Annotated in this window: 49 protein-coding genes (2 of these 49 only partly in view); 21 read left to right on the top strand and 28 right to left on the bottom strand. The window is 64.4% G+C overall.

Annotation, left to right across the window (positions count from 1 at the left end):
• The 6 genes from hisS to AC25MA_RS20150 form a co-directional block, all read left to right on the top strand.
• On the top strand, nt 1-1,163 hold the 3' portion of the coding sequence (hisS, locus tag AC25MA_RS20175) for a histidine--tRNA ligase (RefSeq protein ID WP_028689598.1). 127 nt of this gene lie to the left of the window's left edge; 1,163 of the gene's 1,290 nt are visible here — the last part of the coding sequence; the start codon falls outside the window, past its left edge; the stop codon is at nt 1,161-1,163.
• Nucleotides 1,164-1,201: 38 nt separating this feature from the next.
• Complete coding sequence (locus tag AC25MA_RS20170; RefSeq protein WP_028689599.1) at nt 1,202-1,843, top strand: tetratricopeptide repeat protein; 642 nt, start codon at nt 1,202-1,204, stop codon at nt 1,841-1,843.
• Nucleotides 1,818-2,987 carry an outer membrane protein assembly factor BamB gene (gene bamB / locus AC25MA_RS20165; RefSeq protein ID WP_088852385.1) on the top strand — a complete coding sequence of 390 codons (1,170 nt, stop codon included), beginning with the start codon at nt 1,818-1,820 and terminating at the stop codon, nt 2,985-2,987. Before AC25MA_RS20170 ends, bamB begins: the two co-directional genes overlap by 26 nt.
• A 117-nt stretch (nt 2,988-3,104) precedes the next feature.
• Nucleotides 3,105-4,568 carry a ribosome biogenesis GTPase Der gene (gene der, locus AC25MA_RS20160; RefSeq protein WP_028689601.1) on the top strand — a complete coding sequence of 488 codons (1,464 nt, stop codon included), beginning with the start codon at nt 3,105-3,107 and terminating at the stop codon, nt 4,566-4,568.
• Between the two features lie 253 nt (nt 4,569-4,821).
• The gene (locus tag AC25MA_RS20155; RefSeq protein ID WP_028689602.1) at nt 4,822-5,970 is read left to right on the top strand and encodes a pyridoxal phosphate-dependent aminotransferase; all 1,149 of its coding nucleotides are present in this window, start codon (nt 4,822-4,824) and stop codon (nt 5,968-5,970) included.
• Nucleotides 5,958-6,749: an amidohydrolase gene (locus AC25MA_RS20150; RefSeq protein ID WP_050704052.1), complete on the top strand. Its 792-nt coding sequence runs from the start codon at nt 5,958-5,960 to the stop codon at nt 6,747-6,749. Before AC25MA_RS20155 ends, AC25MA_RS20150 begins: the two co-directional genes overlap by 13 nt.
• A 71-nt stretch (nt 6,750-6,820) precedes the next feature.
• Here AC25MA_RS20150 and AC25MA_RS20145 read toward each other — a convergent pair whose 3' ends face one another.
• On the bottom strand, nt 6,821-9,376 hold the full coding sequence (locus tag AC25MA_RS20145) for a PepSY domain-containing protein (protein ID WP_186594415.1): 2,556 nt from the start codon (nt 9,374-9,376) through the stop codon (nt 6,821-6,823).
• Nucleotides 9,377-9,478: 102 nt separating this feature from the next.
• Complete coding sequence (locus AC25MA_RS20140) at nt 9,479-11,716, bottom strand: TonB-dependent receptor (RefSeq protein WP_028689605.1); 2,238 nt, start codon at nt 11,714-11,716, stop codon at nt 9,479-9,481.
• Between the two features lie 223 nt (nt 11,717-11,939).
• On the opposite strand from AC25MA_RS20140, the gene AC25MA_RS20135 reads away from it, so the two are divergent.
• A complete protein-coding gene (locus AC25MA_RS20135; RefSeq protein WP_028689606.1) occupies nt 11,940-12,620 on the top strand; it encodes a Fe2+-dependent dioxygenase in 681 nt (226 codons plus the stop codon).
• Between the two features lie 3 nt (nt 12,621-12,623).
• Entirely contained in the window at nt 12,624-13,373 is a 750-nt protein-coding gene (locus AC25MA_RS20130; protein WP_486972332.1) for a tetratricopeptide repeat protein, read from the top strand.
• A 120-nt stretch (nt 13,374-13,493) separates the two neighbouring features.
• Here the strand turns inward: AC25MA_RS20130 and AC25MA_RS20125 are convergent, their stop codons facing one another.
• Nucleotides 13,494-14,657, bottom strand: a complete 1,164-nt coding sequence (locus AC25MA_RS20125; RefSeq protein ID WP_028689608.1) for a type III PLP-dependent enzyme — start codon at nt 14,655-14,657, stop codon at nt 13,494-13,496.
• Between the two features lie 656 nt (nt 14,658-15,313).
• Between AC25MA_RS20125 and AC25MA_RS20120 the strand changes: the two genes are divergently transcribed.
• The 3 genes from AC25MA_RS20120 to AC25MA_RS20110 all read left to right on the top strand — a co-directional run bounded on the left by AC25MA_RS20120 (nt 15,314) and on the right by AC25MA_RS20110 (nt 19,298).
• Nucleotides 15,314-15,844: a sigma-70 family RNA polymerase sigma factor gene (locus AC25MA_RS20120; RefSeq protein WP_062364543.1), complete on the top strand. Its 531-nt coding sequence runs from the start codon at nt 15,314-15,316 to the stop codon at nt 15,842-15,844.
• On the top strand, nt 15,792-16,775 hold the full coding sequence (locus AC25MA_RS20115) for a FecR family protein (protein ID WP_247283582.1): 984 nt from the start codon (nt 15,792-15,794) through the stop codon (nt 16,773-16,775). Before AC25MA_RS20120 ends, AC25MA_RS20115 begins: the two co-directional genes overlap by 53 nt.
• Before the next feature lie 108 nt (nt 16,776-16,883).
• Nucleotides 16,884-19,298 (top strand): TonB-dependent siderophore receptor, encoded by a 2,415-nt coding sequence (locus AC25MA_RS20110; protein ID WP_486972331.1) that lies wholly within the window; start codon nt 16,884-16,886, stop codon nt 19,296-19,298.
• Between the two features lie 141 nt (nt 19,299-19,439).
• Here AC25MA_RS20110 and AC25MA_RS20105 read toward each other — a convergent pair whose 3' ends face one another.
• From AC25MA_RS20105 to AC25MA_RS20090, 4 genes are read right to left on the bottom strand one after another with little or no spacing between them, the layout of a single operon-like run.
• Nucleotides 19,440-20,597, bottom strand: a complete 1,158-nt coding sequence (locus tag AC25MA_RS20105) for an osmoprotectant ABC transporter ATP-binding protein OsmV (RefSeq protein ID WP_028689611.1) — start codon at nt 20,595-20,597, stop codon at nt 19,440-19,442.
• Nucleotides 20,594-21,247: an ABC transporter permease gene (locus AC25MA_RS20100; protein WP_011532365.1), complete on the bottom strand. Its 654-nt coding sequence runs from the start codon at nt 21,245-21,247 to the stop codon at nt 20,594-20,596. Before AC25MA_RS20100 ends, AC25MA_RS20105 begins: the two co-directional genes overlap by 4 nt.
• The gene (locus AC25MA_RS20095) at nt 21,244-22,155 is read right to left on the bottom strand and encodes a glycine betaine ABC transporter substrate-binding protein (protein WP_088852381.1); all 912 of its coding nucleotides are present in this window, start codon (nt 22,153-22,155) and stop codon (nt 21,244-21,246) included. Before AC25MA_RS20095 ends, AC25MA_RS20100 begins: the two co-directional genes overlap by 4 nt.
• 13 nt (nt 22,156-22,168) lie before the next feature.
• Entirely contained in the window at nt 22,169-22,882 is a 714-nt protein-coding gene (locus AC25MA_RS20090) for an ABC transporter permease (protein ID WP_028689613.1), read from the bottom strand.
• Nucleotides 22,883-23,376: 494 nt separating this feature from the next.
• Here AC25MA_RS20090 and AC25MA_RS20085 point away from each other — a divergent pair, with 494 nt between their 5' ends.
• Nucleotides 23,377-24,960 (top strand): peptide chain release factor 3, encoded by a 1,584-nt coding sequence (locus AC25MA_RS20085; RefSeq protein WP_028689614.1) that lies wholly within the window; start codon nt 23,377-23,379, stop codon nt 24,958-24,960.
• Between the two features lie 88 nt (nt 24,961-25,048).
• Here the strand turns inward: AC25MA_RS20085 and AC25MA_RS20080 are convergent, their stop codons facing one another.
• From AC25MA_RS20080 to AC25MA_RS20065, 4 genes are all read right to left on the bottom strand, one after another.
• The gene (locus tag AC25MA_RS20080; protein ID WP_062364535.1) at nt 25,049-26,128 is read right to left on the bottom strand and encodes a polyamine ABC transporter substrate-binding protein; all 1,080 of its coding nucleotides are present in this window, start codon (nt 26,126-26,128) and stop codon (nt 25,049-25,051) included.
• A 52-nt stretch (nt 26,129-26,180) separates the two neighbouring features.
• Nucleotides 26,181-26,522, bottom strand: coding sequence for a cupin domain-containing protein (locus tag AC25MA_RS20075; RefSeq protein ID WP_028689616.1), 342 nt, complete (start codon nt 26,520-26,522; stop codon nt 26,181-26,183).
• A gap of 33 nt (nt 26,523-26,555) precedes the next feature.
• On the bottom strand, nt 26,556-27,962 hold the full coding sequence (locus tag AC25MA_RS20070; RefSeq protein WP_062364533.1) for an NAD(P)/FAD-dependent oxidoreductase: 1,407 nt from the start codon (nt 27,960-27,962) through the stop codon (nt 26,556-26,558).
• Nucleotides 27,963-28,027: 65 nt separating this feature from the next.
• Entirely contained in the window at nt 28,028-28,837 is an 810-nt protein-coding gene (locus AC25MA_RS20065) for an AraC family transcriptional regulator (RefSeq protein ID WP_062364532.1), read from the bottom strand.
• 227 nt (nt 28,838-29,064) lie between these two features.
• Here AC25MA_RS20065 and AC25MA_RS20060 point away from each other — a divergent pair, with 227 nt between their 5' ends.
• A complete protein-coding gene (locus AC25MA_RS20060) occupies nt 29,065-29,976 on the top strand; it encodes a hypothetical protein (RefSeq protein WP_486972330.1) in 912 nt (303 codons plus the stop codon).
• Nucleotides 29,977-30,121: 145 nt separating this feature from the next.
• Here AC25MA_RS20060 and AC25MA_RS20055 read toward each other — a convergent pair whose 3' ends face one another.
• The 9 genes from AC25MA_RS20055 to AC25MA_RS20015 form a co-directional block, all read right to left on the bottom strand.
• Nucleotides 30,122-31,090, bottom strand: coding sequence for a peptide ABC transporter ATP-binding protein (locus AC25MA_RS20055; RefSeq protein WP_028689620.1), 969 nt, complete (start codon nt 31,088-31,090; stop codon nt 30,122-30,124).
• Entirely contained in the window at nt 31,090-32,058 is a 969-nt protein-coding gene (locus tag AC25MA_RS20050) for an ABC transporter ATP-binding protein (protein ID WP_028689621.1), read from the bottom strand. Before AC25MA_RS20050 ends, AC25MA_RS20055 begins: the two co-directional genes overlap by 1 nt.
• A gap of 10 nt (nt 32,059-32,068) precedes the next feature.
• On the bottom strand, nt 32,069-32,995 hold the full coding sequence (locus tag AC25MA_RS20045; protein ID WP_028689622.1) for an ABC transporter permease subunit: 927 nt from the start codon (nt 32,993-32,995) through the stop codon (nt 32,069-32,071).
• A 10-nt stretch (nt 32,996-33,005) separates the two neighbouring features.
• Nucleotides 33,006-34,016 carry an ABC transporter permease subunit gene (locus AC25MA_RS20040; RefSeq protein ID WP_028689623.1) on the bottom strand — a complete coding sequence of 337 codons (1,011 nt, stop codon included), beginning with the start codon at nt 34,014-34,016 and terminating at the stop codon, nt 33,006-33,008.
• A gap of 76 nt (nt 34,017-34,092) precedes the next feature.
• Entirely contained in the window at nt 34,093-35,688 is a 1,596-nt protein-coding gene (locus tag AC25MA_RS20035) for an ABC transporter substrate-binding protein (protein WP_028689624.1), read from the bottom strand.
• Nucleotides 35,689-35,760: 72 nt separating this feature from the next.
• A complete protein-coding gene (locus AC25MA_RS20030; protein WP_036985906.1) occupies nt 35,761-37,140 on the bottom strand; it encodes an OprD family porin in 1,380 nt (459 codons plus the stop codon).
• Between the two features lie 156 nt (nt 37,141-37,296).
• On the bottom strand, nt 37,297-38,889 hold the full coding sequence (locus tag AC25MA_RS20025; protein WP_062364526.1) for an ABC transporter substrate-binding protein: 1,593 nt from the start codon (nt 38,887-38,889) through the stop codon (nt 37,297-37,299).
• Between the two features lie 213 nt (nt 38,890-39,102).
• Complete coding sequence (locus tag AC25MA_RS20020; RefSeq protein ID WP_062364524.1) at nt 39,103-40,728, bottom strand: ABC transporter substrate-binding protein; 1,626 nt, start codon at nt 40,726-40,728, stop codon at nt 39,103-39,105.
• A 311-nt stretch (nt 40,729-41,039) separates the two neighbouring features.
• Entirely contained in the window at nt 41,040-41,762 is a 723-nt protein-coding gene (locus AC25MA_RS20015; RefSeq protein ID WP_486972329.1) for an SIMPL domain-containing protein, read from the bottom strand.
• A gap of 201 nt (nt 41,763-41,963) precedes the next feature.
• Here AC25MA_RS20015 and AC25MA_RS20010 point away from each other — a divergent pair, with 201 nt between their 5' ends.
• Both AC25MA_RS20010 and AC25MA_RS20005 read left to right on the top strand, forming a co-directional pair.
• Nucleotides 41,964-43,220, top strand: a complete 1,257-nt coding sequence (locus AC25MA_RS20010) for an ATP-binding protein (protein WP_028689628.1) — start codon at nt 41,964-41,966, stop codon at nt 43,218-43,220.
• Nucleotides 43,220-43,780: a response regulator transcription factor gene (locus tag AC25MA_RS20005; RefSeq protein ID WP_028689629.1), complete on the top strand. Its 561-nt coding sequence runs from the start codon at nt 43,220-43,222 to the stop codon at nt 43,778-43,780. Before AC25MA_RS20010 ends, AC25MA_RS20005 begins: the two co-directional genes overlap by 1 nt.
• 119 nt (nt 43,781-43,899) lie before the next feature.
• Here AC25MA_RS20005 and AC25MA_RS20000 read toward each other — a convergent pair whose 3' ends face one another.
• A complete protein-coding gene (locus AC25MA_RS20000; RefSeq protein WP_069015844.1) occupies nt 43,900-44,088 on the bottom strand; it encodes a hypothetical protein in 189 nt (62 codons plus the stop codon).
• 14 nt (nt 44,089-44,102) lie between these two features.
• Nucleotides 44,103-45,737, bottom strand: a complete 1,635-nt coding sequence (locus AC25MA_RS19995) for a phospholipase (RefSeq protein WP_486972328.1) — start codon at nt 45,735-45,737, stop codon at nt 44,103-44,105.
• A 189-nt stretch (nt 45,738-45,926) separates the two neighbouring features.
• Here AC25MA_RS19995 and AC25MA_RS19990 point away from each other — a divergent pair, with 189 nt between their 5' ends.
• Together AC25MA_RS19990 and AC25MA_RS19985 are read left to right on the top strand one after the other, a co-directional pair.
• A complete protein-coding gene (locus tag AC25MA_RS19990; RefSeq protein WP_069015846.1) occupies nt 45,927-46,868 on the top strand; it encodes an AEC family transporter in 942 nt (313 codons plus the stop codon).
• Between the two features lie 48 nt (nt 46,869-46,916).
• Nucleotides 46,917-48,272, top strand: a complete 1,356-nt coding sequence (locus tag AC25MA_RS19985; protein ID WP_028689633.1) for an amino acid permease — start codon at nt 46,917-46,919, stop codon at nt 48,270-48,272.
• Between the two features lie 393 nt (nt 48,273-48,665).
• On the opposite strand, the gene AC25MA_RS19980 is transcribed toward AC25MA_RS19985, so the two are convergent.
• From AC25MA_RS19980 to gatC, 6 genes are all read right to left on the bottom strand, one after another.
• Nucleotides 48,666-49,052, bottom strand: a complete 387-nt coding sequence (locus AC25MA_RS19980) for a carboxymuconolactone decarboxylase family protein (protein ID WP_028689634.1) — start codon at nt 49,050-49,052, stop codon at nt 48,666-48,668.
• A gap of 10 nt (nt 49,053-49,062) precedes the next feature.
• Nucleotides 49,063-50,106: a calcium/sodium antiporter gene (locus AC25MA_RS19975; protein WP_028689635.1), complete on the bottom strand. Its 1,044-nt coding sequence runs from the start codon at nt 50,104-50,106 to the stop codon at nt 49,063-49,065.
• Between the two features lie 61 nt (nt 50,107-50,167).
• Complete coding sequence (locus tag AC25MA_RS19970; protein WP_036985909.1) at nt 50,168-50,572, bottom strand: septal ring lytic transglycosylase RlpA family protein; 405 nt, start codon at nt 50,570-50,572, stop codon at nt 50,168-50,170.
• Nucleotides 50,573-50,627: 55 nt separating this feature from the next.
• Entirely contained in the window at nt 50,628-52,073 is a 1,446-nt protein-coding gene (gene gatB, locus AC25MA_RS19965) for an Asp-tRNA(Asn)/Glu-tRNA(Gln) amidotransferase subunit GatB (protein ID WP_028689637.1), read from the bottom strand.
• 11 nt (nt 52,074-52,084) lie between these two features.
• A complete protein-coding gene (gene gatA, locus AC25MA_RS19960; protein ID WP_486972327.1) occupies nt 52,085-53,536 on the bottom strand; it encodes an Asp-tRNA(Asn)/Glu-tRNA(Gln) amidotransferase subunit GatA in 1,452 nt (483 codons plus the stop codon).
• A 15-nt stretch (nt 53,537-53,551) separates the two neighbouring features.
• Nucleotides 53,552-53,839, bottom strand: coding sequence for an Asp-tRNA(Asn)/Glu-tRNA(Gln) amidotransferase subunit GatC (gene gatC / locus AC25MA_RS19955; RefSeq protein WP_028689639.1), 288 nt, complete (start codon nt 53,837-53,839; stop codon nt 53,552-53,554).
• A gap of 203 nt (nt 53,840-54,042) precedes the next feature.
• On the opposite strand from gatC, the gene mreB reads away from it, so the two are divergent.
• The 4 genes from mreB to AC25MA_RS19935 all read left to right on the top strand — a co-directional run.
• Nucleotides 54,043-55,080: a rod shape-determining protein MreB gene (gene mreB, locus AC25MA_RS19950; RefSeq protein WP_003255163.1), complete on the top strand. Its 1,038-nt coding sequence runs from the start codon at nt 54,043-54,045 to the stop codon at nt 55,078-55,080.
• A 221-nt stretch (nt 55,081-55,301) separates the two neighbouring features.
• Nucleotides 55,302-56,279, top strand: a complete 978-nt coding sequence (gene mreC, locus AC25MA_RS19945; protein WP_062364514.1) for a rod shape-determining protein MreC — start codon at nt 55,302-55,304, stop codon at nt 56,277-56,279.
• The gene (gene mreD, locus AC25MA_RS19940; protein WP_028689641.1) at nt 56,279-56,767 is read left to right on the top strand and encodes a rod shape-determining protein MreD; all 489 of its coding nucleotides are present in this window, start codon (nt 56,279-56,281) and stop codon (nt 56,765-56,767) included. Before mreC ends, mreD begins: the two co-directional genes overlap by 1 nt.
• Before the next feature lie 32 nt (nt 56,768-56,799).
• Nucleotides 56,800-57,329 carry the 5' portion of a Maf family protein gene (locus AC25MA_RS19935; protein ID WP_028689642.1) on the top strand. It continues 70 nt past the right edge of the window, so only the first 530 of its 600 coding nucleotides appear in the window; it begins with the start codon at nt 56,800-56,802; its stop codon lies off the right edge, out of view.

Here is a 57,329-nt window from a genome sequence, read left to right as displayed (position 1 = left end):
CGCCGATCGTCGAGTTCACCGAGCTGTTCAAGCGCTCGATCGGTGAAGTCACCGATATCGTCGAGAAGGAAATGTACACCTTCGAGGACCGCAACGGCGACTCGCTCACCCTGCGCCCCGAAGGCACCGCAGCCTGCGTGCGTGCCGTGCTCGAGCACGGCATCACCGGCAACGGCCAGGTGCAGAAACTCTGGTACATCGGCCAGATGTTCCGTCACGAGCGTCCGCAGAAGGGCCGCTACCGCCAGTTCCACCAGATCGGTGTTGAGGTGTTCAACCTCGATGGCCCGGACGTCGACGCCGAACTGATCATGCTGACCTGGCGCCTGTGGGGCCTGCTGGGCATCCAGGACGCGGTCGAGCTGCAGCTCAACAGCCTGGGCACCAGCGAAGCCCGCGCCCGCTATCGCGACGCGCTGGTCGAGTTCCTCTCGGCCCGCCTCGAGCAACTGGACGAGGACAGCCAGCGCCGCCTGAAAAGCAACCCGCTGCGCATCCTCGACAGCAAGGATGCGAACACCCAGGCGGTGCTGGTCGGCGCGCCGAAGTTGGAAGACTACCTGGACGAAGAGTCCCGCGTGCACTTCGAGGGCCTGAAGGCCCGCCTCGACGCCGCCGGCATTCCGTTCGTGATCAATACCAAGCTGGTGCGCGGCCTGGACTACTACAGCAAGACCGTGTTCGAGTGGGTCACCGACAAGCTCGGCGCCCAGGGTACCGTCTGCGCCGGTGGTCGTTATGACGGCCTGGTCGAGCAGATGGGCGGCAAGCCGACCCCAGGCGTCGGTTTCGCCATGGGCATCGAGCGCCTGATCCTGCTGCTGGAGACCCTGGGCAAGGTGCCCGAGTCGATCAGCCGCACCATCGACGTCTACCTGTGCGCCTTCGGCGAGCCGGCTGAGTTGGCCGGCCTGCGCCTGAGCGAAAGCCTGCGCGATCGCCTGCCGGGCCTGCGCCTGGCGGTCAATGCCGGTGGCGGCAGCTTCAAGAGCCAGTTCAAGAAGGCCGACAAGAGCGGCGCGTTGTTCGCGCTGATTCTGGGTGACGACGAGCTCGAGAAGCAGCAGATCGGTCTGAAGCCCCTGCGTGGCCAGGGTGAACAACAGAACATTGCCTGGGATGCGCTTGCCGCGCACCTGGAAACCGCGATCGCCCAGGCGTGACGCGGTCTGACAACGAATAGGCGAATAGGAGTATTGGGGTGTCGAGTACCGATGATGAGAGCCTGGCTGCAGCCAAGGACTGGTGGAACCGCAACGGCAAGCCGCTGCTGACCGGCGCCCTGCTGGCTGGCGTGGTGGTGTTGGGCTGGCAGACCTGGCACAAGTACCAGGCCAACCAGTCCCAGGGCGCCTCGGCGCTGTACCAGGCGCTGCTGGAAACCTCGTTGACGCCTGACGGCAAGCCCGACGCGAGCAAGGTCGCCGAGCTGTCCGGCAAGCTCAAGAGCGAGTTCGGCGGCACCGCCTACGCCCAGTACGGCAGCCTGTTCGTGGCCAAGGTCGCGGTCGAAAGCGGCAAGCTGGACGATGCGGCCAGCGAGCTGAAGAGCGTGCTGGACAAGCCGGCCGACGCCACCCTCGGCGAGATCTCGCGCCAGCGTCTGGCCCGCGTGCTCGCGGCCCAGGACAAGGCCGAGGACGCGCTCAAGCTGCTCGAGGGCGATACCGACAAGGCCTTCCTGGCCAGCCGCGAAGAACTCAAGGGCGACCTGCTGGTACAGCTGGGCCGCGCCGACGACGCGCACAGCGCCTACGAAAAAGCCAAGGCCGCGCTGTCCGACGACGCCGCGATCGGTGGCCTGCAACTGAAGCTGGATGACCTGGCCAAAGGGGACGCCTGAAGTGAAGGGTTGGAAACAAGCAGCAGTGCTCACCCTCGCCGTGCTGGCGGCGGGTTGCAGCAGCAACAGCAAGAAGGAACTGCCCCCGGCCGAGCTGACCAAGTTCACCGAGGAAGTGGTGCTGAAGAAGCAGTGGAGCCGTTCGATCGGTGACGGCCAGGGCGAGACCTACAACACCCTGGTGCCGGCCATCGAGAACGACCGCATCTACGCCTCCGACGTCAACGGCGAGGTCTTCGCGCTGAACCGCATCACCGGCGACGTGGTGTGGAAGAAGGACCTCGAGCTGCCGGTATCCGGCGCGGTGGGCGTGGGCTACGGCCTGGTCATGCTGGGGACCCTCAAGGGCGAGGTCATCGCCCTGGATTCCAGCACCGGCGAGGAGCGCTGGCGCTCGCGCGTCAGCAGCGAAGTGCTGGCGCCGCCCGCCAACAACGGTGACGTGGTGGTGGTACAGACCCAGGACGACCGTCTGGTCGGCTTCGACGCCGCCACCGGCGACCGTCGCTGGATCTACGAGAACAGCCCTGCTGTGCTGACCCTGCGCGGCACCGGCGCGCCGGTGGTGACCAACCGCCTGGCCGTGGCCGGCCTGTCCACCGGCAAGGTGGTGGCGGTCGATATCAGCAACGGCGTGCCGGTGTGGGAGAGCCGCGTGGCGATTCCGCAGGGCCGTTCCGAGCTGGACCGTGTGGTGGACATCGACGGCGGCCTGCTGCTGTCCGGTGGCACCCTCTACGTCAGCACCTACCAGGGCCGCGTCGCCGGCCTGGACCTGGAAAGCGGCCGCGTGCTGTGGCAGCGCGATGCTTCCAGCTATGTGGGTGTCGCTCAAGGCTTCGGCAACGTCTACGTGAGCGAAGCGTCGGGTACCGTGCAGAGCGTCGACGAGCGTTCTTCCAGCTCGCTGTGGAGCAACGATTCGATGGCCCGCCGTCAGCTGTCGGCGCCGGAAGTGTTCTCCAGCTACGTGGCGGTGGGCGACTTCGAGGGTTACCTGCACCTGCTCAGCCAGGTCGATGGCCGCTTCGTCGGCCGTGAGCGTATCGACAGCGATGGCCTGCGCGCCCGACCCCTGGTGGTCGGCGACACCATCTACGTCTTCGGCAACAGCGGCAAGCTCGAGGCACTGACCATCCGCTGAAGCTATGCTTGAGCTCGCTCGCGGGCTCAGGCCGCGGCGCATGAAGCGCCGCCCGAACTCCGGCCGCTGCCTTGCAGCGGCCTTTGCATTTTCAAGAATTCAAGAGTGGAGAGCCGCATGGTTCCCGTAATCGCCCTGGTGGGCCGGCCGAACGTCGGTAAATCCACCATGTTCAACCGCCTGACCAAGACCCGCGACGCCATCGTCGGCGACCTGTCGGGCCTGACCCGTGACCGCCAGTACGGCGATGCCAGCTGGCAAGGTCGTTCCTACATCCTGATCGACACCGGTGGTATCACCGGTGACGAAGTGGGCATGGACGAGAAGATGGCCGAGCAGTCGCTGATGGCCATCGAGGAAGCCGACTACGTGCTGTTCCTGGTCGATGCCCGCGCCGGCATGACCGCCGCCGACCAGATGATCGCCGATCACCTGCGCAAGCGGAACAAGGAAGCGATCCTGGTCGCCAACAAGATCGACAACATCGATCCCGATATCGCCCGCGCCGAGTTCTCGCCGCTGGGCATGGGCAACGCCATCCCGGTGGCGGGCTCCCAGGGCCGCGGCATCAACGCCCTGATGGAATCGCTGCTCGGCCATATTCCCCGTGACCCCGAGGAAGAAGCCCTCGAAGAGGATGTCGCCGAAGGCGAGGAAGCCACGCGCATTCCCGGCCCGAGCGAGAAAGACGGCATCAAGATCGCCATCATCGGCCGCCCCAACGTCGGCAAGTCGACCCTGGTCAACCGCATGCTCGGCGAGGAGCGCGTGGTGGTGTACGACCAGCCGGGCACCACCCGCGACAGTATCTACATCCCGTTCGAGCGTGATGGCGAGAAGTACACCTTCATCGACACCGCTGGCGTGCGCAAGCGCGGCAAGATCCACGAGGAAGTCGAGAAGTTCTCGGTGGTGAAGACCCTGCAGGCGATCAAGGACGCCAACGTGGTGATCTTCGTCATGGACGCCCGCGAAGGCGTGGTCGACCACGACCTCAACCTGCTGGGCTTCGCCCTGGACGCCGGCCGCGCCGTGGTCATCGCCCTGAACAAGTGGGACGGCATGGAGCCGGGCGAGCGCGACTACGTGAAGACCGAGCTGGAACGCCGGCTGTTCTTCGTCGACTTCGCCGACATCCACTTCATCTCGGCGCTGCACGGCACCGGCGTGGGCCACCTGTACAAGTCGGTGCAGGCCGCGTTCAAGTCGGCGGTCACCCGCTGGCCGACCAGCCGCCTGACGCAGATCCTCGAAGACGCCATCAGCGTGCACCAGCCGCCGTTGGTCAACGGTCGCCGCATCAAGCTGCGCTATGCCCACCTTGGTGGCGCCAACCCGCCGCTGATCGTGATCCACGGCAACCAGACCGACAAGATCCCCAACTCGTACTCGCGCTACCTGGAGAACACCTACCGCCGGGTGCTCAAGCTGGTCGGCACGCCGATCCGCATCGAGTACAAGGGCGGTGACAACCCGTTCGAGGGCAAGAAGAACACCCTCACCGATCGCCAGGTCAACAAAAAGCGCCGCTTGATGTCGCACCACAAGAAGGCCGAGAAGAAGCGCCGCGACAAGCGTTAGTAACAACGCTTGCAGAACCCTCGTTGGGAGGGGCCCCGCGATGAGAGTGTTCAGGTCAATTGACTGCCTGATCCGACCTGATCGCGGGGCAAGTCGCATCGGCGCACCGCCGCTCCCACGCTTCATTCTGCTGTTGGGTTGCAACGATTGACCCACCGCAATCCCCCTATTGTTTCAACCTTTTTCCTGACTGCTTGATCCGCTATGCTCGGACCCAACCCCGTGCCGGACAAACCCCAGGAAAGAGGGCTCCATGATCCGCAGCAAACTGCCGAACGTCGGCACGACCATCTTTACCACCATGTCGCAACTGGCCATGCAGACCGGTGCGCTCAACCTGTCCCAGGGCTTCCCTGACTTCAATGGACCCCAGGCCCTGCTCGATGCCGTTGGCCGGCATGTGGCCGCCGGGCACAACCAGTATTCGCCGATGACCGGCCTGCCAGCCCTGCGCCAGCAGGTTGCAGCCAAGATCGCCCGGCTGTATGGCGTGGCAGTGGATGCCGATCACGAGGTGACCATTACCCCGGGCGCCACCGAGGCGATCTTCTGCGCCATCCAGGCGGTGATCCACCCCGGTGACGAGGTGATCGTCTTCGACCCCAGCTACGACAGCTATGAGCCATCGGTGGAGCTGGCCGGTGGCCGCTGCGTGCATGTGCCGCTGCGCGACGGCAGCTTCAGCATCGACTGGCAGAGGTTCAGCGACGCCCTGAGTCCGCGCACGCGCATGGTCATCCTCAATTCGCCGCACAACCCCAGCGGCGCCTTGATCAGCCGCGAAGACCTGGACCAGTTGGCCGCGTTGATCGGCAACCGCGATATCTATCTGATCAGCGACGAAGTCTATGAGCACCTGATCTACGATGGCGTGCGCCACGCCAGCGTGCTGGCCCACGCGCAGCTGTACAGCAGAGCCTTCGTCATCAGCTCGTTTGGCAAGACCTATCACGTCACCGGCTGGAAAACCGGTTACGTGGTTGCGCCACCGGCGCTCAGCGCCGAATTGCGCAAGGTGCACCAGTACGTCAACTTCTGTGGCGTGACTCCCTTGCAGTGCGCCCTGGCCGACTTCATGGCCGAGCACCCCGAGCACATCGACGAGCTACCGGCCTTCTACCAGGCCAAGCGCGACCTGTTCTGCGATTTGCTGCAGGCCTCGCGCTTCACTTTCACCCGCACCCCGGGCACTTACTTCCAGCTGGTGGACTATTCGCAGATCCGCCCCGACCTGAACGATGTCGACATGGCCCTGTGGCTGACCCGTGAGCATGGCGTGGCCAGCATCCCGGTGTCGGTGTTCTACCAGCAACCCATCCCCGAGCAACGCCTGGTGCGCCTGTGCTTTGCCAAACGCGAGGAGACGCTGCGCCAGGCAGCGGAGAAACTATGCGCGATCTGAGCCAACTGCCGAACCTGAAAATTGCCCTGGTGCAGACCACCCTGGCCTGGCACGACCGCGAGGCCAACTACGCGCACTTCGAGGAGTTGATCGGCCAGGCCGGCGAGGTGGACCTGGTGGTCCTGCCGGAAATGTTCACCACCGGTTTTTCGATGGAGTCCGAAAGCCTGGCGGAGCCGGAAAACGGCCCGACCTACAAGTGGCTCAAGGCCCAGGCGAAGAAAGCCAACGCGGTGATCACCGGCAGCGTGATCATCCAGGCCGCCGACGGCAGCCACCGCAACCGCCTGCTGTGGGCACGGCCCGACGGCGAGATCCTGCACTACGACAAGCGTCACCTGTTCCGCATGGCCGGCGAGCACAAGCACTACACTCCTGGCGAGCGCCAGGTGCAGTTCGAGCTCAAGGGTTGGCGGATCCGCCCGTTGATCTGCTACGACCTGCGCTTCCCGGTGTGGAGCCGTGACGCCCAGGACACCGACCTGCTGCTGTACACCGCCAACTGGCCGGCGGCGCGGCGCCTGCACTGGAACCGCCTGCTGCCGGCGCGCGGCATCGAGAACCTGTGCTTCGTCGCGGCGGTGAACCGGGTCGGCACCGATGGCAAGGGCTTCGCTTACTCCGGCGACAGCCAGGTGTTGGACTTCCAGGGCGAGAGCCTGCTGAGCGCGGGCGAGGCCGACGGGGTGTTCACCGTGGTGTTGCGGGCGGCGGAGCTTGCGGCGTACCGGGCGCGGTTCCCGGCGAACCTGGATGCCGATACCTTCGATCTGCATTAAGGGCCAATCGCGGGGCCAGCCCGCTCCCACGGTATCGTGGGAGCGGGCTGGCCCCGCGATGCTTTCAGGCTTCAGTACACATCTCGCCGATACCGCCCATCCTCGATCAACTGCTGTACGACAGCCTCGCCCAGGATTCCCTGCAACGCCGCATCCACCCCGGCCGCCATGCCTTGCAGGCTGCCGCAGACATACACGCAAGCGCCATCCTCGATCCAGCGCTTGAACTCGGCGGCCTGCTGCAACAGCACGTCCTGCACATAGATCTTCTGCGCCTGGTCCCGCGAAAACGCCAGGTCCAGCCGTTGCAGGTCGCCGCTTTCCACCCAGCCCTGCAGCTCCTCGCCGCACAGCAGGTCGTGCGCCCGGTTGCGTTCGCCGAACAGCAGCCAGTTGCGTTGCTCGCCTCCAGCAATGCGGGCCTTTAGCAGGCTGCGCAGACCGGCCAGGCCGGTACCATTGCCGATCAGCACCAAGGGCGCCGATTCGACGGGCAGGTGGAAACCGCTGTTGCGACGCAGGCGCGCGCTGACGCTGCCTTCCAGCGGCAGGTATTCGGTCAGCCAGCCGGAGCCCAGGCCCAGGTTGCCATCGGCGTGGCGCTCCTGGCGCACGATCAGCTCCAGCACGCCATCGCTGGCGATGGAGGCAATCGAGTATTCACGGGCGGTGAGCGGGATCAGTGCGTCGACCAGTGCCTGGGCATGCAGGCCGATCAGGTGTTCGCGGCTGACCGGCAACTGGCGGCTGGCCAGGGCCTGCGCCAGGGTTTCCTGCAGGCCGTCGAGCTGCACCGGGCTGCCTGGGTCAAGGCCCAGGCCGGCAAGGAAGGCATCGACACGGGGCTGGCCGTTGCGTGGCAGGATCTCGATCAGGTCACCGGCCTCCCAGGTTGCGGGCGCTTCTGCCTGCAGGCCCAACAGGTACACCGGCGCCCCCTGGCTGCCGGGGTTGAGCTGATCGCGGCGCGACAGGCGCCAGTTGCCGAAGCTTGGCGGCTGCCAGGCGGCGACCGGGCGGGCGCCGGTCAGGTGCGTCAGCTCCTGTTGCCACAACCGCAGGGCGGCGGGGTCGGCGTTGTCCACCTCAACCGGGCTGAAGGCGCAGGTGGCGCCACGTTCGCCGAGCCAGGCCTGGAGTCGGCGGGCGAAGCCGCAGAAGTGCGGGTACTGGCGGTCGCCCAGGGCCAGCAGGGCGTAGTCCAGGTGATCCAGCGGCCAGGCTTGGCCGAGGACCTTGCGCTCGAAGCCACGGGCGCTGTCCGGAGCTTCGCCGTCGCCGAAGGTGCTGACCACGAACAGTGCTCGGTTGGCCTGGCGCAATTCGGTTTCGCCCAATTCGGCCAGCGGGCGTACCTGCACCGGCAAGCCGGCGGATTGAAGTTGGCCGGCGCTCTGCCAGGCCAGCTGTTCGGCGAAGCCGCTCTGGCTGGCGAAGCCGATCAACCAGCTATCTCCGTCATTGGCCTGAGTGGCCACCGCGCCACGTGCGGCGCGAACCTGACGCTTCTTGCGTCGACGGTCGAGGTACAGCAGCCAGCCGGTGACGAAGAACAGCGGCATGGTCAGGCTGGCGAGGGTGACGATGATTCGCCCCGGCAGGCCGAAGTAGCTGCCCACGTGCAGAGCGTAGACGCTCTGCAGCAACTGGGCCTTGAACGACTTGTCGGTGTAACGCTCGTGACGCTTGACCTGGCCGGTGGCCGGGTCGAGGGTGAGGGTGTTCAGGGCGCGCTCGTGGTCGGCGCCTTGCAGCAGGTAGAACAGGGTCGCCGGTTGCCCGCCGGCCGGCGGCAGGCGCAGGTTGTAGGTGGACAGGCCGGGGCCTGCGGCGGCCTTGAGATTGGTCCAGATGGCATCGTAATCGACAACAAGAGGCGGGGCGTTCTTGTCCACCCTGGTCGGGCCATGGCGACCGCCGCGACCTTCGCCACGCTTCTGCTCGCCGGCCGCGGGTTGGTCGGCCAGCAGGCGATTGAGGCCTTCGCGGTACCATTCGTAGGACCAGAACAGCCCGGTCAGGGCGAACAGCAGGTAGAACAGCAGGCACCAGGTGCCGAATACCGCGTGCAGGTCCCAGTTGAAGGCGCGGCCTTTCTTCGCCCAGTCCAGCGTCAGCCAGGCCCGCCAGTCCAGTGCCTTGCGCGGCCAGCGCAGGTACAGCCCCGAGAGGCAGAAGAAAATCAGCATCAAGGTGCAGGCGCCGGTGATCTGCCGGCCTGTGTCGCCCATGGCCAGGAACCGGTGCAGGTTGAGCATGAGGTTGAAGAAGCCCAGGCCAGCCACGTCACCCTTGAGCTCGCCGGTGTACGGGTCGGCGTAGCGCAGCGCGCCACGGCGCTCGCCGGGGGCGGGGGTAAAGAAGATTCGCGCGGCGTTGCCCTCGCGGGTATCGACCCAGAGCATGGAGACCTTGTCGCCTTGCGCGGCCTCGACCCGGCGCACCAGTTCGGCCGGCGCCAGCACGCCTTCCTGGCGGATCTCGACCTTCAGTACCTCGGCGTTGAATGCCCGCAGCAGTTCTTCCTGGAACGACCAGATCGCGCCGGTCATGCCCATCAGCGCCAGCACCAGGCCGGCGGTGATGCCAAGGAACCAGTGCAATTGGAACAGCGTCTTCTTCACCACATCGATTACCTTGTATTGCCGCCAGGGACTGCGCGGCGTGCATTATGCCTTGATACGCAAAAGCCCCGTTCAAGCGAATGAACGGGGCCTGGTGCTGCTGCATCAGAAGTGGAAGTTGGCGCTCATCAAGGCAGTGCGGCCAGCGGCCACATGGGCGTAGTGGGTCGAGAACACCTGGTCGAAGTAGCGTTTGTCCGTCAGGTTCTGCAGGTTCAGCTGCAGGTCCACATTCTTGGTCAGGCGATAGGTCGCCATGGCATCGTAGCGCCAGTATGACGGTACTTCGACGGAGTTCGCCTCGTCACCGAAGCGGGCGTCGACGAAGGTCGCGCCAGCACCGAGGGTCAGCTGCGGCACGATGTCGTAGGTCGACCAGAAGGTGAAGTTGTTCCGCGGCGTACTCGGCATATGGTTGCCTTGGTTCGCTGCCGTGGTGGTCTTGACGATCTCGCTCTCCATGTAGGTGTAACCGCCGTAGACCTTCCACTTGCTGGTCAGGTTACCGGCGTAGGTCAGCTCCAGCCCCTGGACTCGCTGCTCACCATCGAGCACCTGGTACGTCGCATTGTCAGGGTCGGTGACCCGTGCGTTGGTCTTGTCGGTACGGAACAGTGCGGCAGTGAGCGAGAGGTTCTCGTCGAAGAAGTCCCACTTGGTGCCTATTTCGTAGTTGCGATTGCGTTCCGGATCAAGATTGCTGTTGTTGGCGGCCAGTTCCAGGCCACCGTTGCCGCTGGATTCACCCGACGGGTTGCTGGACGTCGACCAGGCCGCGTAGACGCTGCCGTTTGGCAGGGGCTTGTAGACCACACCCACTTGGTAGTTCCACAGGTGCGCATTGTTTTCACGGGAGAAGTCGCCGGCCACCGAGCCTCGACCGCCGGTGCTGTAGCCGCTGGACTTGGTCTGGTAGTCGTCGTAGCGCAGGCCGAGGTTCAGCGACCACTGTTCATTGAACGTGAGGGTGTCGAAGACATAGGCGGCGCTGGTCTTGGTGTCGGTGTCGGTGTAGGCCGGACTGTCGGTGATGGTGCCCGACCAGCTATCGTCCGGGGAGGGATCGTACAGGCTGGTGCAATCGCCGGAGGCGAGCAGCGCGGGGTTGCAGGTCGTGCCGGTTCCCGCGGCGGAGGTGATCACATAGCCACGGTTGTGGGTGTCGCTGTAGGTGAACTCCAGGCCAGTGACCAGGCTGTGTTCGATGAAGCCTGTGTTGAACTTGGCACTCAGGTCGGTCTGGTTGACCCAACCCTTGGAGGTGGAGTTGCGGTTCTTGGTGGAGCGATAGACTGTGCCGTTGGCAACGTTGCCCTTGCTGTCATCAGGGTTGGTGACGATGTAGTCGAGCGTCGAGCGCGACATGCGCAAGCTGTTGGACAGTGTCAGGTTGTCGTTCAGGTCATGTTCGATGCGCAAGGTGCCACTGTCGTTGCTGGTCTTGCGATAGTCGCGACCGTTCAGGCCATAGAAGTTGTCGCGATCGACATGTGCCGGCCCGTCCACGTTGTACTTGCTGCGCGTGGCACTGCGGTTCAGCGGGATGCCGTAGTCCGGCATATCGTCGGTCTTGAGATGGTAGTAACCCACCGTGACCCGGGTATCGGTGCCCAGGCCGAAGGCAAAGGAGGGGGCAACGCCCCAGCGACTGACATCCACATCGTCACGACCGGCGACATTGGCCTCGTGCTTCATCAGGTTCAGGCGAAAGGCCGAGCTGTCGGTCAACTGCTTGTTCAGGTCCAGGGTCGTGCGCTTGGTCTGGTCGCTGCCCCAGGTGAAGCCGCCATTGTAAGCATCACCCAATTTTGCAGTCTTGGTGACCAGGTTCAGACTGCCGCCAGTGGAGCCGGCGCCGGTAAAGGCCGAACCGGGGCCTTTGCTCACTTCAACCGACTCGACGTTGAAAATTTCGCGGCTTTGCGAGGCGACATCACGCATGCCGTCGACGAACACATCGCTTTCGGCATTGAAGCCGCGAATGATCGGTCGATCACCCGCGGGGTTGCCGCCCTCGCCCGCACCGAAGGTGATGCCTGGGGTCGTGCGCAATGCGTCCACCAGGGTGGTAGCCCCGGTGTCACGGATGACCTGCTGCGGGATGACAGTGACACTCTTCGGCGTTTCACGCAGGGGAGCCGTGTACTTCTTCGAGCTGGCCGTGTCCGACTTGTAGGTGGTGGCATCCTGCGTCGCATTCACGCTGGTGGCGTCCAGCGAGATGACGGCATCCGTGCTCTGCTCGGCAGCCAGCGCCCCTTGTGAAGCGGCGGCGGTGACGGCAACGCCGATGGCGGAGGCGAGCAGACGTGGTGAACTCACAGCAGATGGCACGTGACGCATTGTTGTAGACCTTCCCCAAGGTATGAAGGCCGTGGATGTTAATGTAAGCGAATGTAAGGAACAATTGAGAAGCGTTACCATTCGCCAGAAATTTACATTCTTTACAATTTTGCCTTACGGTTTTTGCGGTCTCATCCGTCGTGCCATGAATAAAGGGGCTTGTGGTAGGTAAAAGTGAATCAATATCATTGACGCTCCTATGGTCATATCTGGTGCCGCCGCCATGCTGCTTCACATTCCCGGGCTGTTCGACGCCGATGAGATCTCGCGCATCCGCGAGGCCCTGGAGCAGGCCGACTGGGCCGACGGCAAGATCACCGCGGGGTACCAGTCGGCCAAGGCCAAACACAACCTGCAGTTGCCCGAGGGCCATGCGCTGGCCAAGGAGATTGGCAGTGCGTTGATCGAGCGGCTGTGGCGCAACCCGTTGTTCATGTCGGCGGCGCTGCCGCACAAGGTGTTCCCGCCGCTGATCAACTGTTACCGCGAAGGGGGCAATTTCGATTTCCACATCGACAACGCCCTGCGCCAGCCCAAGGGCAGCCCGGAGCGGGTGCGCACCGACCTGTCCTCGACGCTGTTCCTCAGCGATCCGGACAGCTACGACGGCGGCGAGCTGGTGATCCAGGACACCTATGGCGTGCGCGAGGTCAAGCTGGCCGCCGGCGACATGGTGCTGTACCCCGGCACCAGCCTGCACAAGGTCAACCCGGTCACCCGCGGTGCGCGCTATGCGGCGTTCTTCTGGACCCAGAGCTTGGTGCGCGAAGACAGCCAGCGCACCTTGCTGTTCGAGATGGACAACGCGGTCCGCCAGCTCACTGCCGATGTGCCCGAGCATCCGTCGCTGCTGCAACTGACCGGCACCTATCACAACCTGCTGCGCCGCTGGGCCGAGGTCTGAGCCGTGTCCTATCAGTTGCGTCGTGAGGATGTGGTGGATGTGGCCGGGTTGCAGGCGATGCTCGAACACAGCCCGGGTCAGGCCGCCCAGGCGATCCTCGCGGCGGCGGGGCAGGGGGTGGTCGAGGCGCAGTTGCTGCTCGGGCAGATTCTGCTCGATGGGCGCGGTATCGAAGAAGATGCCAGTGTGGCCCGCCGTTGGTTCGCCATCGCCGCCCAGGGCGGCAGCGCCATGGCGCACAACATGCTCGGCCGGTGCCTGGAGCACGGCTGGGGCGGCGAGGTGGATCTGGCGCAGTCGGCCATTCACTATGCCCGTGCGGCCGACGCCGGCCTGGACTGGGGGATGTACAACCTGGCCAACCTGCTGGCCACCGGGCGCGGGGTGCCGGCCGACCAGGCCCAGGCGTTGATGTGCTATGAGAAAGCCGCACAGCTGGGGCATGCCAAGTCGATGAACCTGTATGGGCGCTACCTGGAGCAGGGCATTGCCACCGCGCCAAGCCCTGCCCGGGCCGTGCGCTGGTATCGGCGTTCGGCCGAGGCCGGGGATTTTCGCGGGATGTTCAGCCTGGCGCTGGTGCTGGCCGAGCGGGGGGAGATCGGGGAGGCCGGGCCATGGCTGGAACGGGCCAGGGTCGAGGGCAACCTGAATTTCCTGCGCAGTGCGCTGGTGACGTTGCAGGGGGCGGGGCCGGCGCTGATGGCCCATGCGGCGCGCTATGCCGAAGAGATCGAACTGCGCGGTACTTGAGTATGTCCGTTCCGGTCATATCGCGGGGCAAGCCCGCTCCCACGGGTATTCACCACAGGCGTGGGAGCGGGCTTGCCCCGCGATGGAATTGAAAACGGGGCCTTGCGGCCCCGTTGTGCATTACAGGTAGTAGGCTTTCAGCGGCGGGAAGCCGTTGAACTCCACCGCGCTGTAGCTGGTGGTGTAGGCACCGGTGGACAGCCAGTACAGGCGATCGCCGATCGCCAGGTTCAGCGGCAGGCCGTACTTGTAGTTCTCGTACATGATGTCGGCGCTGTCGCAGGTCGGGCCGGCGATCACCACTTCCTCGGTCTCGCCTTTCTTCTCGGTCCAGATCGGGAACTTGATCGCCTCGTCCATGGTTTCGATCAGGCCGGAGAACTTGCCCACGTCGGTGTAGATCCAGCGCTCGACCGCGGTGCGCGACTTGCGCGCCACCAGCACCACTTCACTGACCAGGATGCCGGCGTTGGCGATCAGCGAGCGGCCAGGCTCGAGGATGATTTCCGGCAGGTCGTCGCCGAAGTCTTCCTTGAGGAAGCGGATGATTTCCTCGGCGTAGGTCTCGAGGCTGTTGGTACGGGTGATGTAGTTGGCCGGGAAGCCACCGCCCATGTTGATCAGCTTCAGTTCGATGCCGTCTTCTTCCTTCAGGCGCTCGAAGATCACCTTGACCTTGGCGATGGCCGCGTCCCACACGCTGATGTCGCGCTGCTGGGAGCCGACGTGGAAGGAGATGCCGTAAGGCACCAGGCCCAGGTCGCGGGCGAGGATCAGCAGGTCCATGGCCATGTCGGTCTGGCAGCCGAACTTGCGCGACAGCGGCCAGTCGGCGGTGGTGGAACCTTCGGTGAGGATGCGCACATAGACCTTCGAGCCCGGCGCGGCCTTGGCAATGTTGCGCAGGTCGGCTTCGGAGTCGGTGGCGTACAGGCGCACGCCTTTCTCGAAGAAGTAGCGGATGTCCTTGGACTTCTTGATGGTGTTGCCGTAGCTGATACGGTCGGGGCTGACGCCACGGCCCAGCACCTTGTCCAGCTCGTAGATCGAGGCGATGTCGAAGCTCGAGCCTTTCTCCTTGAGCAGGTCGATGATCTCGACCGCCGGGTTGGCCTTGACCGCGTAGTAGACCTTGGCGAATTCGAAACCGGCGCGCAGGTCGTCATAGGCCTGGCTGATCATCTGGGTATCGATGAGTACGAACGGGGTTTCCTGCTTGTCGGCGAACGCCTTCATCTTCTGGAAGGTGTCACGCGCAAAGTAGTCTTCGACCTGGATCGACATGCTCAAGGGCTCCATGGGCAAACTGAAAAGATAAGTGGCAGCACACTGAACGTCCTCCGTATCCCCACTTTGGTTCGCCTACTTCCCAAGGCATGTCGCCGAAAGCAAAAAGGTCAACCGTGCCGGGAAAGGGCGGCGGGTGACCTTGCTGTCTCGTCGTCAGTACTTGAGCCGGATGGATCGTTTCCAGCATGGACGTTCGGCGCGCACTTTAGGATGTGAAAACCGCAAGATCAACAGGCAGGTCCGGGGTGTTCGTCGTGTATCGACGCTCCACCGCTGCAATTACCGACCGGTGTGTGGCATGGATGTTCCGGAAAAGGCCGCAAGCGTTAAAAATTGTGGAATAGGTGGCGATCTGGTCGCGAACGGCTGAAAGCTGGGTTCTTTGCATGTTGGCTGGCTTTCGCCGCGAAAGAGCCGAAGAATCGGCAGAAGACCGTTTGTCGGAGTTGTGTGGTGAACGGGCTTTTTCCGGAGAGTGTTCATATTTATGGCCACGGTGTGACGCCCGTCATTTTTTTTGAATTCGTCATAAATTTTTTGTTACCGACACTGGAAACCACCCTTGGTCGGCTCAAGGCAGGGCCAATTGCCGTCATTTATGAGAAGCATTACTATTCGCGACCTCATCTGCCTCCCTGACGACCCCGAACGTGTCCGGACACAAAGGCTTTCTCGACCACTACCATGAGCTGATCGGCACCTGGACGCGCAAGTTGCGCAGTCGTCAGCAGGCCGAGGACCTCACCCACGACGCCTTTGTCCGGGTTCTGGAAAACCCGAGCGAGCAGGTCGTGCAGCCGCGTGCCTACCTGCACCAGACCGCCCGCAACATTGCCGTCGATGGCTTTCGCCGCGAGGACCGTCGCCAGGCACTGGAACTTGAGGCGTTCGCCGACGGCGCCGCCAATGGCAGCGACCCGGAGGCCTACGTGCAAGCCCTGGAACTGGCCGACAGCGTCGAGCGGGCGCTGGCCGAGTTGCCGCTCAACTGCCGCCGGGTGTTCATCTGGCAGAAACTCGAGGGCCTGACCCAGGCCGAGATCGCCGAGCGCATGGGTTTGACCAAGAACATGGTCGAAAAGTATATGATCCGCACGCTCCGACACCTGCGTGAGCACTGTCGGCCAGATGAGTCAGGAGACCCCATTGTTCAGACAGCACGCGCCCGACCCCGTGGGTGAGCAGGCGGCCAGCTGGTTCGCCCGGGCCCAGGAAGCGCCGCATGACAGCGCCGTGCAGCAGGCCTTGCAGGCCTGGCTGGCGCAGCACCCACGTCATCGCGAGGAGTATCAGCGCCTGGTACAGCTGTGGCGCGCCGCCGATTTCATCCCCCGACAACGCCTCGAAGCGCTGTGCCAGCCCGAGCCGGCGCGCCCGCTTGCGCGCCGCCGCCTGCTGCGCCAGGCCTTGGCGGCCGGTGTAGCAGTGGCCGCGCTGGGGCTGGGCTGGACAGGTTGGCAGTACCAGCAGCTCAACCATCAGGACACGTTGAGCACGGCCCATGGCGAGCGGCGTCAGGTTGAACTGCCGGACGGATCAAAGCTGGAACTCAACAGTGCCACCCAGGTGCAGGTGATGTTCTCTGCGGGGCGTCGCCATGTGCGCCTGGAGGCGGGCGAGGCGATGTTCATCGTCGCCCACGACAGTGGCCGGCCATTCGTGGTGAGCACCGCCCAGGGTGAAGTCACCGTCACCGGCACCCGCTTCGATGTGCGCCAGGACTTGAGCAGCACCCGCGTGGCGGTGGAACAGGGTTCGGTGAAGGTGCAGGGCGCGGCCGAGTCGCTGGCGCTGCTCGGCGCCGGCCAGGGTTCGCACATCGACGCCCAGGGCAAGGTCGCCGCGCCCTATGCCGTCGACGCCAATGCCGTGACCGCCTGGCGCCAGGGCAAGCTGGTGTTCGACAACGCGCCGCTGAGCGAGGTGGTGGTGGAAGTCTCTCGTTACCGCGCCCAGCCGCTGCATGTGGCACCCGGCAAGGCCGCCGCGCTGCGGCTGTCGAGCACCTTTAGCACCGACGATCCGGACGCACTGTTGCGCGCACTGCCGAGCATCCTGCCGGTGCAGGTGAAGACCCGTCCGGATGGCTCCAGCGAAATTATTTTGAAATAAATTCAGGTTTTTTTCCGTTCGTTCGTCTTCCCCGCCAGCTGCAACTGCCAAGCATTTCCATTTGCATGCGGTTGGCGTTTATCCCGACTCTCAGGACCCCTCGAAGACGTGAACAACAATAAGCCCCTTCTCCAGCTGCGCCGCCTGGCGCTGGCCCTGGCGGTCAGCGCCGCCGGCACCAGCTACGCCGACAGCATCCAGATCCAGGCCCAGCCATTGGCGGGCGCACTCAAGCAACTGGGTCAGCAGACCCACCTGCAGCTGTTCTTCAGCCCCGAACTGGTGGACGGCAAGCAGGCCCCGGCGGTGTCCGGCAACCTGGCGCCGGAGCAGGCCCTGCAGCAACTGCTGCAAGGCAGCGGGCTGACCTTCGAGCAGTCCGCGGACACCGTGGTGGTCAAGCCGGTCCAGGCCGCCGGCACCCTGACCACCGGCAGCCTGGAGCTGGCGCCCACCGATGTGAAAGTGGTTGGTGACTGGCTGGGCGACGCCCAGCAGAGCGTGGTGCAGAATCATCCCGGTGCTCGTACCGTGGTGCGTCGCGAAGCGATGGTGGAGAAGGGCACGATGAACGTGCGCGATGCCCTGCGCGGCATCCCCGGCGTGCAGGTGCAGGACTCCAACGGCACCGGCGGCAGCGACCTGTCGCTGAACGTCGGCGTGCGTGGTCTTACCTCGCGCCTGTCGCCGCGCTCGACCGTGCTGATCGACGGCATCCCGGCGGCCTTCGCCCCTTACGGCCAGCCGCAGCTGTCAATGGCGCCGATCTCCTCGGGCAACCTCGACAGCATCGACGTGGTGCGCGGCGCCGGTTCCGTGCGCTATGGCCCGCAGAACGTCGGCGGGGTGATCAACTTCGTGACCCGGGCGATTCCCGAGAAGGCCTCCGGCGAGTTGTCCACCACCCTGGAGACTTCCCGTCATGGCGGCTGGAAGCACACCGAGTCGGCCTTCGTCGGCGGCACCGCCGACAACGGCATGGGCGTGGCGTTGCTGTATACCGGTGTGAACGGCGACGGCTACCGCAGCAGCAACAACGACAACGATATCGACGACGTGATGCTCAAGACTCACTGGGCGCCGACCGATGTCGACGAGTTCTGGCTCAACTTCCACTACTACGACGGCCGTGCCGACATGCCCGGTGGCCTGACCCAGGCCCAGTACGACCACGATCCCTTCCAGTCGGTGCGCGACTACGACTATTTCAGTGGCCGGCGCAAGGACGTGTCGTTCAAGTGGCTGCGGCAGATCGACGACGCCACCCAGTTCGAGGTGCTGACCTACTACACCGACAGCTTCCGGGGCAGCGCCATCGCCGCGCGCGACATGAAGACCCTGTCGTCGTACCCGCGCAACTACCACACCTTCGCCATCGAGCCACGCCTGTCGCGGATCTTCTTCGTCGGCCCGACCACCCAGGAAGTCAGCGTCGGGTATCGCTACTTGAAGGAAGCCATGCGCGAGCAGTCCACGCGCCTGGCCCTGGTCGACAACGTGCCCACTGTCACCCCGACCTCCGACGGTCATGTGTTCCAGGACCGCAGCGGCGGCACCGAGGCCAGCGCCTATTACATCGATGACAAGATCGACGTCGGCAACTGGACCATCACCCCGGGCATCCGCTTCGAGCACATCAACACCGACTGGCGCGATCGCCCGGTGCTGGACGCCAACTTCCGCCCGGTGCCGGAGAAGAACCGCAGCATCACCAGCAACGAACCGCTGCCGGCGTTGAGCGTGATGTACCACCTGTCCGACGCCTGGAAGCTGTTCGCCAACTACGAGACATCGTTTGGCAGCCTGCAGTACTTCCAGCTGGGCCAGGGCGGTACCGGCAACAACACGGCCAACGGCCTGGAGCCGGAGAAGGCCAAGACCTACGAAGTGGGTACGCGCTATGACAACGGCGGTTTTGCCGGTGAATTGACCGCGTTCTACATCGACTTCGACGACGAGCTGCAGTACATCAGCAACGACATCGGCTGGACCAACCTGGGGGCGACCAAGCACCAGGGCATCGAGGCCTCGGTGCGCTACGACCTGGGCGGTCTCGACCCGCGGCTGGAAGGCCTGTCGGTCAATGGTGGCTACACCTACACTCGCGCCACCTATGAAGGTGATATCCCCGGCTTCAAGGGCCGCGACCTGCCGTTCTACTCGCGCCAGGTGGCCACCGCCGGGCTGCGTTACGCCGTCAACCGCTGGACCTGGAACCTGGACGCGTACGCCCAATCCAAGCAGCGCGCGCCGGGAACCGGGATGAATGCCAACGGCAGCTTCAACGGCAACTACATCACCGAGCCGAGTGCCGACGGGCAGTATGGCGATATTCCGGGGTACGTGACCTGGCATGCCCGTGGCGGCTATGACTTCGGGCCGCAGCTGTCGAACCTGAAGCTGGCGGCGGGGGTGAAGAACCTCTTCGACAAGCAGTACTTCACGCGTTCCAGCGACAACAATGCCGGGATCTATGTGGGGGAGCCGCGCACGTTCTATGTGCAGGCCAGTGTAGGGTTCTGATCCGAGATTGCCGGGGCCGCTGCGCGCCCCATCGCGAAACAAGGCCGCTCCCACAGGTACTGCGCCGGCCTGGAGGCTGATGCTATACCTGTGGGAGCGGCCTTGTGTCGCGATGGGGCGCAAAGCGCCCCCGGCTATCCATCAGGAGACTACTGCCTCCGCCGGCGACACGATACTGGTCTTACCGCCCCGCGACCTGCCCGAGCTCAGGTACGCCGCAATCGACTCCTGCGTCACCTCCCCCAGGAACACGCCTTCGCTATCCAGCACCGGCAACCACGCCCGATTGAACTCGTACATCCGCGACAGCAGGATGCGCAGGTGCTCGTCATGCGCCGCCGTGGCGTTGAACGGTCGCAGGAAATCCCCACACGTCCCGTGCTGTCGGTGCATGTCGCGCCGGCGCACATAGCCCAGCGCCTTGTTCGCGGCATCTGTCACCACTGCATAACGGCGATCGTGCTCATCCAGCAGTTCCAGCGCCTCGCTCACCGACGTATCCGGGCTCAACGCTGGCGCGTTGTCCGCCGCATCCTCGGCGCGCACCAGCAGCAGGCGTTTCAGGGTGCTGTCCTGGCCGACGAAGTTACTGACGAAATCGTCCACCGGATGGGCCAGCAAGGTGTCCGGGTGATCCAACTGCAGCAACTTGCCGGCGCGGAAGATGGCGATCTTGTCGCCCAGCTTGATGGCCTCGTCGATGTCATGGCTGACCATGATCACCGTCTTGTTCAGTGCCCGCTGCATCTCGAAGAACTCGTTCTGGATCATCTCGCGGTTGATCGGGTCGACCGCGCCGAACGGCTCGTCCATCAGCAGCACCGGCGCCTCGGCGGCCAGGGCGCGGATCACGCCGATGCGCTGCTGCTGGCCGCCGGAGAGCTCGCGCGGGTAGCGCTGCAGGTACTGCTTGGGCTCGAGCTTGATCATGTGCATCAGCTCGCGAGCGCGGTCGTGGCATTTCTGCTTGTCCCAGCCGAGCAGGCGCGGGACCACGGTGATGTTCTCCTCGATGGTCATGTTGGGGAACAGTCCGATCTGCTGGATCACATAGCCGATATGACGACGCAGGGTTACCTCGTCCAGCGCGCTGGTGTCTTCGCCGTTGATGAACACCTGGCCCGAGGTCGGGGTGATCAGGCGGTTGATCATCTTCAGCGTGGTGCTCTTGCCGCAGCCCGAGGGGCCGAGGAACACGCAGATTTCGCCCTCGTTGACGGTGAGGCTTACCGCGTCGACGGCTTTGACGTCCTTGCCGTTGACGTTGAAGGTCTTGCTGAGGTTCTTCAGTTCGATCATGGGCGCAGTCCTTCCGGAGTCAGGGCACGTTGCAGGGTTTGCAGGAGCAGGTCGGCGATGATCGCCAGCAGGCTGACCAGCACGGCGCCGACCAGCAGCATCGACATGTCGCTGCGGCTGATGGCGGTGAGGATGAGCACGCCCAGGCCACCGGCGCCGATGGTCGCGGCGATGGTCATCACGCCGATGTTCATCACCACGGCGGTGCGCACGCCGGCCAGGATCACCGGCACGGCGATGGGCAGCTCGACCATGCGCAGGCGCTGGCCGAAGGTCATGCCGATGCCGCGGGCCGCCTCGCGGATGCCCGGTTCGACGTTGGTCAGGGCCAGGTAGGTGTTGCGCAGGATCGGCAGCAGTGAATAAAGGAACACGGCGGTGATCGCCGGCAACGGCCCCAGGCCCTGGCCGAACTTCGAGTAGAACGGCAGCAGCAGACCGAACAGGGCGATCGAGGGGATGGTCAGCAGCACCGTGGCGCTGGCCTGCAGGGGGCCGGCGAACACCGGGAAGCGGGTCATCAGGATGCCCAGCGGCACGCCGACGACGATGGCCAGGCCCACGGCGATGCCAACCAGGGTGATGTGCTGCCCGGTCAGTTGCAGGACTTGCGCCCAGTCGAGATGGGCAAAGGTGTCGAGCAGGTTCATGGTTGTACCTCGCCGAGTGAGTGCTCACGCAGGAACGCCGCGGCGACCACGGTCGGGCTCTGGTGCTCGACATCGACCTGGGCGTTGAGCTTGCGCATGGTCTGGTCGTCGAGCTGACTGGCCAGCGGCTCGAGCAGGGTGGCCAGCTGCGGGTGGGCGTCGAGTACTGCCTTGCGCAGCACGGGCGCCGCGGTGTAGTCGGGGAAGTAGTGCTTGTCGTCTTCCAGCAATTTGAGATCGAAGGCGTCCAGGCGCCCGTCGGTGGTGTAGACCAGGCCGGCGAACACTTGGTTGTTGCGCATCGCGGTGTAGACCAGGCCGCCATCCATCTGGCGGATGTTGCGCCGGTCCAGGGGCAGCCCGTACATCTCGCGCAGGCCGACCAGGCCATCGGGGCGGTTGGCGAACTCGGTGTCCAGGGCCACCAGGTGGTGACGGTCGGGCTCGTCACGCAACACGTGGTTGAGATCGCTGATGGTGTTGACCTGCGGGTAGGCCGCGGCGACCTCCCTGGGCAGTCCCAGGGCATAGGTATTGCTGAATTTCGACGGAGTCAGCCAGACCAGTCCTTTCTTCGCATCGAGTGCCTTGACCCGGGCGTAGGTGGCTGCGGCGCTGGGCATGCGCTCGTCGATATGGTTGTAGGACACCAGCGAGACGCCGGTGTATTCCCACATCAGGTCGAGCTGGCCGGTTTCCTGGGCCTGGCGGGCGATGTTGCTGCCAAGGCCGGCGGTCACCCGTACATCGAAGCCGTTGGCACGCAGGTACTGGGCGGTGATTTCGGCGAGCACGGTCTGTTCGGTGAACACCCGCGCGCCGATGCGGATCAGCGGTTTTTCCGCCGCCTGGGCAAAGCCTGCGCATAGCAGGGCCGCGCCCAGCAACAGGGCGATTGTCTTCTTCATGGTTTCCCTCTCGTTAACGGGCCAGGCCACGTTCCAGCCAGCGCTTGCTGGAGAAACTCACCAGCGCGTCGAGCGCCAGGGCCAGCAGCGCGGTGCACGCGGCACCCAGCAACAGCTGCGGCTGGTTGTTCAGGGCGATGCCGGGGAAGATCAGGCTGCCCAGGCTGTTGGCGCCGATCAGGAATGCCAGCGGCGCGGTACCCACGTTCAGCGCCAGGGCCACGCGCACCCCGCCGACGATGATCGGCACGGCATTGGGCAGTTCCACCTGCCACAGCTGCTGGCGCGGGGTCATGCCGATACCGGTGGCGGCTTCCTTGAGCGAGGCGGGGACGTTTTTCAGGCCCTCGTAGGTATTGCGCACGATGGGCAGCAGGGAGGCGAGGAACAGCGCGAAGATCGCGGGACCTGCGCCGATGCCCAGGATGCTCAGGGCGATGGCCAGGACGGCCAGGGGAGGAATGGTGTTGCCAACGTTGAAAAACTGCATGAAGCGCTCGGCCTTGTCGACCCGGTGCGGTCGACTCAAGGCAATGCCGGCGGGGATGCCCACGGCCAGCGCCGCCGCCATCGAAGCCAGCACCAGGACCAGGTGCGCTTGCAGGTAGAACCCAAGATCGTCGCGGTAGCGGGCGATCGTGTCGATGCCGATCCAGTGGACCAGCAGGGCCAGGATGACGAGCACGGCGGCCCATCCCAACAGCCCTTTTCCGTAGCGTGCAGCCACAGGCGGACTCCTTTTTTATAGTCGGCGATCACACCCCCGTGCGGCCGGCCATTCCTGGCGGCGGGCAGCGTGGTCGCGAGCAGCAGCCCGATGCGCGGCATCAGGCCATGAGCCGAACCCCGTCGGGCTCGTGAAGCAGGTGAAACCAGCCCTGAACCAAAGCGGGTTGCAGGGGAGTGGACGTCTCCGTGGAGGGAAAGGTTCCCATCTTGGGCGGCATTTGGCCAGTGTTAATAACTGGTTGCTTGTAAACATGACGAGAAAAAACGGCGTATTTAAGTGCTGAAGGCGTTGAAGTAACTGTCCTGTGGCCATTTGTCGTGATAAAGCGATTGTCCGGTAGATTGGTTGTGGTTGTTCCGGTCCTTTCGCGGGCAAGCCCGGTCCCACGCGTGCCCGTTCGAGGGGCGCCTTTCGTATCTTCGGTTTTGGCCCGCGCCCCGACTTCAGGTATGATATCGCCCCTTTTTGAATCCCCAGTCAGGCGATTTCCCATGACCAACCAGGCCGCCGAAGTCGCGAAGCGCCGCACTTTCGCAATCATTTCCCACCCCGACGCCGGTAAGACCACCATCACCGAGAAGCTCCTGCTGATGGGCAAGGCGATCTCCGTCGCGGGTACCGTGAAGTCGCGCAAGTCCGACCGCCACGCCACCTCCGACTGGATGGAAATGGAGAAGCAGCGCGGCATCTCCATCACCACCTCGGTGATGCAGTTCCCTTACCGCGAGCACATGATCAACCTGCTCGACACCCCCGGCCACGAGGACTTCTCGGAAGATACCTACCGCACCCTGACCGCGGTGGACTCGGCGCTCATGGTGCTCGACGGTGGTAAGGGTGTAGAGCCGCGTACCATCGCCCTGATGGACGTCTGCCGCCTGCGCGACACGCCGATCGTCAGCTTCATCAACAAACTCGACCGTGACATCCGTGATCCGATTGAACTGCTCGACGAGATCGAGGCAGTCCTGAAGATCAAGGCCGCGCCAATTACCTGGCCGATCGGTTGCTACCGCGACTTCAAGGGCGTGTACCACCTCACCGGCGACTACATCGTCGTCTACACCCCGGGCCACGGCCACGAGCGCACCGAAGCCAAGATCATCCAGAACCTGGACTCCGACGAGGCCCGCGCGCACCTCGGTGACCAGTACGATTCGTTCGTCGAGCAACTGGAACTGGTGCAAGGTGCCTGCCACGAGTTCAACCAGGACGAGTTCATCAACGGCCAGCTGACCCCGGTGTTCTTCGGTACCGCCCTGGGCAACTTCGGTGTCGACCATGTGCTCGACGCGGTCGTCGACTGGGCGCCACGCCCGCTGGGCCGGGTGGCCCACGAGCGTACCGTTGAGCCCGTGGAAGAGAAGTTCACCGGTTTCGTGTTCAAGATCCAGGCGAACATGGACCCGAAACACCGCGACCGCATCGCGTTCATGCGTATCTGCTCGGGCAAGTACGAGAAGGGCATGAAGATGCGCCATGTGCGGATCAACAAGGACCTGCGCATCGGCGATGCGCTGACCTTCTTCTCCTCCGAGCGTGAGCAGCTGGAAGAGGCCTATGCCGGCGACATCATCGGCCTGCACAATCACGGCACCATCCAGATCGGCGACACCTTCACCGAAGGCGAGGCCCTGGGCTTCACCGGTATCCCGCACTTCGCCCCGGAGCTGTTCCGCCGCGTGCGCCTGAAGGACCCGCTGAAATCCAAGCAGCTGCGCCAGGGCCTGCAGCAACTGGCCGAAGAGGGCGCCACGCAGGTGTTCTTCCCCGAACGCAGCAACGACATCATCCTTGGCGCGGTCGGTGTGCTGCAGTTCGACGTGGTCGCCAGCCGTCTGAAGGAAGAGTACAAGGTCGAGTGCGCCTACGAGCCGATCACCGTCTGGTCGGCGCGCTGGATCAGCTGCGACGACAAGAAGAAGCTCGAGGAATTCCAGAACAAGGCCATGGAGAACCTGGCCATCGACGGCGGCGGTCACCTGACCTACCTGGCCCCGACCCGGGTCAACCTGTCGCTGATGGAAGAGCGCTGGCCGGACATCAAGTTCCGCGCTACTCGCGAGCATCACTGATCGTACAGGCCTACATCTGATCCTGTAGCAGCGGCCTTGCCGACGCCTCGGCAAGGCTGCTCCTGCAGGGGCTGCGTAATACCCGCAATCAATTCCCTGCTTTTATGCTGGTCCAGATCCGCGTCCTGATCCGGTCGATCTTCGCCGGCATCGCCTCCAGGGCATACAGCTTGCCCATCACATCCGCGCTCGGGTAGATCATCGTGTTGCCCTTCATCGCCGGGTCCACCAGCCCGTCGGCCTGCTGGTTGCCATTGGCGTATTGCACGAAGTTGCTGATGTTCGCCATCACTTCCGGCTGCAACAGATAGTTCATGTAGGCGTACCCGGCTTTCTCGTTGGGCGCATCGGCCGGCATGGCGACCATGTCGAACCACATCGGCGCGCCTTCCTTCGGAATCGAGTAGCCCACCTTCACCCCGTTCTTCGCCTCCTCGGCGCGGTTCTTTGCCTGCAGCACGTCACCCGAGAAGCCCACCACCAGGCACACATCGCCATTGGCCAGGTCGCCGGTGTACTTCGAGGAGTGGAAGTAGCTGATGTACGGGCGCACTGTCATCAGCAACGCCTTGGCCTTGTCGTAGTCCGCCGGGTTCTGGCTGTGGTGCGGCAGGCCCAGGTAGTGCAGGGCGATCGGCAGCAGCTCGGGGCCATTGTCCAGTACGGCAACGCCGCAGCGCTTGAGCTTGGAGAGGTACTCGGGCTTGAAGAACAGGTCCCACGAGTCGATGGGCGCGTTGTCGCCGAGCACCGCCTTGACCTTGTCGATGTTGTAGCCGATGCCGGTGCTGCCCCACAGGTAGGGGAAGCCGTACTGGTTGCCCGGGTCGTTCACCTCCAGCGCCTTGAGCAGCACCGGGTTGAGGTTCTTCCAGTTCGGCAGCTGCGACTTGTCGAGTTTTTTCAGGGCCTTGCCCTGGATCTGCCGGGCCATGAAGTGGTTGGACGGGAACACTACGTCGTAGCCGGAGTTGCCGGTCATCAGCTTGCCGTCGAGTGTCTCGTTGCTGTCGAACACATCGTAGGTGGGCACGATGCCGGTGGTTTGCTGGAAGCTCTTCAGGGTGTCCGGGGCGATGTAGCTCGACCAGTTGTAGATCTTCACCGAGTCGGCGGCGCCGGCAACGCTTGCGGCCAGCATCAGGGGAGCGATAAGGAGCGTGCGCATGTCGGGGTTACCTTGCTTTGTCTGTTGTTATCGAAGGCAGGCGATCAGCGGATCAGAAAATCAGTACGTAGGTCTTGCGCACGGTCTCCTGGATATCCCAGGTGCCGACGCTGTTGGCCGGTAGCATCAGGGCGTCTCCGGCTTCTATGACTAGCGGCTCGCCGCCATCTGGGGTGAAGGTGCAGCGGCCCTTGATGAAGTGGCAGAACTCCTGTTGCACGATCTGCCGCCGCCAGCGCCCCGGGGTGCACTCCCATATCCCGGTCTCGACGCCGTCATTGCGTTCGATGCAGGTGACCGAGGTGACCGCAACCGGCTCGCCGAGGGGCACGGCAACCGGGGTGGCGCTGTCCAGGATAACGCTGTCGGTGTGCTTGAACTGGGTGATGCTCATGACCGGTGGATCCTGTGTGGTGATGAAGGGAAGTCAGTGCATGAAACCTTCCATGAAGTCGGCCAACCCGCTGGCCAGGCGCCGCCGCCAGGGGGCACTGGCCGGGTTGGCGAGGGTCCGGTCCTCGTGGACGAAACTCTGGATGATCGCGTTGTAGCCCAGCCAGCGGCAGGGCTCAGGTGGCCAGCTGGCCAGGCTCGCCAGCGGGCGGTTGTCATGCACCCAGGGCTGGGCGGTGAGCGCGTTGTGCTGGCCGAGGATCAGGGCCGCCAGGGTGCGTCCGCCCAGGTTGGTGGCGCCGACTCCTTCGCCGCCGTAGCCGCCGGACAGGGCGATGCCGCGCTGGCGATCGCACAGCATGTGCGGGCGGAAGCGCCGGGCCATGCCCAGGTTGCCGCCCCAGGAATGGGTGATGCGCACATGCTTGAGCTGCGGGAACAGCTCGCCGAACAGGTAGCGGCGTAGCTCGATCTCGTTGTCGGTGAGGGTGAAGTTCTCGCGCAGGCGACCGCCGAAGCGGTAGCCGCCGCGGGCACCGAACACCAGGCGGTTGTCGGCGCTGCGCTGGCCGTAGGTGACCTGGCGGCTGTTTTCGCTGAAGGCCTGGCCCTGGCTCAGGCCGATCTGTTCCCAGGTCGACTCGGGCAACGGCTCGGTGGCCACCAGCAGGCTCTGCACCGGCAACTGGTGCCGCCCGAGCGGGGGCAAGCTGGCGGCGTAGCCTTCGACGGCCGGCACCATCCAATGGCTGCGGATGCGTGCCAGTGGGGTGCGCACTTCACCGGTCTGCCAGTCGATGGCCGGGGTGTTTTCGTAGATCGGCACGCCCATGGCCTCGACCGTCCGTGCCAGGCCGCGCACCAATCTGGCCGGTTGGATCGTGGCCACATGCGGGCTGTAGAGGGCGCCGTAGGGGTTGCTCACCTTCAACTGGGCATCCAGCTGTTCGGGGCGCAGCCAGCGGTAGTCGTCCTCGTTCATGCCCTGGCGGTAGAGGTCATCGAGCCAGGCGCGCAGGCTGCGTTCCTGTTCCGGGTAACGGGCGGCGCAGTACAGCACCCCGCCTTTGCGGTAGTCGCAGGCGATGCCTTCGCGCAGGAGCACATCGTGGACTTCGTCGGGAATGCCGTGCAGCAGGTCGATGCTTTCACGCCGCTGCTGCGGCGAGAGCGTGGCCAGCAGGCGATCCTCGCCCAGCAGGTTGCCCATCAGCCAGCCGCCGTTGCGTCCGGAGGCGCCGAAGCCGGCGATATTGGCCTCGATCACGGCGATGTTCAACTGCGGCGCCTGGCGCTTGAGGTAGTAAGCGGTCCACAGGCCGGTGTAACCGGCGCCGATGATACACACATCGACATCAAGGTCCTGGCGCAGGGCCGGGCGCGCGCACAGGGGCTCGTCGAGCTGGTCCATCCACAGGCTGATCGTGCGCAGGGGTTGCATCGGGTCGGGCTCCACATCCGGTCGAGGTCTGTGGGCGATCCTAGTGAAGCGCAAGGCGGGCTGTCTTACGTGCGTGCACGCAGGGAAATTTGCTTGAGGTAGGCCTTGGGCGACAGTCCCGTGTGCTCGCGAAAGCACTTGTAGAAGGCTGACAGCGAATTGAAGCCGGCATTGAACGCCAGTACGTCGATAGCTGTGCGCGCGCTGCCAGCATCGAGGCTGGCTATCAGGTGTTGCAGGCGCGCCTGGTTGACGTAGCGGTAGAAGCTCTGGCCGAGCACCTGGTTGAGCAGGTAGGAGATCTGGTTGCGGCTGTAGCCGCTTTCGTCGGCAACCTGCTGCAGGTCGAGCTCCGGGTCGAGGTAGGGACGTTGGGCCTGGAAGTAATGCTCCAGGTCCTGGGCCATGGTCGACAGCTGGCGTGGTGACAGGCCCAGGCGGCTGGTCGCCGGGCGCGGGCCGTGCGGCAGGCTGGCATTGCCGCCCTGGCGCACCAGGGTGGCGTATTCGTTGACCCGCCAGATCAGCCCGTCCCGGACCGTGATCGCTTCGCTGGACTGGAACGCCACCAATCCCTGGCCGCCCTGGACCGTGACCTGGTACTGGATGAACGCTGTGCAGCCGTCGACGCGGATGCGGTCGCTGTGGACGATGTCCTCGCCGGCTTCATGGGGCAGGCAGGCGCGCACGTAGTCGCGCAGTTCGTCGAAGCCGAGCACGCGGTTCTGGAAGAAGTCGTGGTACTGGATGTCTGGGTGGTACAGCGCCATCACCCCGTCCAGGTCGCGATGCTTCCAGCACAGGTGGTAGCGCATGACGGTGTCGGCGGTGAGCGGGGTCTGCCCAGGGCCGTCGGGGACGGTGGTGATAGACATGCCGCTGATGGTGCCTCGTCATGTCCCGGTCTGACAAGAACGCTTGCATTCAGGATTGCAGAAGGCCCTGTCTTTTTCGGCACGATCTGGCATTTTGCATGATGTTCAGCGATTTCCTACAAGCCAACTACCTGATTTATAAAGAAGTCATGTTTTGACACAAGTGGCACAGCACCTGCACCGCCTTACCCGAGAACGGACCTCCCCTCAGATAAGGCGTCGAAATCATGATCACACCTGCCGATTACCCCACCAACGACCCCAATCGCTCCGGTGTTTCCTGGGCCGCGATCTTCGCTGGCGCAGCAGCAGCGGCCGCATTGTCCCTGATCCTGGTGATATTGGGATCAGGGTTGGGGCTGGCCGCCACCTCGCCTTGGGCCGACGAAGGCGCCAGCGCCAAGGTCCTTGGCATTTCAACCATCATCTGGCTATTGATCACCCAGATACTGGCCTCGGGTCTAGGTGGTTACATCGCCGGACGTCTTCGCGTGAAATGGGCCAACCTGCACGGCGACGAAGTGTATTTCCGCGACACTGCCCATGGCTTCCTGGCCTGGGCGGTTGCCACGCTCGTGGCCGGCCTGTTGGTGCTGGGTACTGCGGGCAACCTGCTGGGAGCCGGTGTTACTGCAGCGTCCGGGGTAGCTGGCGCCACTGCGGCTGCAGGCGTGGCTGGCAGCGATCGTCAAAGCCGGGACTCGATGGGCTACTTCGTCGATGGCTTGTTCCGCGGCCAAGGCCCGGTGGCGGTCAGTGACGACGCGGCAAATGGTGTGGCGGCGCGCATTCTGACACGCTCGCTAGTCCAGGGGGGCGCACTTTCGCCGGAGGACCGGACCTACCTGGCCCAGGTTGTCGCCCAGCGCACACGCCTGACACAACCCGAGGCTGAAGCCCGGGTCGATCAGGTCTATGCGCAGCTGCAGCAAGCCAAGCTCGAGGCCAAACAAGCTGCGGACGTTGCGACCAAGGCGGCGGCCTGGACGGCGTTGTGGACCTTCGTCGCCCTGCTTTGCGGCGCCTTCTTCGCCAGCCTGGCGGCACTGTTCGGCGGCCGGCAGCGTGACCGGGTGCAGTGGCTGCAAGGCAGTCCGGCCGACTACAACGTGCGCCACACCGCTGCACCGATCCGATAACTTGGAACAAGGAGATCTGTCATGCGCTCATTATTGCTGTGGATGCTCGGAGTACCTATTCCCGTGATCATCCTGATTGCATTGTTCATGCACTGAAAAATGAAAACGCCGCCCCGAAGGGCGGCGTTTTCATTGGGGCATCCCGCTACAGGAACTGCTCGGCATAATGGCAAGCCACCTGCCGTGTACTCACCTGCCGCAACGCCGGTACTTCCTTGGCGCAACGGTCGGTGGCATAAGGGCAACGCTTGTGGAACGCGCAACCATCTGGCGGATTCAGTGGGTTGGGCAGTTCACCGGCGATGCGGATCTTCGGCTTGAGCGGATCCGGGTGGATCGCCGGGGTCGCAGACAGCAGCGCCTGCGTGTACGGGTGCAACGGCTTCTCGTAGATATCTTCCTTCGGTCCCATCTCCGCCGGCCGCCCCAGGTACATCACCAGCACCTGGTCGGCCACATGACGTACCACCGCCAGGTTGTGGGAGATGAACACGTAGGCGGTGTTGAACTCCTTTTGCAGGTCCATGAACAGGTTCAGCACCTGGGCCTGGATCGACACGTCGAGGGCCGAGGTCGGCTCGTCGGCCACCAGCACCTTGGGCTGCAGCATCATTGCCCGGGCCAGGGCGATGCGCTGGCGCTGTCCGCCGGAGAACATGTGCGGATAACGCTGGTAGTGCTCGGGGCGCAGGCCCACCTGCTCCATCATCTTCTGCACTTTCTCGCGACGCTCGGTCTTGCTCAGCGAGGTGTTGATCAGCAGTGGCTCTGCGAGCTGGTCGCCGATCTTCTGCCGTGGGTTGAGCGAGGCGTAGGGGCTCTGGAACACCATCTGCACGTCGCGACGCAGTTGCTTGCGCTGGTCCTTGCTGGCGCCCTTGACCTCGTGGCCGGCGATTTGCAGCGAGCCGGAGGAGGGTTCCTCGATCAGGGTCAGGGCCCGGGCCAGGGTCGATTTGCCACAGCCGGACTCACCGACCACGGCCAGGGTCTTGCCGGCCTCCAGTTCGAACGACACGCCGTTGAGCGCGCGGACCAGCGCATGCCCCTTGAACATGCCGCGGGAGACTTCGTAGTGGCGGGTCAGCTCACGAGCGGAAAGAACGACGGCCATCACGCCACCTCCTGGTTCAGCGGATAGAAGCAACGCACCAGGCTGTGGGCCTGGGGATCGAGGGCCGGGCGCTGCCGGCGGCAGTTTTCCTGGACATAGGGGCAGCGCGGCGACAGCAGGCAGCCTTGCGGGCGGTCATAGCGGCCGGGGACGATGCCGGGCAGGGTGGCCAGGCGCTCGGCGCCGATGCTGTGCTCGGGGATGGCCGCCAGCAGCGCTTCGCTGTACGGGTGGGCGGGGATGTCGAACAGCTCCGGCACCTGGCCGACTTCGACGGCCTGGCCCGCGTACATCACGCATACGCGCTTGGCGGTCTCGGCGACCACCGCCAGGTCGTGGGTGATGAGAATGAGCGCCATGTTGCGCTCCTTCTGCAGGTTGACCAACAGCTCCATGATCTGCGCCTGGATGGTCACATCCAGGGCAGTGGTCGGTTCGTCGGCGATCAGCAGCTTCGGCTCGCCGGCGATGGCCATGGCGATCGCCACCCGTTGACTCATGCCGCCGGACAGCTGGTGCGGGTAGGCGTCCAGGCGGCTTTCGGCGGCCGGGATCTCGACCTTCTTCAGCAGCTCAAGGGCACGCTGGCGCGCGGCCTTGCCTTTCAGGCCGAGGTGCTGGCGCAGCACTTCCTCGATCTGGTAGCCCACGGTGTAGCTGGGGTTGAGCGCGGTCATCGGGTCCTGGAAGACCATGGCGATGTCCTTGCCCACCACTTTGCGGCGCTGGCGGCCGCTGAGCTTGAGCATGTCGATGCCGTCGAAGTTGAGCACGTCGGCGGTGATGCGCCCAGGGGCGTCGATCAGGCCCATCAGGGCCATCATGGTGACGGACTTGCCGGAGCCGGACTCGCCAACGATGGCGAGGATCTCGCCGGCGTCCACGCTCAGTTCGAGGCCATCCACCACGGGCACGGCATTGGCGTCGCCGAAGCGCACGTTCAGGTTGTTGATCTGCAACAGTGACATGGCGTTCTCCTCAGGCGGCGTTCTTGAGTTTCGGGTCCAGCGCATCGCGCAGGCCGTCGCCCATCAGGTTGATTGCCAGCACACTGAGCAAGATGGTCAGGCCGGGCAGGCTCACCACCCACCAGGCGCGCTCGATGTAGTCGCGGGCCGAGGCCAGCATGGTGCCCCACTCGGGGGTCGGCGGCTGGACGCCGAGGCCGAGGAAGCCCAGGGCGGCGGCATCCAGAATGGCCGAGGAGAAGCTCAGCGTTGCCTGGACGATCAGCGGCGCCATGCAGTTGGGCAGCACGGTGACGAACATCAGGCGTGGCAGGCCGGCGCCGGCCAGGCGCGCGGCGGTGACGTAGTCGCGGTTCAGCTCGCCCATCACCGCGGCGCGGGTCAGGCGCACGTAGGAGGGCAGCGAGACGATGGCGATGGCGATCACCGTGTTGATCAAGCCTGGGCCGAGGATGGCGACGATGGCCACGGCCAGCAGCAGCGATGGCAGGGCCAGCATCACGTCCATCAGGCGCATGATCGAGGGGCCGAGGATCTGCGGGAAGAAGCCGGCCAGCAGGCCAAGCAGGATGCCCGGGATCAGCGACATCACCACCGATGACAGGCCGATCAGCAGCGACAGGCGGGCGCCCTGGATCAGGCGCGAGAGCAGGTCGCGGCCCAGTTCGTCGGTGCCGAGGATGAACTGCCAGGTGCCGCCTTCGAGCCACACCGGTGGGGTGAGCAGGAAGTCGCGGTACTGCTCGCTGGGGTTGTGCGGCGCGACCCAGGGGGCAAACAGGGCGCAGAACACCACCAGGGTCATGAAGGCCAGGCCGGCCACCGCGCCCTTGTTGCGCGAGAAGGCCTGCCAGAACTCTTTGTATGGCGAGGGGTAGAGCAAGCTTTGGTCGACCACGCTGGGCGGGGTGACGGATTTTGGAATCGGGCTGGTCATGGCGGAGTCCTCAGCGCTGATGACGGATGCGTGGGTTGGCCAGGCCGTAGAGGATGTCCACGACGAAGTTGACCAGGATCACCAGGCAGGCGATCAACAGGATGCCGTTCTGGACCACGGGGTAGTCACGGGCACCGATGGCCTCGATCAGCCATTTGCCGATGCCCGGCCAGGAGAAGATGGTTTCGGTGAGCACGGCGCCCGCGAGCAGCGTGCCGACCTGCAGGCCGAACACGGTCAGCACCGGGATCAGCGCGTTGCGCAGGCCGTGGATGAACACCACGCGCGACGGCGAAAGGCCCTTGGCGCGGGCGGTACGGATGTAGTCCTCGCGCAGCACCTCGAGCATCGACGAACGGGTCATGCGGGCGATCACCGCCAGCGGGATGGTGCCCAGCACGATGGCCGGCAGGATCAGGTGCATCACTGCATCCTTGAACGCGCCTTCCTCGTCGCTGAGCAGCGTGTCGATGAGCATGAAGCCGGTTTTCGGTTCGATGTCGTAGAGCAGGTCGATGCGTCCGGAGACCGGCGTCCAGCCCAGGCTTACCGAGAAGAACATGATCAGGATCAGGCCCCACCAGAAGATCGGCATCGAGTAGCCGGCCAGGGAGATACCCATCACCCCGTGGTCGAACAGCGAGCCGCGCTTGAGCGCGGCGATCACCCCGGCCAGCAGGCCGATGACCCCGGCGAACAGCAGGGCGGCCATGGCCAGCTCCAGGGTTGCCGGGAATAAGGTGAGGAACTCGTTCCATACGCTTTCACGGGTGCGCAGGGATTCGCCGAGGTCGCCCTGGGCGAGCTTGCCGACATAGTCCAGGTACTGGGCCGGCAGCGGTTTGTTCAGGCCCAGGCGCTCCATGGCCTGGGCGTGCATTTCGGGGTCGACCCGGCGTTCGCCCATCATCACTTCGACCGGGTCGCCGGGGATCAGGCGTATGAGCGCGAAGGTCAGCAGGGTGATACCGAAGAAGGTCGGGATCAGCAGACCCAGGCGTCGGGCAATAAAACTCAACATTGTCAGGGGTACCTCATCAGCCGGTAACGGCGCGCCGCCGGGGCCTCTTGCACAAGGTCCGGCGGCTGTTGTTGTTCTACTTCACCCGGGTGGTGGCGAAGTTGTTGTTGGTCAGTGGGTTGATCACATAGCCTTCGACGTTCGCGCGCATGGCGGTGAACATTTTCGGGTGGGCCATGCTGATCCACGGCTGGTCTTCATCGTACACCGCCAAAGCCTCGTTATAGAGCTTGGCGCGCTCGTCGTTGTCGATCACTTCGCGGGCGCGGGTGATCAGGTCCTGGAATTTCTGGTTGCACCAGCGCGCGTAGTTCTCGCCACTCTTGGCCGCATCGCAGCTGAGCATCGGCGTGAGGAAGTTGTCCGGGTCGCCGTTGTCGCCGGCCCAGCCCGCCGACACCAGGTCGGCCTCGCCCTTCTTGGCGCGACGCAGCATTTCGGCCCATTCCATCACGCGGATGTCGAGCTTGATGCCGATCTTGGCCAGGTCGGATTGAAGCATTTCGGCCGACAGACGCGGGTTGGGGTTGGTCGGGCCGCCGCCGTTGCGGGTGAACAGGGTGATCACCGTGCCTTCCGGCACGCCGGCTTCCTTGAGCAGGGCACGGGCCTTGTCGAGGTCGTGGGGCGGGTTCTTGTTGTCGGTGTTGTAGCCGATCATGGTCGGCGGGTACGGGTTGACCCCCGGTAGCGCGTTGCCCTTGCCGAACAGCTGGTCGACGTGGGTCTGGCGGTCGAAGGCCATGTTGATCGCCTTGCGCACGCGCACGTCGCTCAGGTACTTGTGCTGGGTGTTCATCGAGATGTAGCCGGTGACCAGCGCCTCGATCTCGGCAACCTTGAGTTTTGGATCGGTCTTGATCCCCGGCACGTCGTCAGGCTTGGGGTACAGGGCGATCTGGCACTCGTTGGCACGCAACTTTTGCAGGCGCACGTTACTGTCGGTGGCGATGGCGAAGATCAGCCCGTCGGCTGGCGGCTTGCCGCGGAAGTAGTCCGGGTTGGCCTTGTAGCGAACCTGGGCGTCCTTGCTGTAGCGCTGGAACACGAACGGGCCGGTGCCGATCGGCTTGCTGTTGAGATCGCCGGTCTTGCCGGCCTTGAGCAACTGGTCGCCGTACTCGGCGGAGTAGATCGAGGTGAAGGCCATGGCCAGGTCGCGCAGGAAGGGTGCTTCCGGGCGGGTCAGGGTAATCACCACGGTGTGGTCGTCGGTCTTTTCGACCGACTTGAGCAGGTCCTTGAAGGCCATGCTCTCGAAATAGGGGTAGCCGACGCTGGTCTTGTCGTGCCATGGGTGGTCTTTCTTCAACTGGCGGTTCAGGCTCCACAGCACGTCATCGGCGTTGAAGTCGCGGGTGGGGGTGAAGTAGTCGGTGGTGTGGAACTTGACGCCTTCGCGCAGGTGGAAGGTATAGACCAGCCCGTCGGGGCTGACGTCCCAGCTGGTGGCCAGGGCCGGCTGGATCTCGGTGGTGCCGGGCTTGAAGTCGACCAGGCGGTTGAAGATGGCCTCGGCCGTGGCGTCGGCGGTCACGGCGGTGGTGTACTGGACGATGTCGAAGCCTTCCGGGCTGGCTTCGGTGCACACCACCAGCGGCTTGGCCGCCAGATTCGATGCGGCGCCCAGGATGACGGCTGCCAAGGCAGCACGTAGCGGTAGCATTTTCATGGAACCTCCCTGCAGTGCTAGTTCCAGCGTAGCCGCCACGGCCCGTGGGGAGTCGGGCCGTGGCGCCAACGGTCAGAGGATGTTGAACGGAATGGTGGTCACGACGCGGAGCTCGTCGAGGCTGCCGTCGGCCTGGGCCTTGCTGGCACGGTGGGCGGTATAGGTGGCGCGGATGGTGGTGTCCTTCAGCATGCCGCTTTGCACCGCGTAGCTGGTGCCGATGCCCCACTCGTAGTGGTTTTCGCCGTCCTGGCCACGGACGTCATAGGCGGTGCCCTTGTAGTGGGTGCCGTCGATGCCCCAGCCGCGGGCGTTGTAGACGTTGAACTTCAGGCCCGGCACGCCATACGGCGCCATGTTCAGCACATAGCTGATCTGCAGGGACTTTTCGTTCGGACCGTTGAAGTCCGACAGCAGGGAGTTGGCCAGGTAGATGCCGTTGGTTTCGTGCAGGTAGTCGAAGTATTCGTTGCCGTTGACCTGCTGCCAGGAGGCGCTGAGGGTATGGGCCTGGTGGGTCAGGCCAAACGACAGGCTGTAGGTGTCGTTGTCGATCTCGCCCATCTTCTTGCTGCCTTCGTCCACGGTCTTGTAGTAGTTCAGACCGGTGGTCAGGCTCAGCACCGCGCTGTCGCCCAGCACGTGGTTGGCGCCGAAGTAGTACTGGTTCCAGAAGTCCTCGACCTTGGTGGCGTAGAGGCTGGTGGTCAGGCTCTTGAGCGGCTGGTAGTTGAGGCCGACGGTGCTGGCGCGGTCGGTTTCCCTGCCGTTGCCGTATTCGCTGCGGAACTTGCTCAGGCTCTGCTCGGTACGCGGCGAGACGCGGTCGAAGGTACCCACGTCGAACGACAGGTTCTCGAACTCGGCGCTATGCAGGAACGCACCCTGGAAGCTCGACGGCAATGCGCGGTTGCCGATATAGGCGATCATCGGCGTGTCGACCGACTGGCGGCCCACGGTCAGCGTGGTGTTGGAGATGCGGGCCTTGACGTTGCCCAGGCCCATCTTGCTCCACTGGCCGATCGGGTCGCCGTCGCTGTGGGTCAGCGTACGGTTGTTCGGGCCGGCCACGGCGGCGCGGCCCTGCTCGAGGGCGATGGCGTTGTAGGCCGCGGCCTCGACGGCGAAGCCCACGGTGCCTTCGGTGAAGCCCGAGCTGTAGTTGAGGATGGTGCCCTGCACCCAGTTGTCACGGCTGTGGGTGTCGTGGCGGGTGCCGTCACCCTTGGTGTACTTCCACAGCGGCGCACGGGTGGCGCGTTCGCGGGCATACCAGTTGCGGGTGCTGCCGGACAGGCTCTGGCCATCGATGAAGCCTTTGGCTTCGGCCTGCTCACTGCTGGACTTGAGCGCGAACGGCACGAAGTCCTGGCTCACGGGTTCGGCCTGGGCGAGGGCGCAGAAGGCGCCGACGGACAAGGCCAGTGCGGTGGTTGTGGTACGAATCAACATGAAAGCTCCCTGATATTTTTTTAGTTATCACCCGACCTTGTGAGCCGGGCTTGTCACGGTGACGCGGTACTGCAGTGTCTGCCTTGGGGTTGCCAGGCAAATCCGGGCTGCACGCGGGCGTGGGAGTGGGTTGCACTCCCACGCCCGCGTGAAGGGTCAATCGATGCTGACGCCGGAGAAAACGTTGCGTCCGAAGGGGCTGACCTTGAAGTCTTTCACGCTGATGCTCAGCGGCTGGTTGACCGTGGAGTGCGCGACCGGAGTGATCGGCACTTGTTGCTTGAGGCGTTGCTGGGCTTGTTCGTAGAGGCTGGTGCGCTGGTCGCGGTCGGTGACCTGCTTGGCTTTCTTGACCAGGGCGTCGTACTGCGGGTCGCACCACAGCGAGTAGTTGTTGCTGCCGATGGCGTCGCAACTGAACAGCGTGCCCAGCCAGTTGTCCGGGTCGCCGTTGTCGCCGGTCCAGCCGATCAGGGCGATGTCGTGTTCGCCGTTCTTCATGCGCTTGAGGTATTCACCCCACTCGTAGCTGACGATGCGCACCTTGAAGCCGAGCTTGCTCCAGTCGGCCTGGAGCATTTCGGCCATCAGCTTGGCATTGGGGTTGTAGGGGCGCTGCACCGGCATGGCCCACAGGGTGATCTCGGTACCTTCCTTGACCCCGGCCTGCTTGAGCAACTGCTTGGCTTTGTCCGGATTGAAGGGCGCGTCCTTGATCGATTTGTCGTAGGACCACTGGGTCGGCGGCATGGCGTTCGACGCGGCCTGGCCGGCGTCCTGGTAGACCGCCTCGATGATGGCTTTCTTGTTCACCGCCATGTCCATGGCTTGGCGCACCTCCAGCCGGTCGAACGGCGGGTGCTGGGTGTTGTAGGCGATGTAGCCGAGGTTGAAGCCGGGCTGGGTCATCACCTGCAACTGGCCGTCCTGCTTGAGCGCTGGCAGGTCGGCCGGACGTGGGTGCAGGGTGATCTGGCACTCGTTGCGGCGCAGCTTCTGGATGCGCACCGAAGGGTCGACGTTGATCGAGAACACCAGGTTGTCGAGCTTCACCCGGTCCGGTGCCCAATAGTCCTTGTTGCCCTTGAAGCGGATCTGCGAATCCTTCTGGTAGCGCTGGAACACGAACGGGCCGGTGCCGATCGGCTTCTGGTTGATGTCGCTGGCCTTGCCGCCGGCCAGCAGGTGCTCGGCGTACTCGGCGGAGAGGATCGAGGCGAAGGCCATGGCGATGTTCTGCAGGAAGGCGGCATCGACCTTGTTGAGGGTGAAGACCACGGTCAGCGGGTCGGTCTTCTCGACCTTGGCGATGTTCTTGTCCAGGCCCATGCTGATGAAGTACGGGAACTCGGTGGGGTAGGCCTGGCGGAAGGGGTGGCTCTTGTCGAGCATGCGGTTGAAGGTGAACAGCACGTCGTCGGCGTTGAAGTCGCGGGAGGGCTTGAAGTCCTTGTTGGCATGGAACTTCACCCCGGGGCGCAGGTGAAAGGTGTACTTCAGGCCGTCGTCGGACACTTGCCAGTCAGTCGCCAGGCCCGGCTGCACGGCGGTGCCGCCACGCTCGAACTCGACCAGGCGGTTGTAGATCGGTTCGGCGGCGTCGTTGTCGGTGGCGGCGGTGTACTGGGCGGTGTCGAAGCCCGCCGGGCTGCCCTCTGAGCAGAACACCAGGTTGTTGGCGAAGCTCAGCGGGGCCTGGCTCAGCAGGCCGAGGGCAAGCAGGGTGGAACACAGTGTGGTCAGGCGCATGGCAGATCCTTTGTCCGTCTTTTTCGGGCCGCGACAGGCAAAACGCGGCTGCAACATCCCGGTCCTGACGATAGGTGCGCCAGAATGTGGGAGCCAGGGCTTCGCTACTGATTTGGGAGTGGGAGCGTTCCGGCGAGCGTGAGGGAATTGCCCTACGTATCGCCCGGTCGTGTCATCGTCCCGCCGGAAAAACCGGCAGGACGATCACGGCCGTTACTTGTCTACGCTGACCCCGTAGAAGGAATTCAGGCCGAAGGGGCTGATCTTGAAGTCCTTCACTTTCGCGCTCATGGGCTGATACACGGTGGAGTGGGCGATGGGGGTCATCGGCACCTGCTCCTTGAGGATGTGTTGCGCCTGCTTGTAGAGCTCGGTGCGCTTGGCCTGATCGGAGGTCGCCTTGGCTTGCTTGATCAGGTCGTCGTAGGGCTTGTAGCACCACTTGGAGAAGTTGTTGCCGTCCATGGCGTCGCAGCCGAACAGGGTGCCCAGCCAGTTGTCCGGGTCACCATTGTCGCCGCTCCAGCCGATCAGCATGGCGCCCTGCTCGCCAGCCTTGGAGCGTTTGATGTACTCACCCCACTCGTAGCTGACGATCTTGGCGTTGATACCGATCTTCTTCCAGTCGGACTGGAGCATTTCGGCCATCAGCTTGGCGTTGGGGTTGTAGGGGCGTTGCACCGGCATGGCCCACAGGGTGATCTCGGTACCTTCCTTGATGCCGGCTTCCTTGAGCAGTTGCTTGGCCTTCTCTGGGTCGTATGCGGCGTCCTTGATGGTGTCGTCATAGGACCACTGGGTCGGCGGCATGGCGTTGACCGCCAGCTGGCCGGCACCCTGATACACCGACTCGATGATCTGCTGCTTGTTGACCGCCATGTCCAGCGCCTGGCGGACCTTGAGTTGGGACAGGGGGTTCGCTTCGTTGCTGCCCTTGACCTTGTCCATCACGTTGTAGGCGATGTAGCCGAGGTTGAAGCCAGCCTGGTGGGGCATCTGCAGGTTCTTGTCCGCCTTCAGCGGCTCGATGTCGGCCGGCCGTGGGAACAGCGTCACCTGGCACTCGTTCTTCTTCAGTTTTTGCATGCGCACCGAGGCGTCAGTGCTGATGGCGAAGATCAGGTTGTCGATCTTCACTTCCTCGGGATTCCAGTAGTCCTTGTTGCCCTTGAAGCGGATCTGCGCGTCCTTCTGGTATTTGCTGAACACGAACGGGCCGGTGCCGATGGGCTTCTGGTTGATGTCGGCGGGTTTGCCCTGCTTGAGCAACTGGTCAGCGTACTCGGCTGACTGGATCGAGGCGAAGTGCATGGCCATGTTCTGGATGAACGCGGCGTCGACCTGGGCGAGGGTGAACTTCACCGTGTGATCGTCGATCTTCTCCACCTTGGCAATGTTCTTGTCCATGCCCATGTCGGTGAAGTAAGGGAACTCGGTGGGGTAGGCCTTGCGGAACGGCTGGTTCTTGTCGAGCATGCGTTCGAAGGTGAACAGCACGTCATCGGCGTTGAATTCGCGGGTGGGCTTGAAATATTCGGTGGTATGGAACTTCACGCCTTCGCGCAGGTGGAAGGTGTAGGTCTTGCCATCGTCGGAAACCTCCCACTTGGTGGCCAGGCCCGGAATCACCGCGGTGCCGCCTCGCTCGAATTGAGTCAGGCGGTTGAAGATGGTTTCGGCGGAGGCGTCAAAGTCAGTTCCGGTGGTGTACTGCCCGGGGTCGAAACCGGCTGGGCTGCCTTCGGAGCAGAACACCAGGTTGGATGCGGCGAGGGCAGAAGGAGCGCCGGCTAGCAAGCCTGCGCCTAACAGGAACGGAATGACTGCGTGTTTGAGCATGGTGGCCTCATTGTTGTCATTTTTCGAATTGAGGCGGCCTCGTGAGCCGACCTGCGGATACTTATGCAGGGGGTGTTCCCAATGCAACACTCAGCAGGATGGTTGGCGCCAAAATTGTGGTACGGACGTACATGGATGTCGCATCCATATAACTTTGGCGAATGTTGATCGTTTGCGTGGGTGAAAAGGGCGAAAATTTCAGGATGTTTCGCACTTTATGCGGCAAGCAGATGCACCCGTTTGGTGCGTAGGAAAGGTCTGAAACCGTTGTCCGAGACGTTCTGCACGCCTCGAACATCCGGTTGGGTGGGTCAAGGGACCTGAACTTCGATCAGTCCATCGGCGCTCATGCTGACTTCGCTGGTGCCGGCTTCGATATCCGGTCCCGGCGCAGCCTCGTCGGCGGCGCCCTTGGCCATCATCGCCATCGGCGCGCTGCGCAGGTACGGACGCGGGTAGCCGCTGCTGTTGAGGTTTAGGCTGACCACCTTGTAGCCTTTGCCGCCCAAGGCTTCGGTGGCCAACTGAGCGCGTGCCTTGAAGGCGGCGACGGCATCCTTGAGCAGCTCGTCCTCGTTGCTCTTACGCGTGGCCGGGGCGATGGAGAAGTCCATGCCGCCCATTTTCAGGTCCTGCAGCAGCTCGCCAGTGAGCTTGGACAGGGCCGGGAAGTCGGCTCCCTCCAGGCGCAGCTCGGCGCGCTCGCGCCAGCCGGTGATCTTCTGGCCCTTGGTGTCGTAGATCGGGTAGCTGTTGCGGCTGCCCTGGCTGATCTTCACATCCTTGACCTGGCGGGCCTGCTGCACGGCCTTGTTCATGGTCTCGGTGATCTCCTTGGCGAGCTTGCCCGGGTCGCTGTTCTGGGCTTCGCTGTACAGCGTCACGACCATCAGGTCGCGCGCCACTTCCTTGCTGACTTCGGCGCGCAGCGACACCTGGTTGTAGCGCGGCTCGTCGGCCGCCAGGGCCGGCAGGTTGGCGAGCATGCCGCAGGACAGGGCAACAGCGGCGGCGCCGCGACGGGAAATGTGCATGTGGAGCTCCTTGGCAAGATAAGGCGTGGATGAGGACATCCGTTCCACGCATGGCCGATCAGACCGGCAACAGTGTAGTGGGTTCAAAAATGCCATCATGAGTCTGTGACAAAGTGTGGCGCTTTGCCGCATCGCTGCAGCGAGGCGCCCGGCTTCGGTATACTCCAGCCGATTTTCCTGGAGCACTCATTGGGAGAGCTCATGCTCGCCGTCGCACAACCGTTGTCCGCTACACGCCAGAACCTCTGGCGCCTGACCTTTATTCGCATTCTCGTGCTGGCGGCCCAGGCCGGCTCCGTGGGCGTTGCCTACTGGACCGAGCTGCTGCCGTTGCCGTGGTTCTCGCTGGCGGTGACGCTGGCCCTATCATCGCTGCTCTGTGCGTTCACCGCCCTGCGCCTGCGCCTGTCGCTGCCGGTCACCGAGCTCGAATACGCGCTGCAGCTGGCCTGCGACCTGCTGATCCACAGTGCGCTGCTTTATTACTCGGGCGGTTCGACCAACCCCTTCGTCTCCTATTATCTGGTGCCGCTGGCGATCGCCGCGGTCACGCTGCCGTGGCTCTACTCGTTGGTGCTTTCGGGCATCGCCCTGGTGGCCTACAGCCTGCTGCTGGTGCAGTACTACCCGCTGGAAACGCTGCCGCTGGCCCGCGACACCATGCAGGTCTATGGCATGTGGCTGAGCATCGCCCTGGCCGCCGGGGTGATCACCTTCTTCGCCGCGCGCATGGCCGAGGAGCTGCGCCGCCAGGAGAACCTGCGCGCCGAACGCCGTGAAGAAAGCCTGCGCGACGAGCAACTGCTGGCCGTGGCCACCCAGGCCGCCGGCGCCGCCCATGAGCTGGGCACGCCGCTGGCGACCATGAGCGTGCTGCTCAACGAGATGCGCCAGGATCATGCCGATCCTCTGCTGCAGGAGGACCTGCAGATCCTCCAGGACCAGGTCAAGCTGTGCAAGGAGACCCTGCAGCAACTGGTGCGCGCCGCCGAGGCCAACCGGCGCCTGGCGATCATCGAGCAGGATGTCACCGCCTGGCTCGACGAGGCACTCAACCGCTGGCACCTGATGCGCCCGGAGGCCAGCTACCGCTTCCAGCGCCTGCGCGATGGCGTGGTGCCGCGGCTGACACCGCCGCCGGACCTGACCCAGGCGCTGCTGAACCTGTTGAACAACGCCGCCGATGCCTGCCCGGATGACCTGGAAGTGCGCCTGGACTGGAACGCCCAGGACATCGTCATCAGCATCCGCGACCATGGCCCGGGCGTACCGCCGGCCATCGCCGAAGCCATCGGCAAACCCTTCATTACCACCAAGGGCAAAGGCTTTGGCCTGGGCCTGTTCTTGAGCAAGGCCAGCGTGACGCGTGCGGGCGGTTCGGTGAAACTCTATAGTCATGAGCAGGGTGGCACCCTGACCGAATTGCGCCTGCCCCATGGCAAGCGAGGAGATGCATGATGAGCGAAGAAAACCAGGTTGAAGGCGAAGAGCTGCCGCACCTGCTGCTGGTGGACGACGACGCCACCTTTACCCGAGTGATGGCGCGAGCCATGGCCCGTCGCGGGTTCCGCGTGAGCACCGCGGGTTCTGCTGAAGAGGGCTTGAAGCTGGCTGAGCAGGACCTGCCGGACTACGCCACGCTGGACCTGAAGATGGAAGGCGACTCGGGCCTGGTGCTGCTGCCCAAGCTGCTGGAGCTGGACCCGGAGATGCGCGTGGTGATCCTGACCGGCTACTCGAGCATCGCCACGGCGGTCGAGGCGGTCAAGCGCGGGGCCTGCAACTACCTGTGCAAGCCGGCGGACGCCGACGATGTACTGGCGGCGCTGCTCTCGGAGCACACCGACCTGGACACCCTGGTGCCGGAAAACCCGATGTCGGTGGATCGCCTGCAGTGGGAGCATATCCAGCGGGTGCTGAGCGAACACGAAGGCAACATCTCCGCCACGGCGCGGGCGCTGGGGATGCACCGGCGCACGCTGCAGCGCAAGTTGCAGAAGCGCCCGGTACGGCGCTGAAGTCCACTGGGGACGCTGCGCGCCCCATCGCCGGCAAGCCGGCTCCCACAAGGATCACCGGTGCCCTGTGGAAGTCGGCTTGCCGGCGAAAGGGCCACGTAGTGGCCCCCAGCGTTTTGTCAGGCTTTCCCTCCCGAGCGGTCAACCCGCACCGCCAGCTGCCCAGCCCCCGATGGCGCCTCGAACGCCAGCTGTCCCCCTGCCGGCACTTTCGCCCGGCCAATCACCTTGCCGGCACGCAGCAACTCCAGCGGCATGCCCTCCATCGACTGGCCCGAAGCCAGTTCCAGTTTGACCTTGATATTCATCGGTGACCTCCTTGTCACGCGTTGCGATCGATATAGAGCGTGGTCTTGCCGTCCAGGCTGGCAATCAGTTCCGGTGAACCGCCGCGGAACTGGCGGAACAGGTTGCGCCCGCGTTGCTTGCCGTCCGCCGGCACTTGCACGCTCGGGTGGAACTGGTCGGTCAACTCGACATAGGCACTCCACGGGCCGATGTACGACTCATTGAGCTGGTCGGTGACGCTGAAGGCGTAGCGCACCGCGTTGCCCCGTTGCCAGTTCAGGCCATCGGGCTCGCGGCGCTCCCAGCCGGTGATCGCTGGCGAGGTGCCCGGGGCATCGATGAAGCCGGTGGGCTTGTTCGGCTTGTAGTCCTTGAGCAGCAGGTAGGTGCTCCAGCCCCACCAGTCGCCGATGCGGGTGCGATCGTTGAGGTCGTTGACATCCTTGCGCCGCAGTACGGTCTTGCCGTCTTGGAAGTACAGCGGGGCGAAGTTGCCGGGCACCAGGTCCTGCTCGGCGGCCCGCAGGTCGGGCGCCAGGCGCAGCGCCGCGAAGTCCTTCGCCGCCGGCGCGCGGCCTTCGGCGAAGGCCTGGAACACCTCGTCGGCCGACCGTTGCACGGCGCGGCCCACCTGGCGACGGTTGGCCACATCGACGCTGTCGAAGTAGCGCTTGTCGCCGTAGGCGCGCCATTGCTCGCCTTCGGCATTGCGCACGGCCAGGCCGTACTTGCTGTCCTCGTCGTGCATGAAGCGCGAGATCAGCGAGCCGACGTCACTCGGCGTGACGGTATTGGCCAGGGCCTTGCGCGGCACCCGCAGGTGGCCGGCGGAGAACAGGTCGGTGAGGAAGTGGTCGGCGAAGGCGTTCATCGCATAGGCCAGTTGCAGGTCGCGCTCCTCGCCGCTGGCGCGGGCTTTGAGCGCCTGCTGCAGGGCGGCGGCGTGGCCTGCCTGGTAGGCCGCCAGCGCCCAGGGGCCGAAGTGGTCCCAGTTGCTGGCGGCCAGTTTCAGGTAGCGGCCCAGGGGGAACAGGTCGGAGGCGAAGCTGCCGCCCCCGGTGATGCGGTTCCAGCGCGCCGACAGGCTGTCACCCAGCGCGTCATAGGCCTCGTGGGGCTGACGGCCGTCCTTGATAGCCTGGTTGGCGGCACCGATTTCTTCCTGCATGACCGCAAGGATCTGTTCGGCTTCCGCCTTGGCCGCTGGCAGGCGCGCCAGGGAGTCGAAGGCCTGGGTGAAGCGCTCGACCCGTTCGGCGTCGTTGACGCCATCGGCGATCGGGCGCTCGGGCAAACCGTAGAAGTCGCCGCCCAAGGCAATCACCTGGCCATAGGTCAGGCTCAGGCCGTTGGGCAACGGCAGCGGCGACTGATGGGCGGGGATACCCGGTTGACCCGCTTCAAAGCGCAGCAGGGTGTTGTCGCCGATGGCGGTGTGTTCGCCGCCTTCGAAGAACAGCCCCGGCCCGCGCCGTGCGGATGGGCCGCGTGCCGGTGGCGGCGCAAGGCGGTGATACTTGACGGTATGGTGGCCATGCATGACCAACATCAGATGGCTGTCGGGGCCGGGCAGGGCGACGCCCTGTTCCTCGAACAACTGCTCGAGGTCGGCGACCACCAGCGTTACCTGGGCCTTCGCGGCGACCGGCAGAGTGTGCATTCCTGACATGATTTGCTCCTTGCAATGTCTGGATCGTCCATTTTCATACTGTATATATATACAGTAATTCTTACTATATTCAGGAAAATTCCTACGTCAAGATCTCTTTGTGCGGGCATCTGGCTACTGTGGCGGGCGCAACTCCCCGGCACTCACGTATGATTGCGCCCTTGACGGTAATTCCCGGGAACACGTTGCATGCTTGCCCTTCTTATCCAGACACTGAACATCACGGCCCCTGTGTTCGCCATGCTGTTCATGGGCGTGCTGCTCAAGCGCATCCGCTTGATCGACGACAACTTCAACCGGGTCGCCTCGAAGCTGGTGTTCAACGTGTGCATGCCGGCGCTGCTGTTCCTCGGCATCTACCATGCCGACCTGGCGTCTGCGGTGAAACCTGGGGTGATCCTCTACTTCGTGGTTGCGACGCTGGCGTGTTTCGGCCTGGCCTGGGGCTTGGCGATCTGGCGCTGTCCGCGGGCGGACCGGGGCGTCTACACGCAGGGCGCATTTCGCGGCAACAACGGCGTGATCGGCCTGGCACTGGCGGCCAGCCTGTATGGCGACTACGGTATATCCCTCGGCGCGCTGCTGGCCGGGCTGGTGATCCTGCTGTACAACTCGCTGTCGACGGTGGTCCTGGCGGTGTACAGCACGGACCTGAAGTCCGACCCGTGGAGCATCTGCAAGAGCATCCTCAGCAACCCGTTGATCATCAGCGTGCTGCTGGCCACGCCCATGGCCTACGGTCAGGTGCCGCTGCCCAACTGGCTGCTGACCTCGGGGGACTACCTGGCACAGATGACCTTGCCGCTGGCGTTGATCTGCATCGGCGGCACCCTGTCATTGACGGCGCTGCGCGACAGTGGCCGGTTGGCCATCGATGTCAGCCTGGTGAAGATGGTCTGGCTGCCGGTGCTGGGAACGCTTGGCGCCTGGTTGTGCGGTTTTCGCGGTGCCGAGCTTGGCATCCTGTTCCTCTACATCGGCAGCCCCACCGCGGCGGCCAGTTATGTGATGGCGCGGGAAGCCAACGGCAACCATGAGCTGGCGGCGTCGATCATCGTGATCACCACGCTGATGGCCGCCGTCACCACGAACATCGGGATTTTCTTCTTGCAATGGGGTGGATGGATCTAGTCCATTGCAAGCAAAACCAATAACACTGCCTCACCTAAAGGACACTTCATGCAAGACCAGAGCACGCCCGAGCGCTTGCAGCGCGGGCTGAAGAATCGCCATATCCAGCTGATCGCGCTGGGCGGGGCCATCGGCACCGGGCTGTTCCTGGGCATCGCCCAGACCATCCAGCTGGCCGGCCCGTCGGTGTTGCTGGGCTACGCGATCGCCGGCCTGATGGCCTTCCTGATCATGCGCCAGCTGGGCGAGATGGTGGTCGAGGAGCCGGTCGCCGGCAGCTTCAGCCACTTTGCCCACCAGTACTGGAGCGAGTTCGCCGGTTTCGTCTCGGGCTGGAACTACTGGGTGGTCTACGTGTTGGTCGGCATGGCCGAACTCACCGCGGTGGGCATCTACGTGCAGTACTGGTGGCCGGACTTCCCCACCTGGGCTACGGCGGCGATCTTCTTCGTGGTGATCAACGCCATCAACCTGACTCAGGTGAAGGTATACGGCGAAATGGAGTTCTGGTTCGCCCTGGTCAAGGTGGTGGCGATCGTCAGCATGATCGGTTTCGGTGCCTGGCTGCTGACCAGTGGCCACGGCGGACCGGATGCCAGCGTCGCCAACCTGTGGCAGTACGGTGGCTTCTTCCCCAATGGCGTCACCGGGCTGATCATGGCGCTGGCGGTGATCATGTTCTCGTTCGGTGGCCTGGAGCTGGTGGGTATCACCGCCGCCGAGGCGGCCAACCCGCGTGAGAGCATTCCGAAGGCCACCAACCAGGTGGTCTATCGCATCCTGATCTTCTACATCGGCGCGCTGGCCGTGCTGCTGTCGCTGTATCCGTGGCAGAAGGTGGTGCAGGGCGGCAGTCCGTTCGTGATGATCTTCCACGAGCTGGACAGCGACCTGGTGGCGACGATCCTCAACGTCGTGGTGCTGACCGCCGCGCTGTCGGTCTACAACAGCTGCGTGTACGCCAACAGTCGCATGCTGTTCGGCCTGGCCACGCAGGGTGACGCGCCGCGCCAACTGCTCAAGGTCAGCCGTCGTGGCGTGCCGCTCACCGCGCTGGGCGTGTCGGCCTTCGCCACCGGCCTGTGCGTGGTGATCAACTACCTGATGCCGGGTGAGGCCTTCGGCCTGCTCATGGCTTTGGCGGTGTCGGCGTTGGTGATCAACTGGGCGAGCATCAGTATCACCCACTTGAAATTCCGCAAGGCCAAGCTGGCGGCAGGTATCCAGCCGTTCTACCGTAGCCTGGGGCATCCGCTGACCAACTACCTGTGCCTGGCGTTCATCGTGCTGATCCTGGTGGTGATGTACCTGACGCCGCCGATTCGTATTTCGGTGATGTTGATTCCGGCGTGGATTGCTGTGTTGTGGGTAGCGTTCCGGATCAAGAAGGCGCGGCAGGCCTGATTTTATCTAGTTCGGTTTCGGGATGCTTATGGTGTCCTGAAGCCGAGCAGGCTTGGATGACGTAATATCGTCATTCAAGTCTGTTTTCAATCTTTCGGTTGCCATCACAGGCAGTCAAAATATTGCCAACTGTCTAATCTCCAAATTCGCCTCATTTGATCTTGATCTTGCTTCTAAATGCGCGATAGTTCAGGCGACGCCAATTGCGACTTCAGGAGGCCGAACGCAGGCCTCCTGAAGTCGCGAAGGTACGGGCGGCGCCTGGACTGGCGCAGCTGTCGCTAGTGGACGGGGTGGTTAATCTTCTGATCGCCAAGCTGTATGGATCACCCACATGGGTTACACAGTAGTTCACCCACATAGGTAACAGTCGCGAGGCCAGGGCGCCCGCCCTTAATCGCTAGAACTCGCCTGATAGCTATCAATCACTTCCTGCGCCGCCCGAAACGCATCAATCGCCGCCGGCACCCCGGCATACACCGCGCAATGCAGCAGCGCCTCGCGGATCTCCTCAACGGTGCAACCGTTGTTAAGCGCCCCGCGTACATGCCCCTTGAGCTCCTGCGGGCACTTGAGCGCGGTCAGGGCCGCCAGGGTGATCAGGCTGCGGGTCTTCAGCGGCAACCCGTCACGGGCCCAGACACTCCCCCAGGCATGCTCGTTGACGAAGTCCTGCAGCGGTTGAGTGAACGCAGTCGCGTTGCCCAGGGCGCGATCGACGAAGGCATCGCCCATCACTTGGCGGCGAATGCCTTCGCCGGTCTGTTTCGTGTCAGCCATGTTGTTTTCCTTAGTGTTGGCGGCGCCAGGCGCGGGCCGTGGTGTACAGCAGCACGACCCCGAGCACGGGCATCACATAGAACAGCATCAGTCGTTCAAGGCGTCCGGCCAGCGGCATGCCAGTGGTGAAGGCCACCACATGCAGGCCGTAGGCCAGGTACAGGCACAGGAACACCAGGCCTTCGGCGCGGGTGACCCGGTAGCCGGAATAGAACACCGGCAGGGACAGGGCGGCGACGCCGAGCATTACCGGCAGGTCGAAGTCCAGGGCGTTGGGTGAGATCGACAAGGGCTCGGGGGTGATCACCGCCGTGAGCCCCAGCACCGCCAGCAGGTTGAACAGGTTGCTGCCGATCACCGTGCCCACGGCGATCTCCCGTTCGCCACGCAGGGCCGCGATCAGCGCGGCGGCCAGCTCCGGCAGCGAGGTGCATACGGCCACCACGGTCAGGCCGATGATGCGTTCGGACAGGCCCAGGTCGGTGGCCACCTCCACCACCGCCTCGAGCAACAGGTGGCCAGCCAGGCTCAGAAGGACCAGGCCCACGACGATCTGCAACACCGCAGCGCTCCAGAAGCGCAGCGGGCTGGCATGCAGGGTGCTCGGCGCGGGGTAGGTGCGGGCGTAGTGGCGCGACTGATGCCAGAGCATGGCCAGGTAAGCCAGCAGGCCGAGCAGCAGCAGGCCACCTTCCAGGCGCCCCAGCTGGCCGTTGAGCGCGAGCAGGTACACCAGGGCGCTGGCCAGGATCATCAGCGGGATGTCCAGACGCACCAGTTGGCGCGACACGCGCAGCGGAATGATCAACGCCGCCAGGCCGAGAATCACTAGCACGTTGAAGATGTTGCTGCCCACGACACTGCCCACCGCCACGTCCGGTGCGCCCTGGTAGGCGGCCTGCAGGCTCACGGTCAGCTGTGGCGCGGTGCTGCCGAAGGCCACCAGGCTCAGGCCGATGATCAGCGGGCGCACATGCAGGCGACCGGCCAGGCGCAGGGCGGCGCGCACCAGCAGTTCGGCGCCGATGATCAGCAGCACGAGGCCCAGGCCCAGTTGCAGCAGGCTGAAGGCGGGAAGGGTGGCCAGGTCGAAAATGGCGAGGGCTCCAGTCAGGTCAATCGCTCAGACCTTGTACCCGGACTCGCGCGGTTCCGCTACGGAGCATGCCGATTTTTTCTGCGGCGGCGCGTGACAGGTCGATCAGCCGGCCTCGGGTATGCGGGCCGCGGTCGTTGATGCGCACCACGACGCTGCGCTGGTTGGCAAGGTTGGTGACCAGCACCTGGCTGCCGAAGGGCAGGCTACGGTGGGCGGCGGTGAGGCCATGCTGGTTGAAGGGTTCGCCGCTGGCGGTGCGTTTGCCGTGGTGGCGGGCGCCGTAGTAGGAGGCGGTGCCGGTCTGGTCGTAACCGCGAGGGTCGATGTCATGGCTGGCGCAGCCGGCCAGGAGCGAGAAGAGGGTGAGGGAGGTGATGGCGCGTCTTAGCAAGTCGGATGCTCCGCTGTTGCCGCTGATCATCGCGGGGCAAGCCCGCTCCCACTGGCGTGGGAGCGGGCTTGCCCCGCGATCGGGATCACCCTTCGAGCTTGGCCTTGAGCAATTGGTTCACTTGCCCCGGGTTGGCCTTGCCTTTCGAGGCTTTCATCGCCTGGCCGACGAAGAAACCGAACATCTTGCCGCGCTTGGCCTCGTCGGCGGCGCGGTACTGTTCGACCTGTTCGGCATTGGCGGCGAGCATCTCGTCGAGCATCTTGTCGATCGCGCCGGTGTCGGTGACCTGCTTGAGACCTTTGCTTGCGATGATGCCGTCGGCATCGCCTTCACCGGCGGCCATGGCCTCGAACACGGTCTTGGCGATCTTGCCGCTGATGGTGTTGTCGCGAATGCGCAGCAGCATACCGCCGAGGTGCTCGGCGCTGACCGGCGACTGGTCGATCTCGACGCCCAGCTTGTTCAGCAGGCTGCCCAGTTCGACCATGACCCAGTTGGCGGCCAGCTTGGCGTCGCCGCCAATCTTCACCACTTGCTCGAAGTAGTCGGCCTGCTCGCGGCTGGAGGCCAGCACGTTGGCGTCGTAGGCCGACAGACCGTACTGGCTCTGGAAGCGCTCGACCTTCTGCGGCGGCAGCTCCGGCAGGGCGGCGCGCACGCTGTCGAGGAAGCTCGGCTCGATGACCACCGGCAGCAGGTCCGGGTCGGGGAAGTAACGGTAGTCGTTGGCTTCCTCCTTGCTGCGCATGGAACGGGTCTCGTCCTTGTTCGGGTCGTACAGGCGGGTTTCCTGCACCACCTTGCCGCCGTCCTCGATCAGGTCGATCTGGCGCTGGATCTCGCTGTTGATCGCCCGCTCGATGAAGCGGAACGAGTTGACGTTCTTGATCTCGCAGCGGGTGCCGAACTCGGTCTGGCCTTTCGGGCGGATCGAGACGTTGCAGTCGCAGCGCAGCGAGCCTTCGGCCATGTTGCCGTCGCAGATGCCCAAGTAGCGCACCAGGGCGTGGATGGCCTTGACGTAGGCCACCGCCTCTTTGGCGCTGCGCATGTCCGGCTCGGAGACGATTTCCAGCAGCGGGGTGCCGGCGCGGTTCAGGTCAATGCCGGTGGCGCCGTTGAAGTCTTCGTGCAGGCTCTTGCCGGCGTCTTCTTCAAGGTGCGCGCGGGTCACGCCGATGCGCTTGATGGTGCCGTCTTCCAGGGCGATGTCCAGGTGGCCCTTGCCGACGATCGGCAGGTCCATCTGGCTGATCTGGTAGCCCTTGGGCAGGTCGGGGTAGAAGTAGTTCTTGCGCGCGAACACGTTGCGCGGGCCGATCTCGGCATTGATCGCCAGGCCGAACATGCACGCCATGCGCACGGCTTCCTGGTTGAGCACCGGCAGCACGCCGGGCATGCCCAGGTCGACCAGGCTGGCCTGGGTGTTCGGCTCGGAGCCGAAGGTGGTGGCGCTGCCGGAGAAGATCTTCGACTGGGTGGCGAGCTGGGTATGAATCTCCAGCCCGATCACAACTTCCCATTGCATGTGTGAACTCCTCAGAAGCCGTTGGGGGCGCGGGTGTGCCAGTCGGTGACTTGCTGGTAACGGTGCGCGATATTGAGCAGGCGGCCTTCCTGGAAGTACGGGGCCAGCAGTTGCACGCCCACCGGCAGGCCGTCGACGAAGCCGGCCGGCATCGACAGGCCCGGCAGGCCCGCCAGGTTGGCGGTGATGGTGTAGAGGTCTTCAAGGTACTCGGCGACCGGGTCGCCGGCCTTGGCGCCGATCTTCCACGCCGGGTTCGGCGTGGTCGGGCCGATGATCACGTCGACTTCTTCGAAGGCGCTCATGAAGTCGTTCTTGATGAGGCGGCGGACCTGCTGCGCCTTGACGTAGTAGGCGTCGTAGTAGCCGGCCGACAGGGCGTAGGTACCGACCATGATGCGGCGCTGCACTTCGGCGCCGAAGCCTTCGCCACGGGATCGCTTGTACAGGTCGGTGAGGTCCTTGGGGGCCTCGCAGCGGTAGCCGAAGCGCACGCCGTCGAAACGCGACAGGTTGGAGGAGGCTTCCGCCGGGGCGATCACGTAGTACGCCGGGATGGCGTGCTGCATGTTCGGCAGGCTGATTTCCTTGACCACCGCGCCGAGCTTCTCCAGCTCCTTGACGCTGGCCTGGACCAGGTCGGCGATGCGCGGGTCGAGGCCGGCGCCGAAGTATTCCTTCGGCAGGCCGATGCGCAGGCCTTGCAGCGAGGCGTTCAGGTTGGCGCTGAAGTCCGGCACCGGCTCGTCGACCGAGGTCGAGTCCTTGGCGTCGAAGCCGGCCATGCCTTGCAGCAGCAGGGCGCAGTCCTCGGCGGTGCGGGCCAGCGGGCCGCCCTGGTCGAGGCTCGAGGCGTAGGCGATCATGCCCCAGCGCGACACGCGGCCGTAGGTCGGCTTCAGGCCGGTGAGGTTGGTCAGCGCCGCCGGCTGGCGGATCGAGCCGCCGGTGTCGGTGCCAGTGGTGGCTGGCAGCAGGCGCGCGGCCACGGCGGCGGCCGAGCCACCGGACGAGCCGCCCGGCACGTACTCGAGGTTCCACGGGTTCTTCACCGCGCCGTAGTGGCTGGACTCGTTGGCCGAGCCCATGGCGAATTCGTCCATGTTGGTCTTGCCCAGGGTGACCATGCCAGCCTCGGCCAGCTTGGCGACCACGGTGGCGTCATACGGGGCGGTGAAGTTGTCGAGCATCTTCGAGCCGCAACTGGTACGCACGCCGTTGGTGCAGAACAGGTCTTTGTGGGCGATCGGCGCGCCGAGCAGCGCACCGGTTTCACCGGCGGCGCGACGGGCGTCGGCGGCGCGCGCCTGCTCCAGGGCCTGGGTCTCGGTGACGGTGATGAAGCTGTTGAGCTGCGGGTCGAGCTGCTTGATACGCGACAGCAGGGCGCCGGTCAGTTCTTGCGAGGAGAACGACTTGTCGGCGAGGCCACGGGCGATCTCGGCCAGAGTGAGTTGATGCATGGCAGGCGCTATCCCTTAATCGATGACTTTCGGAACCAGGTACAGACCGTTCTCGGTCGACGGAGCAACGGCCTGGTAGCGGTCGCGCTGGTTGCTTTCGGTGACCTGGTCGGGACGCAGGCGCTGGGTGGTCTCCAGCGGGTGGGCGAGGGGTTCCACGCCGGTGGTGTCGACGGCTTGCATCTGGTCGACCAGCCCGAGAATACTGTTCAAGGCATCGGTGGTGCGTGGCAATTCGCCTTCATTCAGGCCCAGGCGGGCCAGATGGGCGATCTTTTCCACGTCGGAGCGTTGAAGCGCCATGGGGATCTCCAGGAAAACGACAGACGGAATGAGTCCGCAAATGAGGAACATGCTGGGATTCTGGCGGTCAAAGGGCCGCGATCATCGGCAGGCATGCTCGGAAAAACAGCCAATTTAACATATTGGCTCCTTGCCCAAAATCCCTGCCATTGTTAGAGTTTGCCGCACTTTTTTACCCACGCTTTCCCCAGGGTCACTTTCCCATGTTCAAGAAACTGCGTGGCATGTTTTCCAGCGATCTGTCCATCGACCTGGGTACTGCCAACACCCTTATTTACGTGCGTGAGCGCGGTATCGTCCTGAATGAGCCCTCGGTGGTTGCCATCCGTACCCACGGCAACCAGAAAAGCGTCGTCGCAGTCGGGACCGAAGCCAAGCGCATGCTGGGCCGTACGCCTGGCAACATCGCGGCCATCCGCCCGATGAAAGATGGCGTGATCGCCGACTTCAGCGTTTGTGAAAAAATGTTGCAGTACTTCATCAACAAAGTGCACGAAAACAGCTTCCTGCAGCCTAGCCCTCGCGTGCTGATCTGCGTGCCGTGCAAGTCGACCCAGGTCGAGCGTCGCGCTATCCGTGAATCGGCTCTCGGTGCCGGTGCCCGCGAAGTGTTCCTGATCGAAGAGCCGATGGCCGCTGCCATTGGTGCCGGCCTGCCGGTCGAAGAGGCCCGCGGCTCGATGGTCGTCGATATCGGTGGCGGTACCACCGAGATCGCCCTGATCTCGCTCAACGGCGTGGTCTACGCCGAATCCGTGCGCGTCGGCGGCGACCGCTTCGACGAAGCCATCGTCACCTACGTGCGCCGCAACTACGGCAGCCTGATCGGCGAATCCACCGCCGAGCGCATCAAGCAGGAAATCGGTACTGCCTACCCAGGCGGCGAAGTGCGCGAAGTCGACGTCCGTGGCCGCAACCTGGCCGAAGGCGTACCGCGTGCCTTCACCCTGAACTCCAACGAAGTGCTCGAAGCGCTGCAGGAGTCCCTGGCGACCATCGTCCAGGCGGTCAAGAGCGCCCTGGAGCAATCGCCGCCCGAGCTGGCCTCGGACATCGCCGAGCGTGGCCTGGTGCTGACCGGTGGTGGCGCGCTGCTGCGCGACCTCGACAAGCTGCTGGCTCAGGAAACCGGCCTGCCGGTGATCGTCGCCGAAGACCCGCTGACCTGTGTCGCCCGCGGCGGTGGTCGTGCCCTGGAGATGATGGACAAGCACGCCATGGACCTGCTCTCCAGCGAGTGATCGCTGCGCAGTAGCATCCTCAGGTTTACAGGTGGCACGCACAGTGCTACCTGTATGCGCTGTGCTGGCGCCCGCCCGGGCGCCGTTTCCGTCAACCCGCAGCAGGCCGGTGCATTGCTCCATGTCCCATGACCTTCTGAGTCGTCCACGAGGAACGGCCCATTAAACCGCTTTTCTCCAAGGGCCCCTCGCTGGGCGTTCGCCTGCTCGTGCTGGTGGTGATGTCGGTCGCGCTGATGGTGGTCGATTCGCGTTTCGACCTGCTCAAGCCGGTGCGCAGCCAGATGGGCCTGGTGCTGATGGAATCCTACTGGATCACCGATCTGCCGCAGCGCATGTGGCAAGGCGTGGCCGGCCAGTTCGGCAGCCGCACCGAGCTGATCGCCGAGAACGAGAAACTCAAGACCGAGGCCCTGCTGTTGCAGGGGCGCCTGCAGAAGCTGGCGGCCCTGACCGAGCAGAACGTGCGCCTGCGCGAGTTGCTCAACTCCTCGGCGCTGGTCAACGAGAAGGTCGAGGTCGCTGAGCTGATCGGTGTAGACCCCAATCCCTTCACCCACCGCATCCTGATCAACAAGGGCGAGCGCGACGGCGTGTTCCTCGGCCAGCCGGTGCTCGATGCCCGCGGCCTGATGGGCCAGGTGGTAGAGCTGATGCCGTACACCTCGCGGGTGCTGCTGCTCACCGACACTACCCACAGCATTCCGGTACAGGTCAACCGCAACGGTCTGCGCGCCATCGCCAGCGGCACCGGCAACCCGGAGCGCCTCGAGCTGCGCCATGTGGCCGACACCGCCGACATCAAGGAAGGCGACCTGCTGGTCAGCTCCGGCATGGGCCAGCGTTTCCCGGCCGGTTACCCGGTGGCTACGGTCAACGAAGTGATCCACGACTCCGGCCAGCCGTTCGCCATCGTCCGTGCCATTCCGACCGCCGCGCTCAACCGCAGCCGCTACATGCTGTTGGTGTTCAGCGACCGACGCACCCCGGAAGAGCGCGCTACCGAGGCGGCGATTGCCCAGGAAGAGGCCGACCGCCAAGGCGCCGGCCACACTCCGCCAGCGGCCACGCCCGCGACACCCGCGCCCGCCCATGCCGCGCAGCCCGCGCCAGGTACCGCGCCTGCGGCTGCGCCAACGACGGCCAGCCCGGCGTCGGCCCAACCGGCCACCGCGCCGGCTCAACCCCGGAGACAATAATGGCCAGCACCCGTAGCAGAAACGGCTGGGCCATCTGGCTGACCTTCGCCATCGGCCTGTTGCTCAGCGTCTCGCCCATGCCGCAGTTCATGGAAGTATTCCGGCCCATGTGGCTGGCCCTGCTGCTGGCCTTCTGGACCCTCGCCGTGCCCGGCAAGGTCGGCATGACCACGGCATTCCTGCTCGGCCTGGCCGAGGACGTGCTGTACGGCACCCTGCTTGGCCAGAATGCCCTGATTCTCACCCTGATCACCTTCCTGGTGCTGTCGTTGCAGCAGCGCCTGCGCATGTTCCCCATGTGGCAGCAGAGCCTGGTGATCCTGGTGATCTTCGGCATCGCCCAGCTGATCCAGCTGTGGCTGAGCGCGCTCACCGGCAATCGCCTGCCGACCCTGGCCCTGGTCTGGTCGGCGGTGATCAGTGCCCTGCTCTGGCCCTGGGTGAGTTTCGCCCTGCGCGGCCTGCGCGTTCGCCTGCACATTCATTGACGACCCGCCGCCACTGACAGGGAGATGTCCATATGACTCAGCTGTACCTGGCCTCCGGTTCGCCGCGCCGGCGTGAACTGCTGACCCAGATCGGCGTGCCGTTCACCGTCGTCAGCGCGCCCATCGATGAAACCCCGCTGCCGGGCGAAGCCCCGGCGGCCTATGTCGAGCGCCTGGCCCAGGCCAAGGCCGTGGCGGGCTTCGCCCACACCGACGGCGCCGGGGTGGTATTGGGCGCCGACACTACCGTGGTGCTCGATGGCCAGATCCTCGGCAAGCCGGAGAACCGCGAGCAGGCGCTGGCCATGCTTGGCGACCTGTCCAAGCGCGAGCACCAGGTGCTCACCGCCGTGGCGCTGACCGACGGCCAGCGCAGCATCAGCCGCTGCGTCAGCACCACCGTGCGTTTTCGCACCATCTCCTTCGAGGAAGCGCTGCGCTACTGGGACAGCGGCGAACCGGTCGACAAGGCCGGCGGCTATGCCATCCAGGGCCTGGGCGCGGTGTTCGTCAGCGCTATCGAGGGCAGCTACTCGGCCGTGGTCGGCCTGCCCCTGAGCGA

The organism is Pseudomonas sp. P65(2024) (genome assembly GCF_057480955.1).
Note: the sequence above shows the minus strand (reverse complement) of the source record. Positions and strands in the feature narration are given on the sequence as shown.

Coding starts and splice junctions, on each gene's coding strand:
- gatC (WP_028689639.1), bottom strand. CDS start 53,839: ATGGCGCTTCAACGCTCCGACGTGGAAAAGATCGCCCATCTGGCCCGC.
- AC25MA_RS20055 (WP_028689620.1), bottom strand. CDS start 31,090: ATGGCCGTCGTTCTTTCCGCTCGTGAGCTGACCCGCCACTACGAAGTC.
- AC25MA_RS20020 (WP_062364524.1), bottom strand. CDS start 40,728: ATGCTCAAACACGCAGTCATTCCGTTCCTGTTAGGCGCAGGCTTGCTA.
- AC25MA_RS20050 (WP_028689621.1), bottom strand. CDS start 32,058: ATGTCACTGTTGCAGATCAACAACCTGAACGTGCGCTTCGGCGACGCC.
- AC25MA_RS20060 (WP_486972330.1), top strand. CDS start 29,065: ATGATCACACCTGCCGATTACCCCACCAACGACCCCAATCGCTCCGGT.
- AC25MA_RS20030 (WP_036985906.1), bottom strand. CDS start 37,140: ATGTTGATTCGTACCACAACCACCGCACTGGCCTTGTCCGTCGGCGCC.
- AC25MA_RS20150 (WP_050704052.1), top strand. CDS start 5,958: ATGCGCGATCTGAGCCAACTGCCGAACCTGAAAATTGCCCTGGTGCAG.
- bamB (WP_088852385.1), top strand. CDS start 1,818: ATGACCTGGCCAAAGGGGACGCCTGAAGTGAAGGGTTGGAAACAAGCA.
- AC25MA_RS20155 (WP_028689602.1), top strand. CDS start 4,822: ATGATCCGCAGCAAACTGCCGAACGTCGGCACGACCATCTTTACCACC.
- AC25MA_RS19990 (WP_069015846.1), top strand. CDS start 45,927: ATGCTTGCCCTTCTTATCCAGACACTGAACATCACGGCCCCTGTGTTC.
- AC25MA_RS20035 (WP_028689624.1), bottom strand. CDS start 35,688: ATGAAAATGCTACCGCTACGTGCTGCCTTGGCAGCCGTCATCCTGGGC.
- AC25MA_RS20095 (WP_088852381.1), bottom strand. CDS start 22,155: ATGAAGAAGACAATCGCCCTGTTGCTGGGCGCGGCCCTGCTATGCGCA.
- AC25MA_RS20070 (WP_062364533.1), bottom strand. CDS start 27,962: ATGCAACCCCTGCGCACGATCAGCCTGTGGATGGACCAGCTCGACGAG.
- AC25MA_RS19980 (WP_028689634.1), bottom strand. CDS start 49,052: ATGGCTGACACGAAACAGACCGGCGAAGGCATTCGCCGCCAAGTGATG.
- AC25MA_RS20135 (WP_028689606.1), top strand. CDS start 11,940: ATGCTGCTTCACATTCCCGGGCTGTTCGACGCCGATGAGATCTCGCGC.
- AC25MA_RS20105 (WP_028689611.1), bottom strand. CDS start 20,597: ATGATCGAACTGAAGAACCTCAGCAAGACCTTCAACGTCAACGGCAAG.
- AC25MA_RS19995 (WP_486972328.1), bottom strand. CDS start 45,737: ATGTCAGGAATGCACACTCTGCCGGTCGCCGCGAAGGCCCAGGTAACG.
- AC25MA_RS20000 (WP_069015844.1), bottom strand. CDS start 44,088: ATGAATATCAAGGTCAAACTGGAACTGGCTTCGGGCCAGTCGATGGAG.
- AC25MA_RS20115 (WP_247283582.1), top strand. CDS start 15,792: ATGAGTCAGGAGACCCCATTGTTCAGACAGCACGCGCCCGACCCCGTG.
- AC25MA_RS20010 (WP_028689628.1), top strand. CDS start 41,964: ATGCTCGCCGTCGCACAACCGTTGTCCGCTACACGCCAGAACCTCTGG.
- AC25MA_RS20015 (WP_486972329.1), bottom strand. CDS start 41,762: ATGCACATTTCCCGTCGCGGCGCCGCCGCTGTTGCCCTGTCCTGCGGC.
- AC25MA_RS20005 (WP_028689629.1), top strand. CDS start 43,220: ATGAGCGAAGAAAACCAGGTTGAAGGCGAAGAGCTGCCGCACCTGCTG.
- gatB (WP_028689637.1), bottom strand. CDS start 52,073: ATGCAATGGGAAGTTGTGATCGGGCTGGAGATTCATACCCAGCTCGCC.
- AC25MA_RS19970 (WP_036985909.1), bottom strand. CDS start 50,572: ATGATCAGCGGCAACAGCGGAGCATCCGACTTGCTAAGACGCGCCATC.
- AC25MA_RS19985 (WP_028689633.1), top strand. CDS start 46,917: ATGCAAGACCAGAGCACGCCCGAGCGCTTGCAGCGCGGGCTGAAGAAT.
- gatA (WP_486972327.1), bottom strand. CDS start 53,536: ATGCATCAACTCACTCTGGCCGAGATCGCCCGTGGCCTCGCCGACAAG.
- AC25MA_RS20025 (WP_062364526.1), bottom strand. CDS start 38,889: ATGCGCCTGACCACACTGTGTTCCACCCTGCTTGCCCTCGGCCTGCTG.
- mreD (WP_028689641.1), top strand. CDS start 56,279: ATGGCCAGCACCCGTAGCAGAAACGGCTGGGCCATCTGGCTGACCTTC.
- AC25MA_RS20140 (WP_028689605.1), bottom strand. CDS start 11,716: ATGCGTCACGTGCCATCTGCTGTGAGTTCACCACGTCTGCTCGCCTCC.
- AC25MA_RS20080 (WP_062364535.1), bottom strand. CDS start 26,128: ATGCGCACGCTCCTTATCGCTCCCCTGATGCTGGCCGCAAGCGTTGCC.
- mreB (WP_003255163.1), top strand. CDS start 54,043: ATGTTCAAGAAACTGCGTGGCATGTTTTCCAGCGATCTGTCCATCGAC.
- der (WP_028689601.1), top strand. CDS start 3,105: ATGGTTCCCGTAATCGCCCTGGTGGGCCGGCCGAACGTCGGTAAATCC.
- AC25MA_RS20040 (WP_028689623.1), bottom strand. CDS start 34,016: ATGTTGAGTTTTATTGCCCGACGCCTGGGTCTGCTGATCCCGACCTTC.
- AC25MA_RS20125 (WP_028689608.1), bottom strand. CDS start 14,657: ATGTCGATCCAGGTCGAAGACTACTTTGCGCGTGACACCTTCCAGAAG.
- AC25MA_RS20045 (WP_028689622.1), bottom strand. CDS start 32,995: ATGACCAGCCCGATTCCAAAATCCGTCACCCCGCCCAGCGTGGTCGAC.
- AC25MA_RS20085 (WP_028689614.1), top strand. CDS start 23,377: ATGACCAACCAGGCCGCCGAAGTCGCGAAGCGCCGCACTTTCGCAATC.
- AC25MA_RS20075 (WP_028689616.1), bottom strand. CDS start 26,522: ATGAGCATCACCCAGTTCAAGCACACCGACAGCGTTATCCTGGACAGC.
- AC25MA_RS20065 (WP_062364532.1), bottom strand. CDS start 28,837: ATGTCTATCACCACCGTCCCCGACGGCCCTGGGCAGACCCCGCTCACC.
- mreC (WP_062364514.1), top strand. CDS start 55,302: ATGTCGGTCGCGCTGATGGTGGTCGATTCGCGTTTCGACCTGCTCAAG.
- AC25MA_RS20100 (WP_011532365.1), bottom strand. CDS start 21,247: ATGAACCTGCTCGACACCTTTGCCCATCTCGACTGGGCGCAAGTCCTG.